This is a genomic window from Microvirga sp. Mcv34, assembly GCF_024519725.1.
GTDB lineage: Bacteria > Pseudomonadota > Alphaproteobacteria > Rhizobiales > Beijerinckiaceae > Microvirga.
Genome location: NZ_JALJRK010000002.1, coordinates 57,672 through 100,937, shown reverse-complemented (window position 1 = coordinate 100,937; position 43,266 = coordinate 57,672). Strand labels below are relative to the sequence as shown.

Below are 43,266 nucleotides of genomic sequence, written 5' to 3'. Positions count from 1 at the left end.
TCCGCATTCCTCTGTGTGAGGGTCGAGATCACAATCACCTTGCTCGTCGGATGCGCCTTCAGGATCAGGGGCAGCGCCGCGAGGCCGTCGACTTCGGGCATTTCAAGATCGAGCAGGATGATCTCGGGCTTCGCGCGAGCCGCCGCATCGACGGCCATGCGGCCGTTCGAGGCCGTCGCGACGATCTCGAAGCCACCCGCTTCCGTGAGCCATCGCCCGATCATGCCGCGGATGACGGCACTGTCGTCCACGATCAGCACGCGGGTGAGGCGGCCCGGAGCGGGATTTGTCTGGGATAAGGGAGAGAGAGCCATGATCTCACGCGGAATGCGATGCCGGAAGAACGCCCAGCTCTTGGAATTTCGCCGCGAGAATGTCCCTGTCGAAGGGCTTCATCACATACTCGTCCGCCCCTGCTTGCAGGGCACGCGTAATATGGTCGAGGCTGTTCTCCGTCGTACAGAAGACGACCTTCGGCTTCAAGCCTTCCGGCGTGGCGCGCAGAGCCTTGAGGAAGCTGTAGCCGTCCATGACGGGCATGTTCCAGTCGAGGAGGATCACGTCCGGCATCTCGGCTTCGCAGGCCTTGAGGCCCGCCTCCCCGTTCTCCGCTTCTGAGACGCGGAAGTCGAGGCTCTCAACGATGTCGCGGGACACCTTCCGGATCACCCGGGAATCATCAATGATCAGGCAATAGTTCATGAAAAATCTTTCCAGGCTTCGCCGCCCGGCCGCTTCGGAACAGGTTTGGGCGCTATGAACGGATGTCGGACTTGTCGACGAAGTTGAAATTCTCGACCAGGATCTCCTTGACGATCTCGGCTCCCAGCCGCTTGTTGATCTTCTCCCGGACGCTCGCGATCATGCCGTTGACGTTGTACCGGGAGAGTCTTTTGAAATCGAGCGTCTCGTCGGCATAGACGTGGCGGAAGACCTCGTCCTGGATAAAGGCCTCAGGCGGAACAGAGATCTCGCGCAGGGTCTTGGCATCGGCCGTGAAGACCAGGTTCGCGACCACGTAACCCTGCACGGCGCCCTCGGCGACGATCGGGATGTTCATCGCGGGCAGCTTCTTGTACTGCAGTCCCTCGTAACTGCCCTTCTCCTCTGTGGGAGCCTTTCCGACGGCCCAGGTCACGGCCGCATAGCAGGAAGCCAGCGTAACCGCACATACCCAGAAGCCCGCCATGACGTTCTTCATCATGCGCCGAAGCCCGTCTTGTTCATGTAGACCGAGTACGTGCTGTCGGACTCAGCCTTCTGGATGGCGTTCGAGATAATGCTGGCGACTTCCTGCACGGCCTGCATGTGCCGCTGAAGCATGTCCTGGTTGAGCTCGATCTTGGCCTGGAGCTCCTGCAGCCGCTCCGTCGCCTTCTGGTCAAGGGCGTGAACATCCGTCGTGCGGACCATCCGGCTGATCTCGAGAAGGCACTGGCTCTTGCGCCGGTTGAACTCCTCCAGATTGGACAGGTCTCGTGCCATCAGGGCGGCAGTTTCCTGGTCCAGGGTTTCTTCAAGGCGATCGAGGGACTTCATCAGCATCATGGGGCTTCCTGTTTAGGGCGACGGTCGGCCGCCATCCTCGTCATGTCGTCAGAGTTCAGACCTTGCCTGCAAACGACGGGGGGCCCGGAGGGAGGCGGATGTCGGAGGAATGTCCGGCATCCTGCGCATCGAGAAGCCGCTTCGCGATTCCGATGCCGCCCGCCTTCGAGATCTGCGCGCCAATCTGCTCCGCCATCATGGATTTCCAGATGGAACCCGCATTGCCTTTGCCGTAGGTGTTCTCCGCGTCCTTCGGCAGCATGGATTCGACGAAGGTCTGGAGAATATAGGCCTCGAATTCCCGGTGCGCTTTCTGAGTCCTGGCGGCGCTGGACGATTCGGAATCGTTGCGAAGCGAGTTCCGCAGGGTGTATATGTCGGCGCCGGACGCCATCAGGGGCTGCACCGCCATGGACTTCATGGTATCGTCGAAGCTCGCACCGTCCAAGGCGGATGCGCCGTCGAGAAGCTTCTGGGCCGCAGCCTGGTAGCGCGTAGGGTCGGCCGCTCGGGCGACGTCGTTGATAATATCTGAGGGCGGGCTGATCGCCATCTCGCATCTCTCACATTTCAGACTTGAGACGAGGTTTACCCCGGCTAGCTTACGGGAAGCTTGCGCCCCCGCCTTTTGCAAGCAGCTCGATGATGGAAGCGAGATCCTTCTTCTCGCTTTCCCGGCGTTCCTGCCCCTTGAGGTCCGACAGCATCTTCTCCACCCGCTTCGCCTGCATGGCCTTGTCGATGGCGACGGCTTTCTGCGCCACCTTGGCGTTCTCCACGATGCTCTCCTGCGATGCCAGACCCTGCAGGCGCTTGGCCGCGACATCGACGAAGAGGCCGTGAAGTGTCTCGTGGTCGTTCATCGTCTGGATCAGCGTCTCCTGCGCGAGCTTGAGCTCGGACGCCTTCCGCTCGAGCTGGGCGAGCTTCAGCTCGGCTTGCTTCTGCAGATGCTGCTGCACCTGCAGGATGCGGTCGATTTTCCGGATCCTCTGCTTCATCCGATCTATCCGTCCCGAAGCCAGGTCGAGAAAGCCTCCATGAAGAGAAGCACGTAGTCGGTTGCGGCGAAGTAGATGATCAGCAGCCCTCCGAGCATGACGAAGGGCGTCGCCAGGAAGTAGACCGGAATCTGAGGCGTGAGCTTGTTGGTGAGCCCGACCGCCAGATTGACAACGACGGAATACAGGATGAAGGGGCTGCTGATCCTGAGCGCCAGCACGAAGGCGATGCCGATCTGGTCGACGATCTGCGTCAGCGAGAGGTTCATGCCCAGTCCTTCCCCCACGGGCAGTCGCGAGTAGGAAGCGACAAGGCCCCGGAAGAACTCCCAATGCAGGTCCGACAGGAAGAGAACGGCCGTCGCCACCATCATGATGAAGGTGGTGATCGGCGGAAGCGCCTCCGCCTCGTCGATCGGCGTTCCCGGCATGCCACCGAGGCTCAGGGCCATGGCTACGGCGCTCAACAGGGTCTGCAAGGCGAGAAAGTAGACGCGGCCCAGGAGACCGATCAGGAATCCCGTCAGGAGTTCCTTGCCGATCGACAGGAGAATGGCCGCGGGAACCTGCGACGGGATGCCCGCCCGAACCTTCTCGAGAAGCACCGGCGCCAGCGCCAGGCTGGTGGCCAGGCTGATGAAGAGCCGCACATGCATCGGGATCCGGTTGCTCGAGAAGCCCGGGGCGATCATCAGGCACGCGCCGATCCGGCAGAAGATCAGGAAGACCGCCAGAAGGATCTCGGGCGTGACTTGGCTCACGAGATCGTCCCGAGCGAGTTGACTTCGACGCCGCGGGCGATTTCCAGATGCGACAGGACAGGCAGGGACGAGAACATGCGCTCGATGATCATGCGCACATAGGGCCGGGCATCCGGCGCGGTGACGACGGCGAAGGTCTGGACCTGTCCCATGCGCGTCTTGATGGCATCGGAAGCCTCGGCGCCGAACTGCTCCACGAGACGGGGATCGATGTCGAACTCGACCACATCGCCCTTCGCATCGCGCTTCAGGCTTTGATGGAACGCGATGTCCCACTTGTTGCCGAGCCTCAGCACATTGAGGGCCCCGCCTTCCGCGAGATCGCCGCAGATCTGCTGGGCGATGCGGACACGCACATGTTCCACGAGCTGCTCGGCCCGCCGCGCATGAGGGGCGATCTCGGCGATCGCCTCCAGAATCAGGCTCAGATTGCGGATGGACACCCTCTCGGCCAGCAGGAGCTTCAGGACGGATTGGAGGCCCGAATAGGATATCTGCGAGGGGCAGATATCGTCGAGCAGGCGCTTGTACTCGGAATCGAGGCCGTCCAGGAGATTGCGCACATCCTTGTAGGACAGGAGCTGAGGCAGGTTGTTGCGGATCACCTCGCTCAGATGCGTGAGGAGGACCGATGCTCCATCCACGGCCTGGAAGCCCTGCCGCTTGATCTCGCTCGTGTAGACGTCCGACACCCAAAGGGCCTTCATGCCGAAGGCCGGCTCGCGCACCTCGTCTCCGGGAACATCCGGGACCGGTCCGTCGCCGAGCACGACGAGAAGATCGCCGGGACGGATTTCCTGCGTCGCCACCACGGTTCCGTGGATCTTGATCTGATAGCTTTTCGGCGGGATCATCAGGCTATCGGAGAGCTTCACGTCCGGCAGGACGAACCCGTAATCCTGGGCGAACTTCTTGCGCATCTTGCCGACACGGTGCGCCAAGTCTCCATGGGAAGCCGCAAGGTAGGATGCCAGATGCTTGCCGAGGCACAGCTCGATCTCGGCGAGCTTCAGGGTTTCCTTGACCGACTCTCGCGATTCCAGAAGATTCTTCTGCTGTTCCTGCTCCAGCTTGGCCTTTGCCTTCGCCGCCTCGTCGGCTCTCTGCTTCGGAATCGAATAGGCGATGAAGCTCATGCAGCCGCCGAGAACCAGGAACGGGATCATCGGCAGGCCGGGGACGATGGAAAAGACGAACATCAGGGCGGCGGCCACCATGAGGGCCCGCGGATAGGCGCCGAGCTGCCCAAGCACGGCCTGCTGAGCCTGTCCCCTCGTCCCACCCTTCGAGACGAGAAGGCCTGCGGCCAGCGAGACGACGAGAGCAGGAATCTGGCTGACCAGTCCGTCGCCGACCGAAAGCTGCACGAAAACATCCGCCGCCTTGGACAGGGGCATGCCGTGACGCGTGACGCCGATGACGATGCCGCCGAAGATGTTGACGGCAATCGTGATCAGGCTCGCGACGGCCTCGCCGCGGACGAACTTCGAGGCGCCGTCCATGGATCCGAAGAAGGCGCTTTCCTCCTCAAGTTCCCGGCGCCGCTTCTGAGCTTCCTTCTCGTCGATCAGGCCTGCGGACAGGTCGGCGTCGATGGCCATCTGCTTGCCGGGGATGGCATCCAGCGTGAAGCGGGCGCCGACCTCGGCGATACGGGTCGCGCCCTTGGTGATGACCAGGAAGTTGACCGTGATCAGGATGATGAAGACGACGATGCCGATGACGAAATCGCCGCTCATCACGAACTGAGAGAAGCCGCTGATCACGTGACCCGCGGCATCGACGCCCTTGTGGCCGTCGGATAGAATGAGGCGCGTCGACGCGATGCTCAAGGCGAGTCGCAACAGAGTTGCGATGAGCAGGACGGTGGGAAAGGCCGAGAATTCGAGGGGCTTCTGAATCCAGAGCGCCACCATCAGGATCAGGACGGACAGCGCGACCGAAAAGGCGAGACCCATGTCGATCGCCATCGGTGGAATGGGGAGAAAGAGAATGGCAAGGATGCCGACGACGGCGCCGGCGAATGCCAGATCCCTGCCGCGCCCCTGGGCTGTAACTTCACTTGCTTCCATGTGCCTGCCAGCTCAACGGATGAACGATGAGACTGACACATGAACCATGAAGCTTGCGCGAGGGTCGCCGGTCCGGATTCACGCATCCGGCCGCGGGCTAAAAACCCGTTACGATCTTGCCGTAAACCAGTTCGGTAAAAGCGAAGATTTGCGAACCGACGAAGGAGCCGGTCACGAGGGCCACCACCAGAATGGCGATGATCTTCGGGATGAACGTCAGAGTGACCTCCTGGATCTGCGTCAGGGCCTGAACCAGGGCGATGACGATGCCGATGATCATCGCTGCGGCGACGGCCGGTCCCGCAGCGATGATGACGGTCCAGATGGCTGCCCGTACGAGCTCGAGGGCATCGACTTCGTTCATCGTCAGCTCACGATGACGCCGGGACCCAGAAGGATCTGTTCCCCGCTGGTCAGCTTGGCGACGGCGCCCTCGCTGACGATCGTCACGGACGTAACCTGACCGGAGATCTTGCCGTCAGCCGTCGAGATGGTGCGACCGATGACGCTGTCAGCCTGGGAGAGAGCCGACGAGGCCAGGAGCGCATCCAGCTTGGAATTGCTCTTCACGGTTTGCTCGACCTGGGAGAACGTCGCGAGCTGAGCCATGTAGTCGGTTGACTTCATGGGCTCGGTCGGATCCTGGTTCTTCATCTGCGCCATCAGCAGCTTCAGGAAGTTATCGTAGCTCGCCGTCGAGGTCGCGGCATTCGTGGCGGTCCGCTGCGCCCCGGCGGGGCTGGATACGGAGGAGACATTCATGATGGAACTCCCGAATCAGGCTGCTTGGACGGCGGCTTCCGCCGGCGCGGAGGAGCGAGCCTCGACAGGCTCGAACAGGGTTCGAATGAGCTTGAGAGCCTCGAACGTCCGGTCGGCGGCGACCAGGTCGCCCACCTTGCCCAAGGTCTCCTTCACCGCTTCGTCGGCGGCGACCTGGACCAAGGCTTCATGCAGCTTCCGGAAGGCCCCCATGACCTTGCCGGACTCCTGAGGATTGATCAGGAGGGATTGCACGACAAAATAGAGCTGGCGCATCGGAGTCGTCGCGTCCGCGACCTGGAGCACGTGGCTCTCCAGCAGAAATCGCGCTTCGTTCAGAAGGCTCAACGTCACCTTCTGGCTGACCGTCAGGACGGCGCCGTTGATGAAGATGCGCTCGCCGGCCTTGAGGGAAAATCGCATTTTCGCTTTCACTTCAGTCCCTCCTGGATCATGGCGTTGATATCGATCAACGCAGCCAGATCGTTGTGTTCACCGCAGGCAACGCGGCCCGTCTCCCGCATCACCCAGAAGCCGATCGAGATGAGCTGCGCCTTGAGCTTGTCGGGCAGTTCGTTGTCAGGGTGCACGATATCCTTGACGAGGGACGTCCAAAGCTGCTGGAGGAACTCCAGGGCTTTGCTCATTTCGGGTGACTTGGAAGGCCGACCATCCGCAGCCTTGAGGAGCGCGATCGCCTGCCCGAAGACTTCATACTCCCGCTGCCGACATTCCCTGGGAGCGTCCTCGACGACTTCTGCATACGAAAACCGATACATCACTAGAATCCGAGACTAGAGATAATTGATCAGGCTCAGCTGCTTGAGCTGGGCCGTAAGGGAATAGGATGTTTGGATCTGGGTCGAGAGCTGGTCGACACGGACCTTCGCCTCCGCAGGATCCACAGCCTCCAGCTTGCCGATGCGCTCCTCGAAGATCGACTTCTGCAATTCCATTCTCTCGTTGGCACCTTCGGTCTTCGCTTGCGCCGTTCCGACGCTTGCCTGCACGTCGATGATGCCGCTGATGGCCAAAGACAGGATCTGGGCCGCCTTCGTGATCACGACATCCCGCGTTGCCGCGCTGAGCGACTCGACGCCGAGATCGAAGATCATCGTGTAAGCCATCGCGATCTGCCGCATGGGCGCCGTATTCGCGTTCGTCGATGTCTCGACCTTCTCGGTGGGCGAGATCAGGCTCTGAATGTTCTGGTCGGAGGCATTCGAGAACGCGTTCCAACCCGGTCCTTCGAAGACCTGCCTGAAGGGGCCGTCCAGGAAGGCCTCCATGTCGGCAGGAGAGATCCCGGCAACGAGCGGGTCGCTCTGCGGGAACCCGAAGCCGCCGGATCCCACCGGTGCGGCAAATGCGCTCGCGACCAGATCTTTGAGCGAGGACGGGACGCCGTCTGCATAGCCGTTGGTGGGTGCCGTCGTCGTGTTGATGCCGCCGAACACGAACCGCCCGCCGATCGAAGTGTTGAGGTCCCCGACCAGGCTGCTCAGATAGGCTCCCGCCTGGTTCTTGACCGTTTCGACCGGAGGGTTCATGGGCAAGCCCACCAGCGCATCCCTGAACTTGGTCGCGTTCTCGCGGACGCTGTCCAGGGCGGACGTCGTCGTCTTGAGACGCTGAAGGACCAGGCCGTTGCTGTCGGTCAGCGTGTCGATTTCCGCTCGCTGCTGGCGCAGGGAGAGAGACTCCCCGACCTTATGCCCGAGGGCAAGCCCGACATCCGCGTGCCGCCCCGTCGTCAGTTCTGTGTTGGCTTTGATCAGCCCGCTCTGCAGCTTATCGAGCGTCGACTTGGATGAATTCCAAAGCGACATTGTCGAGACGAAGGTCGTTCTCATGGCTTAGCCTACAACGCTGAGGAGGGTTTTGAGCATTTGGTCGATGACCGACAGCAGTTTTGCCGATGCCGCGTAGGACTTCTCCAGCTGCAGCATCAATGCGGTCTCATCGTCCATATTGACGTCGGTCGCATTCGACAGAGCTTCCGATGCATGGGAAAGAAGCGTCGTCTGATAATCGACGCTCTGGCTGGCGCTCTGGCGTGTGGCCTCGAGCCATCCGCCCGACAGGGACGCGAAGCCCTGCAGGGATGCAGTGGGCCCAAAGCCGAATGCGGGATCAAAAGGACGATCCGCCACCATGGCGGCCGTCAGGCCGGAGAGGCGACCGGCGAAGGCCGCGTTAGCGCTTCCGCTCGGATTGTAGTTGTAGTCGGCACCGTTGATCCCACCGTCGCGGATCGCTTCGAACGTGCCGCCCTTCGTCGGGTCGATGGCATCGTTGACGCGGATCAGCCCGGCCAGACCCGCGGAGGCCGGCATGGTGGGAATGCCCGTGGCGCCGGCGAAGGTGAAGATCCCCGGCATGTCGGGTTTTCCCGCACCGCTCTGATCACTTTCCGCAAAAGCCTGGATCAATCCCCGGGCGAGCTCGTCGAACTGCTTCTGGTAGGTGACGGCGACGTCGTCGCGCACCTGCGCCAGCCCAACGAGATTGCCGGAATTCAACGGCATAAGAGCTCCAGGTCCCGTCACGCGGATCCCGTCGATGAAGACGTCTCCTCCCGCAGTGGCGGGCCCGAAGGCCGTCGTGGGGCTGAAGGTCACGGGCCGCGCGGTCCGCTCGAACAGCGGTACGCCACTGTCCGTGTAGAGCGCGATGTCATTTCCTGCACGCGGCACGACCGTGATCCCGATTTCCTCGGACAGCTGCGCGATAAGGCTGTCGCGCGTGTCCATGGCATCGCTGACGTCGGCTCCGAGGGCGGAGCCGCTCATGACCTGCTGGTTGGCCTTCTCGAACTTCGAAAGAAGATCGTTGATGCGGTCGACCGAGCCGGCCATCGCTTTGTCGGCTTCCAGGCGAACCGACTGGATCGCCGCGGTAGCCCGGTTCAAGGTATCGGCGACGTCGTTCGCGGCCTTGACGAAGGCCCGCGCCAGGGTCGGATTATCCGGTGCGTTGGCATATTGCTGCAAGGCACTGTGCAGGGCACCGACACGGGCAGCAGCGGATTGATCCAGCTCCGTGTCGCCGATCGTCTGGCTGAGCTTCCGCAACCCATCGAGCAGCGCCTTCTGGCTTGCGGTAGCCGAGGTCGTTTCCAGCATCTTCGTTAGGAGCGCTTGGTCGCTGGCCCGGAGGACGGTGACGCGAGCGTAACCGCCAGTAGTGGTGAGGACGCCGATCTTGCGCGAATAGCTCGGATCGGTCGCCCCGGATGTGTTGCGCGACACGACCGCCATCTGCGATTGAGACGCCTGCAACGAGGATCGCGCCGTATTATAGGCTACTGACAGAGACATGGATCATGGACCCTTAACAGAAGGGAGAGCGTTACCGCTTCAGGTTCATCAGAACGTCGAGCAGTTCAGATCCGGTCTGGAAGACCTTGGAGTTCGCCGTGTAGCTGGTCTGCGCCTCGATCATCGCCGTTAGCTCGGTGCCGATATCGACGTTCGATCCCTCCAAGGCGCCGGACGCGATGGATCCGAAGCCCGACATCTCCGGGAAGCCGACCTGGTAACCGCCGGATTGAGCCGTCGTCTCGTAGACGTTGCCGGCCCGAGGGCTCAGATTGTCCGGGCTCGATACGTTGGCGAGCGGGATTCGATAGGCGCCGACGCGCGTGCCGTCCTCATAAACCGCGTACACGGTTCCGTCCGAGGCGAACTCAACGTCTTTGACGGCAGACGGCGCATTGCCGTTCGCCTGACCGGTGACATTGTACTCGCCGGCCAGCTGGGTCATGCCCGCCATATCGAGGGCGAAGGGCTCGCCGCCGGGAATGCCGAAGTTCAGGACGGACGGGCCGGTGATCTGGCCATCCGCATCGAAGGTCAGCGTCATCGTTGTCGTGCCGGTCAAGGGTTCAGCCGGATTGGTGCCGTTTGCGACCGTGATGCTCCACTCGGTCGGGCTGATCTTCGACAATTCGATGTCGATCTTGATCGGATTGCCGACCTTGTCATAGACCTGGAGCGAGGATTGTTTCGTGACGGCGGGAGGCACGGCGACGGGCGCACCATCCGGCAGATTGCCCTTGAAGGTGCCCGCCGTGGACCCGCTGGCCTGCATGGCGAAGGACGACATGTTGACCGGCTCGACTCCGTCGAGGCTGTTTAGGGAGGGGTTCACCGCGCCCGCTCCCAACTTGTATCCCATCAGGGTGAAGCCGTAGGCGTTCACGAGGTTGCCCGTCCGGCCGTCCTTGACGAAATTGCCGGCACGGGTCAGGTAGGGAGATCCGCCCGGATCCGTCACCACGAAGAAGCCGTTGCCGGAGATCGCGAGATCGGACGCAGATGTCGTGTAGGCGATCGGTCCCTGGTCGGCGATCGTATAACGAACGCGGCTCGTGACGGAGCCGGAATTGTAGTTTCCTTCGCTCGACGGCAGGATCAGAGACGAGAACTCGGTTGAGGCGCGCTTATATCCAGTGGTGCTCGAGTTCTGGATGTTCTCAGCGACGGTACCCAACTTGTTCGACTGGGCGTTCATGCCGGAAACGCCACTACGAAGAACGCCATAAAGACTCATCTGAAGCTCCTACGGTTTCAAACTGGACCTAACACCATGACGCTTGTGCGAAGCTGTGTTCCATTCCAGGGATGATGTGAGATGTGAACGACTCTACTGCTTGAGGGCCTGGGCAAGATCCATGAAGGCGTCGCGGCTTGCGGGCATGGACGGATCCTGGCGGAGCGCCTCGTAGATCTTCGGCACGATGACGACCGCCTGATCCAGCTCCTGGTCGTTGCCGGGGTGATAGCCGCCCATCAGCCTGAGATCGCGTGTATCCTCGAACCGAGCGATCATTCCCCGGAGGCGGCGCACCAGCTCCTTCTGGTCCGGCGACCAGACATGATCGGCCAGACGAGAGATCGAGCCCAGGACGTTGATGGCCGGGTATCGCCCCTGGTCGGCGATCGCGCGATCCAGAACGATGTGACCATCGAGGGTTCCGCGGATGTTGTCGGCGACGGGATCATTGTGATCGTCCCCGTCGATGAGAACCGAGAAGATGCCGGTGATCGAGCCCTTCCCCTCCACGCCGGGGCCGGCCCGTTCCAGGAGACGAGGCAGGTCGCTGAAGACGCTGGGCGTGTAGCCGCGTGCCACAGCAGGCTCTCCCGCGGCCAGGGCCACGTCGCGGGCCGCATGGGCATAGCGCGTCACGGAATCAACGATGAGCAGGACCGAATCGCCGCAATCGCGGAAATACTCCGCGATGGACACCGCCGTGCGCGGCGCCTGGCGCCGCATCATCGGGCTCTCGTCTCCGGTCGACACCACCATGACCGATTTGTGCAGGTTCGCGTGGATTGGGCCCTCCAGGAACTCCCGCACCTCGCGGCCGCGCTCTCCCACCAGGGCGACCACGATCGTGTCGAAGCCTTCGCATTTGGCCAGCATGGTCAGAAGCGTCGATTTTCCGACGCCCGAGCCCGCAAAAATTCCGATGCGCTGACCCTGGCAGATGGGCGTGAACAGGTCGATGGCCTTGACGCCCGTTCTCAGGGGCGTCGTGACCCTGGCCCGCATCATGGCGGACGGCGGCTCGGCATCGTTGCGGACCGGATCGTGGCCCGGGATGAGCGGCCCGAGATCATCCAGCGGCTCGCCGAGAGCGTTGATGACCCGCCCTCGCCAGGTCTGGTCCGGCCTCAGGCCCGTATCGCCCACGATGAAGACAGGCGTTCCGATTCCGGCTTCGATGCGTCCGTTGAAAGGTTTTACGGTGACGCCGTTATCGTCGATGCGGACGACCTCTCCGGTCTGCGTCCTTCCCTCGGCGGCGAAACCCACACGATCCCCGAGCTTCACGAATTGCGACAGGCCCGCAACGCGATAATAGCCAGGATTCACTTCGCGGATGGTGCCGCTGATTCGGATCTTCCGTCGTCCGACAGCCTCGGCCAGAACGAACTCTTCAAGTCTCTGGAGCGCGTTCATCGCGGGCATCAGGTGCTGGGACCAAGGGACCGGATGGCATCCATGAAGGTCGATTCGCTCTCCTGGATCGTCGTTGCGGCGCTATCGAAGTTCCGCTGCACCGCGATCATCTTCGTCATTTCCAGGACGGGGTTGACGTTCGATCCTTCGCTGAAGCCCTGTTGGATTCCGTTGGAGTTGAAGTCCTGGACGACCTCACCCGGGATGCTGGACATGACGCCGGAATTTCCGAAGCGGCTGAGCCGGCTGTCGTTGCGCAGATTGAAGAGACCGATCGCTCCGACTTGGCTGGTACCCTGTGTGATGGTTCCATCATGACTGATGTTCGGAGCGCCTCCCATCGGATCGAGCGCGATGGGGGAGCCGCCGGCGTCCAGAACCCGATAGCCCTCGACGGTCAGGAGATCGCCGTTCTCATTCATCTTGAAGCGGCCATCCCGGGTATAGACAGGGCCCCGGGGACCATCGAACGCGAACCAGGCCTCGCCCTGAATGGCGACATCGAGCGGGTTGTCGGTCTTCACGACGGGACCGGTCCGCCGGGACACGTAGTTGTGCCCGGACGACGCGAAGGACACGTTCTCCTTGGCGGCGAGCGAGAGGATTTCCTCGAACTTCACCTCGTCGGCCCGGAAGCCGCCGGTGTTCATGTTGGCAACGTTGTTCGCAATCGTGTTGAGGCGCTTTTCCATGGCCACCTGGGCGGACAATGCGACATAGAGCGAGGATTGCATCGAGGAGCTCCGGCCTTTTCTCTCATGAGGGCGACCCTGGGCCAGCCCTGATGGCGCGGCTTCCATCCGCCGCATGAACCTGGCGAGAGGGGTATCCGAACAGCCTTGCACGAGGCTTGCCCCTTCATTTCCAGCTTCGCGCAAGCCTCCGGGATTAAGACATCCTCAGCAGGTTGGACTTTCGCAAAAGGGACCACAACGTTGGGCGTTTTGATCGGATTGGCAGTCGCCATTGGCTCGCTCGTGAGCGGCTATGTCGCCATGGGCGGTCACTTGGCTGTGATATGGCAGCCTTGGGAATACGTGATCATCTGCGGCATCGCGATCGGCACGTTCATCATCGCAAATCCCATGCCGCTGGTGAAGGACACCGGCCGGGCCGCCCGCGAGGCGATCTCCGGGACCGTTCCGAAGAGGGACCATTACCTTTCGATCCTGGGCCTGCTCTATGCTCTCATGCGGGAATTGAAGAACAAGCCACGCAACGAGGTGGAAGGGCATATCGACCAGCCGGAAGAATCGGAGATCTTCAAGGCCTTCCCGAGTGTGCTGAAGGACAAGGACCTCACCCTCTTCATCTGCGATTACGCGCGCCTGATCATCATCGGCAACGCTCGCCCCCATGAGATCGAAGCTCTCATGGAAGAAGAGATCGCGACCCTCAAGCGCGACCGCACGAAACCCTATTACTCCATCAACACCGTGTCCGAAGCCCTTCCGGCCCTGGGCATCGTGGCGGCCGTCCTCGGCATCGTGAAGGCTCTCGGCGCCATCGATCAATCACCCACCATCCTGGGTGGCCTGATCGCCTCGGCGCTCGTCGGAACCTTCGGCGGCATCTTCATCTCTTATGCATTCCTGTCGCCGCTCGCGAACAAGGTGAAGGCCACCCGAGAAAAGCAGACCCGCGTCTATGTCATCGTCAAGCAGGCGCTCATCGCCTACATGAACGGCGCCCTTCCCCAGATCGCCGTGGAGCATGGCCGAAAGGGCATCTCCGTGGATTACCGTCCGACCATCGATGAAGTCGAGGCCGCTACCACCACAGGCGGCCGCACCGAAGACCTGAAAGAGGCCGCGTGATGATGAGCGGGTCACAAAGCGCCACCGATATCCGCGACATGCTGCTGGACGCGGCAGGCCTTTCCCTCGACCGCCTGCCGATGCTCCACGTGATCTTCGACCGCATGTCGACGAGCTGCGCCGAGCATCTGCGCCACATGGCGGCCTCGCCGATGTACTACTCGCTGAGCGGCCTCGAAAGCGGCCGCATCACCGAAATCCTGGAGATGTACGAGGCGAACGCGGTCGCGGGCATTTTCCACGCGCCGGAATGGGACAGCCATATCCTGATCGGGTTCGACCGCGACTTCATCTACACGATGGTGGAGGTCCTCTTCGGGTCCGACGGCTCGGAACCGCCGGTTGAGGAAGCCCGGGGCTTCTCGAACATCGAACTCAAGATGGCGCAGACCCTCTTCGAGCAGGTCGCGAAGGCCCTGCAGGCCTCGTTCTCGCCGATCGTCGACACGAAATTCAAGCTCGAGCGCATCGAGACCCGCATGGACTTCGCGGTGATCGGACGGCGGAACAATCAGGCGGTCGCGGCGAAATTCCTACTCCAGGCGCTCAATCGCGGTGGCGAAATGTTCGTCATCATCCCGCAATCGGTCCTCAACCCGATGCGGAAAGCACTCTCGCAGGTGGTCACCGGCGAATCGTCCGGTCGCGACCCGCGTTGGATGAAGCAGATCGCCACCGAGGTGAAGAAGACCGAGGTGACGCTCAAGGCCGTTCTCGAAGAGCGCTTCCTCTCGCTCGGCGAGATTGCCGACCTGAAGATCGGCGACGTGATCGAACTACAGGCGACGCCGCGCAGCCGCGTCAAGCTTGAAAGCAATCAGCAGGGCCTCTTCTGGTGCCATATCGGGCAGTCGGAAGGGTCTTACGTTCTCAAAGTCGATGAACTCATCGATCAGGAAAAAGAGTTTCTCGATGACGTCCTCCCTCGCTAACGCCATTCTCTTCCTTGCGCTCGTCACGACCAGCGTCATGGTCGCGGTGATGTACCGCAAGCTCAAGAAGCTCGACCGGTATCACACCGAGTATCAGCAGATCTTCGACAAGACGGGCTCCGCACTTCTGGCCGCTCAGAACGCGGTGACGAAGTTCGGCACGGAAGGCAAGGAGACCCTCGTCCTTCTGGGCCAGCGCATCGAAGAGGCGCAGGCCGCTTCCGAGCGCCTCGAAACCCTCATTCGGGACGCAAACCAGCATTCGCAGCCGCGCTCCGGCATTATCCACTCATAAGGTCCGTTCCCATGACGAATCCCTTCGAACCCAAGCAAGACAAGGCCGTATGGCAGCAGGAGAACGCCTTCGAGGGTGCAGGCCTGCACGACGATAGGCTCGGAAGCGGGAAGAACCTCGACTCGATCCTACGCATTCCCGTGACGATCCAGGTTGTCCTCGGTTCAGCCACCATGCCCGTCGCCAACCTGATGAAGCTCGGGCGCGGCGCAATCGTTCCCCTCGACCATCGGGTCGGCGAGCCGGTCGACGTGGTCGTGAATGGACGCATCATCGCCCGGGGCGAGGTCGTGGTCGTCGAAGACGACAACTCCCGATTCGGCATCTCGCTGACCGAGATTGTCGGTCCGCCCACCAACGATCTCAACGGCTAAATCGGCTCCTCGGCATGGTCGCTCACGTTCCCATGAAGGCGAATGGCACGAAGGTCCTCAAAGGGCCCGAACGCGTCGCAACCCTCCTTTTCGCCATGGGGAAACCTGCCGCGAGCAGGATCCTCAAGCACTTCAGCGAAGAGGAAATTCGTCTCGTCACGAAATCCGCCGCGCAGCTCGGGCCCGTCTCACCGACGCAAATCGAGCAGCTGGTCGAGGAGTTCGCCTCGAACTTCTCCGACGGGGCGGACCTGATCGGCGGCGCGGCCCATATCGAGAAACTGCTGACCGGGATCCTGAGCCCGGAACAGATCTCCAGCATCATGAGCGAGGTCGTCGGCAATGCGAACAGGAGCATCTGGGAGCGCATTTCGACCGTCAGCGAAGGCGCGATCGCATCCTACCTCATGAAGGAGCATCCGCAGACGGCGGCGCTCATCCTGTCGAAAGTCAAGCCGTCCTGCGCCGCGAAGGTCATGACGCAGCTGCCGCAGCCGCTGCGGAACAACCTTATGCGCCGCATGCTGAGCATGAAGCCCATCGTCGACGAGACGATGAAGAACATCGAGAAGACGCTGCACGACGACTTCATGGCGAACTTCTCGAAGAACGCGGGCTCGGACACGCACGCGAAGATCGCCGACATCATCAACAAGATGGAGCGGGATCACATGGAGGACGTACTGACGAACCTTTCGTCCGTGCGCCCGAAATCGGCCGAGATCCTCAGGGGTCTGCTCTTCACCTTCGACGACATCGTGAAGCTCACGCCGAAGGACCGCACGACCCTCTTCGATCAGGTCCCGCCGGATCGCGTGGTCCTGGCCCTGAAGGGCACCAACGACGATTTCCGCAAAGTGGTCCTGTCGGCCCTTTCTTCGCGCGTCCGCCGCATGATCGAGCACGAGCTCAACAGCAAGGAGCCGTCGGCCCATCGCGACATCGCCGAGGCCAGACGCACTATCACGGATCTCGCACTGGAGATGGCCGGCCGGGGAGAGATCGTCATCAACTCGGAGAACGAGGAAGAGGCGTACTTCTAGTGCATCGCGCGTGACGGATCGAAGCCTAGCCCAGATGCGTAACCCGCTCTCGGCTCCGATGCTCTAGCAGCCGAATCTCGGATCATGTCTGATACGGACGACAAGGACAGTAAAACAGAAGCGCCTTCCGACAAGAAGGTCAGGGACGCCATCGAGAAGGGGAATATCCCCTTCTCGAGAGAAGCGCCTCTGTTCGCTTCCATCGTGGGTATCCTGATCGTCCTGGCCTTCGCCGCGCGCGGCACGACCAAGACCCTGACGGAAAAGCTCTCGCTCTTCGTCAACAGACCGCAGGATTTCCGGCTCGATTCCGGCTCGGATGCTATCGCTCTGATCCACGCCGTCGCACTCGAAGCTGGTCAGTTCCTGATCCCGTCGATCATCATTCTAGCGGCTTGCAGCCTTGCGGCGTCGATCCTGCAGAATGTGCCGTCCCTGGTCACGGAGCGGATCAGGCCGCAATGGAACAGAATTTCACCCGTAAGCGGCTGGAAGCGTATCTTCGGTCGCCAGGGTTTGGTGGAATTTTCGAAGTCGTTGTTCAAGTTCGCAACGATGACGCTCGTCAGCATGCTGCTTCTCAAATCGGAGCAATACAAGGTTCTGAATGCCATGTTCACCGATCCTTCCCTCCTTCCGGAGCTGATGCTGACCATGGCCATGCGGCTTGTATCCGCCATTGCCATTGCGACGATCGTCCTTGTCGCGGCGGACCTGCTTTGGGCTCGCTTCAAATGGCACAGCGACCTGAAGATGACGAAGCAGGAGGTCAAGGAAGAGTACAAGCAGATGGAGGGCGATCCGATGGTCAAGGCGCGGATGCGCTCCCTGGCCCAGGATCGAAGCCGCAAGCGCATGCTCGCCGCCGTGCCCAAGGCGACCTTCGTGATCGCCAACCCGACCCACTTCGCCATCGCCATGCGCTACGAACGCAGCGAGGCCAGCGCTCCGATCGTCGTTGCCAAGGGCAAGGACCTCATCGCCCTGAAGATCCGTGAGATCGCTGAGAAGAATGGCGTTCCCGTGATCGAAGACAAGCCTCTCGCAAGGTCCATGTACGATCATGTCGAAGTCGACCGAATGATTCCTCCCGACTTCTACAAAGCAGTCGCCCAGATCCTGTTCTACATCCTCACGAGGTCTAAATGAGAAGCCTTCGAGCCGTCGAAGCCGCTGCTCCGTTGAGAGAGCATTGGGATATTCAAGCGTTCGAGGAGGTCCTGGCCTGCAACCTCAAAGATGTCATTGCCGATTTCTGCCTCACGGATCCTGAGATCATCCGCTTCTATGCCGACAACCAGCTGCATGGAAACATGGACGAGATGGTGACGGCATCGGCAGAGCTCTACTTCAAGGGCAGGACGTTGTCATACGGCTATGTCTCCCATGTGAACTCCAGTCGGGAGGAAGCATCCTGCATCGTCCTTGAGATGGAGTTCAATCACGACTCCGTCACGGTCTTCTTCCAGCTCATTTTCGGCAACTACTACATCGGCGTCAAAATCAGCGAAGTTCTCCTGGAGACCGCTCTCCGCAAGACGGATTTCAATCCGATGTTTTTCGGAAGGATCCTCTCGTCCGCTCGTTTGAAACCGCTCCCGGCCCGGTTCAAGTCGCCCTATTGCCCTGCCGGCACAATGCGCCATTGAGTATCGGAGACCGCAATCCGATGCTGCACAAATGCTTCAAGGCGGCGGGCCTGCTGACGATGACGGCCGCGATCTCGGCCTGCAGCTCGACCGATCCGTCTTATAGCCAGGGACCGTGGAAGCAGGGATATGCCCGCAGGGCCTACCCGGAATACGCCGCGCCCTGGGGACGGCAGCTTCCTGGACCCGTTCCATATGTGCTCGCTCAACCCGCAGCTCTTCCAACGGAGAGCGTCGAAATTCCCGTTACGCTGCCTGCAAGGCGACGCGACGTTCGCCTCGAAGCGGATCCGGGTCCCCTGCCCTCGTCGACTGACATCGCGTCCTTGGCTCCTCCTGAGCCACTTCCCCCGATGGTTACGGCTCCGATTGCTCCGGCCCAGCCGCCCCTGGCGACAGGTCCTTCCGGCACCGAGCCCCCACCGAGTCCTCCGGGGGTTTTCACGGCGCCCCAACGTGCCACCTCCTATGCCGGAACCTGGAATGCCAGCACCGGCGCATCCTCGTGCAAGGTTCAGCTCACCAGCGTGCCTTCGCTGGACGTCTACAAGGCCGCGACGCAGGGATGCAAGGATGAGGCCGTGCGCAGCGTGAATGGGTGGAGCTTCCGCGAGAATCAGGTCATCCTCTTCTCGCGAGGAACCGTTGTCGGTCGTTTGTCAGGCCAGGAAGCAGCGCTCGCCGGAACTCTGAGCGGCTCCGGGTCCGAAATCAGAATGTCGCGATAACGGATTGCCCGGATGGCGGCTCAACCATCCGAGGCGGTCTGCCCGCTGCTCAGGCCCGGTGCGTCCGCGCAGAAGGTCCTGGCTCCCGGCGTCCACTGGCCGAATCCGGTTGCGACCATGTTGGCGATCACACGGCAGACATATCGCTTCTGGGCCGGATCGTTGTTCGGGCCGGCGTGATAGCGCGCCACCGCCATCGTCCAGGTCTCGTGACGCGTCTTGAGCTCTCGGAGAAAGCGGGCTGCATATTCCACGTTCGTGCGCGGGTCGAGCATGCTCGCCAGGGACGGGAAGTTCTCACGATGATAGAGATGGTTGATCTGCATGCAGCCCAGATCGATGAGCTTCGCGCCGCCGCGCCTCGCCTCTTCGAAGCGCTGCATCGCTTCGGCGGCACTGTTCGAGAATACGGCCTTGCCTTCGACATTCATCGCATAGGGCTGCAAGCTGCCGCGCCGTCCCGTCTCGGTCAGTCCAACCGAGTAGAGCATACCGATCGGCACGCCGTATTTCGACGAGGCGCGCATCATCTCCCTTTCGCACAGGCCGGATGGCGATTGTGCGAAAGCTGGCGTGACCATCAAGGCGCTAGAGATAAACCCCGCCAGTGCGGCCGCCGCCAGGAGCCGGACCTTCGCTCCGATCGGGACGGATCTCCCGTCCACCGTTGCCGGGGCGGTCGCCCTGATGGCGTGAAGAGTTGCCCTGGCCCGCGGCCGCGCCCTGATCGAAGGACTGGCCTCCCGTGCTTCCCTGTTGCGGACGGTGGAACATTGAGCGGTCATGTGAGGCAGATTCGGCAGATTGGATGTTGATGGTGTCGGGGCGATAGCCCGACACGCGAAGAAGGCTCGACAGCTTGTCCGCGTCATTTCGCAGAAGTTCGGCCGTTTCCTCGTGCTGAGCCTGGATTTCCATTTCGATGCTGTCGCCGGAAAGCCGCATTCTGATCGTTACGAGGCCGAGTTCCGCCGGCTTCAGCTGGAGATCCAGGACTCTCAGAACCCCGGCTGAGGCTCTTGCCGTGGCGACCCGGTTCAAGCCATCATGCTGGAAGGAGGGGTGCTGAGGCTCGGTGATCCCCTTGGCATCCTCGACAATTGATCTTGCAAGATGCTGAAGCGTAGAGGATGGAAGAGAAGCCGGTTCGTTTTTTGCCCCGTTGATCGGCGCCTGTTTCTGGACTTCCGCGCGATCGATCATGCGATCCTGGACTGGATTTCTGACGGCTCCGCGCTCTTCGCTGTTCGCTGCTGCTTCCGCATCGGCGTCAAGCGCGATCGATGCATGAAGAGCCTCATCGGTATTGTCGGGCTGCAGGCCCTTCATGCCAGCGTTCTTCGGCTTCTCCTGAAGCAGGTTCACAGGAGTCGTGCCGGCCCCCTCCGTTGGAAAGGGCGCCCCCGAATCCGTTGGAGCACTGCTCAGGCCTTCGATGATGGGCTTGAAGTGAGCTTCCTGGTTTTGAACCGATACGGCGAGCTTCGATCCCAAGCCCGCATTCGCAGGACTCAGGCTTTCCAGGTCCTGTTGAGTCGTGGGCAGGGAAAGTGACGCGAAGGATGCGCCGGAACGGCCTGACTCAGCGTGGTTGCCGTTGTAGGTTCGCGCCAGGATGCGGGGAAGAAGATTCTCGATGATCGCAAAGGCGGAGCTTCCGGCCTCAGGGGCCGATCGCTCTTCGGAACCGTCTTGCTGCGGCACCTCGGGAAGAAGATCCTGCAGCGGATCGGCATCGGATTCTCCCGCTGTCGCGAGAATCCTGTCTCCTTCAGCGCCCAGCAGAGCCGTTTCGAGCTGGGATCGTCCTACCCCCTCTCTTGGCTGCTTTCCGGAGAACCCATCCAGGAGAGAACCGAAATCGGATGTCGCAGCCTGTCCATTGCTGCCCTGAATGTCCGAATTCGACGACGGGTTGCGCGACGGAGCGTCCACAAGCCTCGGTGTTGTCTGTGACAGAAGGTCTAATCGGCTCATCGGCTTGCTAACGCCTAGTTCTTGATCAACTTGTCGACGCGGCTGAGGGCGTCCCGGGCCTTGGATAGGGCCTGAAGCTGTTCCAGCCCTTGCGCAGGGGCGGGAGCATCCGCAGGCCCCTCCGAGGCGACTTTCGTCAATTCCGGTTTCGCGGAACTGGCCGGCCGGGATTGAAGCTCAGGCACTCTGCGAATTTGATCCGCCATCGCGAGAGCGGAATCCAGAAGACTCAGGTCGTTCGCTGCAAGATTTAACCTGTCGATGCTGCGCAGGTCGTTGACGGCGCCGTCAATGGATTGCGGCGAGGTGATCAGCGAGGCTGCGCGATAAAGCTTTGCTCTTGCTCCGCTTGCCGGATCCGATCCGGCCAGCTCCCCGGCCTTGGCGGCCAGAAGCTGGGCGGATTTGGTAAAGCCCTGCTCGATCGACGCGCGCGACGCCAGGAGATACAGATCGCGCCTAGCCTCGGGTTCGAGTTCCGACATCATTGCCACGAGGCCGTCGAAGCGTGACGCCTCCTTGCCGAAATCGATCCGTGTCAGAGCAGCGGCCAGGCGCTGGCGGAAGTTGCCGGCATAGATCGAGTGGCGATAGCGACGCAGATAGTCTGTGGCAAGCGACTGGAACTTCTCCATCCTGTCGGTCTGACTGGCTACGAAGACCTGTCTGCGTAGGGCTGCCTCTTCGAGGAGGGTTCCGGGCGCCTGGAGCCGAACGAAATCCAGCAAGTCGTCGGATTTCGCCGCGTTCTTGCGCACGACGAGGGCCGATTGCGCCAATGCCAGTTGCGCTCCCAGCATGGGAGGAAGGGAGCGGGGATCCACGGATGCGAGCACACTCTGCGCCGCGTCCTCCCGACCCTCGACATAGGCGAGTGCACCTTCAACCAATGGACGGTCGCTCTCCACAACCACGGACGAGCCGAGTTCCAGAAGCTTCCTCAGGATGGCTGGGTTTCCGCCACTGAGGACGAAGGACACGGCCGCCTGCACGTTCTTGCTCGTCTGCCAGGTCTCGGGCTCCAGGTTCATGAACCTGTCATCCAGGATGCCCAGCAGGCCACGCTGCGCGACGTGAGCCTCCGTCGAGCCGACTGCGATCTGGTCCTGCATCAGGTGCAACGTTCTCACGAGCTGCACGGGGCTGGGAACTCCGACGGCCTCGACTTTCTGCTCCGCAGGGACGTCCGACGAGCCCGCGTTCTCCGCCGTGGCGGCACCCGCTCCAAGGAACACGGCCATAGCGATGAGTGGGAATGAACGACCTTTCATCGTGATCACTCCTGCAGCAGAATCTCGACTCGGCGGTTCTGATCCGCGTTCGGATCAGCCGGGATCTTCGGATCCCGGTCCGCATGTCCCTCGACCCGCACGACCCGGCTCTCATTCAGCCCGCCGCGAACGAGCATGTATAGAGCCATCTGGGCCCGTGCCTGGGACAGCCGCCAGTTGTCGTAATTGACCGATTTGAAGGGCCGGGCATCCGTGTGCCCCCGGATGACGATCTTCCCCGGACGCGACTGCAGGATCTTGGCGATCTCGGCCATGGCCCGCACAACTTTCGCATGAGGCTCGGCTGAACCCACGGCGAACATCGTGAAGTCGAAATCGTCTGTCAGGCTGATCAACGTTCCAGCACCGGTCCGGCGAACGTCGATACGCGGTTGCGGCGACGCATCCTTGCTCGGTTGAACGGCTTTCATGATATCCCGCTTGAGCTCCGCCGCCTTCAGATCGGCCGCGCTGGCCGCGCTCGGATCGTCGTTCGCATGCTGCCCCGCCGCATCGGGCGAAGTGGCGTTCGATGCGGGCGCGGGCGCGGGAGCCTTCGCCTCCGGCCGGTTCCCGGCCGGGGCCTTCTGGCTCAGAGCCGCGACCACATCCATGATGGCCTTCGAAGGAGCGGGCGCGGCCGTTCCTGGCTTCGGCGCCGCATCCATCTTCAGCTTGTCGACTGGCGCGACCTGCCAGTACAGAGGGTCGAATGGATCTCTGAAGGCTTCGCCCGCCTTGAGGCCGGGCACCTCGGTGTCGCCCGGCGTCGCATCCGCGCCGAGCGTGTCATAGGGGGTTACATCGGCCTCGTCGGCAATCCGGGCCAACACAGCATAAGGATCCTGGAAGAGAGCCCCCTCCTTGAACCGCGGCTTGCGCAGCTGGTGGGACTTTCCGCCGGTCCCTTCGCCGCTCCCCTTCTCCTTGCCGTCCTTCGTGTTGTCTGAATTGTTGTCCGGCGGCACGTTCTGGGGATCGTCGAGGCCCTTCTTGTTCGGGGTCGATTCCGCGAGCTGGACGGGATTGAAATAATTGGCTACGCCGCTTCGGGTTTCCTCATCGGTCATGCCGATGAGCCACATTACGAGAAAGAACGCCATCATGGCCGTCATGAAGTCCGCATGTGCGATCTTCCATGCGCCACCCTTGACGACATCTTCGCCATCGTCGCCTCGACGGACGATGACGATCTCCTGCTTCTCTGAACTCGCCATCGATCGTCAGCCTTCCAACGCCTGGGACAGTTTGGTCGACCAGGCGTTCAATTGCGTTTGAGCCAGCGTATCCCGCGCCATCACGCTCACCTCGACGTGCTCGCCGGGAGAAAACTCGATCAGATCCCCGGAAGGACCAAGACGGGTCTGCAAAGCCGTGATTAGATCCTCCGGCCCAGAAACCTTCAGAAGGCGCACGTCATTGCCGGAGAGCAATGTCGCAAGGACCTCCTTGAAATCGGCAAGCGCCTGCTGGCGAAAAGCCTCGGCGACGAAAGGCCTGAGGATGTTGGCGACTTTCTCCAAAAGGTCGGACTCGATCCTTTCGATCGCTTGGGAAATTTGGGACGAGAGTTGCAGGGCCTGTTGATCGACCCAAAGCAGACGCTGCTCGCTCACGTCCTCGAGATGGCGGGCCTGCTCGGCCGCCAGAGCGTCTTCGAGCTCCTTGCGCGCGCGCTCACGTTCTTCCGCGCGGACCCGTGCCTCGACCGATGCGGCGATCTCCGCATGACGGTCGACGACGGGCGCCTGCGGCGGCTCCGGGCTCGGCTCAGGCGCGACCTTGACGGCGCGCAGGAGATTGATCCCCGAAGGAGCTCCTGCGGCCGGACTTGAGAAATCCGTCAGGAGGCTGGCGAGGGTCCCGGCCATTATGCGGCCTCCCGCCCGAGCCATTGCTTCAGAACGGCGGCAGCCTGCTCCTCACTCAGCTCGATGATCTGCTCCAGTTTGCGCTGCGGCGTCCGCGGCATCTCGATCAGGTTCTGCTCGTCAAGCTCGGACGCCACCTGCAGGGCGGTCTCCCTGCTGGATTCGAGAGCCTCTTCAGCCTCGGCCGCAGCCAAAGCGGCCGCCTGCTCACGCTGGAGCTCGAGCTCGGCCTGATGGCGGGCCATGAGCATGCGGACGGCCGGGCGCAGACCGAACCAGATCATCATGGCGCACAGGGCGAGGATCGTCAGTGCGTTCACGACCGTGCCGAACTGGCGCATGAGGATCTCGGTCAGAGACGGCCCCTGAACCGGCTGAAGCATTCCGCCGTCGTCGACGAAGCTGACGGCCGCTACCTTGATCTGGTCGCCGCGATCCTTGCTGAAGCCCGCCGCCGAGGACACGAGCTGCTCGATCTCGGCAACCTTGGCGTCCATCTCGGCCGGTGTCGCATTCTCGCCGAGCAGCGACGTGATTCGAGACCGGTTCACCAGGACGGCGACGGACAGGTTCTTGATCTGGTAGCCGTCGCTGATCGTCTGAACGGTCTTCGACGAAATCTCGTAATTCGTCAGCTCTTCGCGCCGCTGGTTATCCTCGCTTGAGCTGTCTCCTGATTCGCTCCGAACGTTCTCGTCCGGCAGGTTCTGCTGGACCGTCGTGGGCTTCTGGCCACTCTTGTTCTGCGAGACCTCGGTTTCCTTGATCGTCCGTGTCGAACGCTCGACCTTCGATTCGGGATTGAAGATCGTCTCGTTGGTGCTGACCTTGTCCGTGCTCAGGCGAGCGGCAACACTGACTTCGAAGTTCCCGGTGCCGAGATAGGGCGCGAGCGTGCGGCGCACGTTGTCCTGGATTTCGAGGCCGACCGTCTTTTCGAGGCGCGCCATCTTACCCGTGGAGGCATTGGCGGCATCATCGCCGGACATCAGGAGCGTCCCGTCCGTGTTCATGACGGTGACTTTGTCGACGGCCATGCCGGGAATGGCGGCCGCGACGAGGTGCCGGATGGCCTGAGCGGACGATGCATCGTCGGACGGCACCGTGCGAATGACCACGGAGGCTGAGGGCGGCTGCTGCTCGCGACGGAACGAGCCTCGATCCGGCAGAACAATGTGGACGCGCGCCGCCTTGATGCCCTTCATGCCCTGGATGGTTCGGGCCAGCTCGCCTTCTAGGGCCCGTACCTTGGTGACTTCCTGCATGAAGGAGGTGAGGCCCAGGGAGCCGAGATCGTTGAAGAGCTCGTAGCCGGATTTCGTGCTGTGCGGCAGCCCCTTCTCGGCCAGTAGCATGCGGGCCTGAGCCGTATTGCCGTAGCTGACGAGGAGGGCCGTCCCATCGGTGCTCACGTCGAAGGGGATGCCGGCATCCTTCAGGACCGCTCCCATCCGACCCACGTCCTCGCGGTCGAGCCCCGTATAGAGCATCTCCTGCGCCGGTCGGCTGAGGTAGTAGGTGCCGATGCCGACGGACAGGAAAACGGCTAGACCGATCGCGGCCAAGGCAGCCAGGCGACGGGCGCCAAGCTGCATCAAACTACTCCACAATCTTTCGGCGTGCTGACGACCAGGCATAGAGAATCTCGGTACTGGTAAGAGGTGTCGAGATCACTTGTGCGTCGTCAACCTTGTGCGAAGGTTGCTGCCCCTTCGCCGCAGTTCCACTTTCCTAGCTCGCAGGACATGAGAGCGATCAGAAATATGACCGCACCAGGCCGCTCACGAGGATGTTCCAGCCGTCGATCAGGACGAAGAACAGGATCTTGAACGGGAGGGCCAGGACGGTCGGGGGCATCATCATCATGCCCATGGACATCACCAGGGTCGCCACGATCATGTCGATGACGAGGAATGGCAAGGCAATCAGGAAGCCGATCTCGAACCCTCGCCGCAGCTCAGAGATCATGAAGGCCGGGATCAGGATCCGCAGATCGATCTTCTCGCCCTCGGCTGGCCGGGGATAGTTGACGGCCGCCAGATCGCTGAACATCTGGAGATCCTTGGGCCGCACATGGGTCATCATGAACTCGCGGAACGGCTCCGTCGTCCGGGTAAACGCCTCCGCCTCGGAAATCTGGTTCTCCGTCAGCGGCCTGACCCCGTCGTTCCAGGCCCGGTCGAAGGTCGGCCCCATGACGAAGAAGGTCATGAACAGGGATAGGCTGATGAGGAACAGATTGGCGGGTGTGCTCTGGAGACCCAGCCCCGAACGCAGGAACGAGAAAGCCACCACGAACCGGGTGAAGCTCGTCACCATGATCAGCAGACCGGGCGCCAGGGATAGCACGGTCAGAAGAACAACAAGCTGGATAATCCGGCCACTGACCGCGCCGTCGCCTGCGGGAATGAGGGATTCGAGGCCGGCGATCTGCGCGTGGGCGCTTGTTGCCGTCAGGAGGAATGCACCGGTAAAGATGAAGCGAAAAGGCATCGGTCACTATGTCTTTCAAGAAAATGGAAAGGCATTCGCGTCAAAGGCCGGCGAATGCGGCAATGGCTTCGTCCTATTGTACGACCAGGGTTTCGAGCACCAGTTCCTGGATTGTGCCCTTCGAGCGCACCCTCGCGCGCTCGTTGAGATCCTCACGCAAGTGGAGGAGCCCGCTCGGGCCCTGGATCTGCGCCAGCGAGACGGTGCGCATATAGGCGAGAATGTCCTGCCTGGTCTCGGACGCCAGTACGTCGGGGTGCTGCTCCTCACCTGACTTGTAGACGATGGATGCCTCCAGCCTGACCCAATCGTTGTCCGAGCCGGCCAAGTTGGTCACGACGGCTGCAAGCTTCTTGAGCGCGATGTTGCCCTTGTAGGGGCTGGCGACTTCGGTCTTCTGCGGCAAGGCCTTGTACTTTTCCTCGACCTGACGCTCGATGCCCGAGACCATGACCAAACCAAATCCACCCCCGATGGCGGCGGACAGGAGGGTCAGAAGCCCAAGCGTCAGGAGCCACCGGAGCGATCCTTCTTTGCTCGGCGTGCTGCCTTCGGGCGCAGGAAGTGCAAGAGCCTTGGCCATTCTTCTCTCGTCCTGGTGGTCTGCCTAGAACGGCGCCACAATATCGTAGATCTGTTGTCCGTAGGAGGGCTGCTGGACTTCCATCAGGCGCCCGCGGCCACCGTAGGATACCCGAGCTTCGGCAATCTTGTCGTAGCTGATCGTGTTCTTCGGCGAGATATCGCGCGGTCGCACGATCCCGGCGATGTTCAGGATGCGAAGCTCGTAGTTTACGCGCACTTCCTGCGATCCGCTGATCACGACATTTCCGTTCGGCAGAACCTCGTTGACGACGGCGGCCACGGACAGCCGCAGCTTCTCAGATCGGTCGATGGTTCCCTGCCCGGCCGAGGACGACGACGAATTAACGCCGTAATCCCCCGTTCCGTCCGAATTCCATCCCTTGAAGGAGAAAGCGTAATCCAGGCCCGCCCCGATCGAAGACTTACGAGAGCGGTCACTTGCGTTGTCAAACTGGGCCTTGTCGTCGATCTGGATGTTGACCGTGACGATATCGCCGACCTGCCTCGCCCGCGGGCTCGTGAAGAGATCGGCGCTGGCGTTGCTCCAGGTGGAATTCGCCGCCGTCGGCCCATTGGCCTTGAAGAGATGGGGCAGCGGCTCGCGGTCGACGAGAACGCCCGACCCGACCGGGGTCATTCCCGGCTCGCGCCCGATCTCCTCCGGCCTCGTCGCGCAGGCGCCGAGGAAGCACAGTCCGGCAATCAGAAGAAGGTGTTTCAATTCTGCCTCACGGTATTCTTGTCCCGCTTAGGGGCATCGGTGATGACATTCGCCAGCTGCGCGGCACGAGCCGGTTCCATTTCGTTCAGCACGGCGCTGGCCACGCGGGGATTGAGACGGGCGATGACGGCCGCGGCGATCTCCTCATCCATATTCGTGAGCTGCAATGCCGCCGCGTCCGGGCGCATGCGCGAATAGATCAGGACGATGGTCTCGTCGGCCTTCGCCAGCACTTCGTTTCGGCGACGCAGCCACTCCTCATACTCGGCGCGCTTGGCTTCTAGCACTTTGAGGCGACCCTCGATCTCCTTCTCCATATCCGCGAGAGCCTGTTTCTGGAGCGCGAAACGAGCGTCGGAGGCGGCATCCGCGATGCTGGCGCAGTATTGGCTCGACTTGGCGTCCGCCTTGACGTCCTGCGCCATCGCGCCGTGATGCGCGGCGGTTCCGAGAAGCAGTCCGGCGGCAATGGCCATCGGCTTGAGAGATGTGATGATCGTGGATGGGGTCATTGGATCACCAGTTCCGCTTGGAGGGCTCCGGCCGTCTTCACGGCCTGGAGAATGGCAATGACGTCGGATGGCTTGAGACCCATCTGGTTGAGCCCCTTGACGAGGGTCTGGAGGTCGGCACCACGGACGATGGCGAGCGGCACCCTCTCCTCCGCAGCGGTGATCTGGGTGCGCGGCACGACCACCGTCTGGCCCATGGAGAATGGATCGGGCTGAGACACTTCAGGGGTTTCCGTCACACGGATCGTCAGCGCTCCATGAGTGATCGCCACCGTGGAGATCTGAACATTCTTTCCGATCACGACCGTTCCCGTCCGCTGATCCACGACGATCCGAGCCGGCGTATCCGGCCTGATCTCGAGGTCGCCCAACTCGGCGATGAACCGAGTCGCAGCAACATTCTTCGGCTTCTGCAGGAGAACGGTGCGAAAGTCGCGGGGAGACGCGACGCGAACGCCGTAGCGCTGCTGGGCGTAAAGGTTGATCGCATCCGTGATCAGCGTCGCGGTTTTGTAGTCGGGGTTCTTGAGCTCGAAGGCCAGCGGACCCATGGCATTGAATCCACCCTGAACCTCCCGCTCGATCAGAGCGCCGTTCGGGATCCGCCCTGCGGTCGCGACACCGGAGGTCAGCGTTTCGGCCTGCCCCTGGGCGGAGAAGCCCGAAACGGCAATCGCGCCTTGCGCGACGGCATAAACCTGCCCATCGCCGCCCTGCAAGGCGGTGAGCATCAGAGTGCCGCCCTTCAGGGAGGTGGCATCGCCCATGGACGTGACCGTGACGTCGATGCGCGAGCCCGATCCGACGAAGGCGGGAAGATCCGCCGTGACGATGACGGCCGCGACATTGCGGGTCCGCAGGTTGATGTCGCGGACATTGACGCCCATACGATCGAGCATCGATTGCAGGGACTGCTCGGTGAAATGGGAATTGCGAAGCGTGTCGCCCGTCCCCTGGAGGCCCATGACGAGACCATAGCCGATGAGCTGGTTGTCGCGCACGCCCTGAACGGACGCCACATCCTTGATGCGTGTCGCGGCGTGGCTCGGGAGCGAGACAAGAACGGCGAGGAGGAGGAGGATCGCGCGGAGCATCATCAGAATCCGATCCGAACCCGGCCGTCGGGCTGAACCCGGCCGGTGATGATCCGGCCGCTGTCGACGTTCTTGACCTGGATGGTTTCGCCCAGGGTGCCGGACTGAAGCGGGATGCCGATCCCCATGATCGACAGCCCACCTTCCTCGAACACGATCTGCGTCTGCGTACCACGCGTCACGAGCTTCGGGTCGTCGACGGCATTCATCGGAATCGGCTCACCGGGCAGGAGAGTCCGACGCGCCATCTTGCCGGTGAGAACCCGCGGCGACTCGATGACAGCCGTCCGGTAGCGGTAATTTTCCGGGAATGCCCGATCCTTGAGCATCGACTCGTTGATCGTATCGCCGGGATAAATGGTCACCGAGGGAACCGGGAGAATGCGCTCTTCAGCGATGGCGGCCTGGGAAGCCGCCAGCGCCATGACGCTCGCCGCGAGAGCAAGATGGACGAGATGCTTCATGAATCTTTCACCCGGCTTTCGCCCTTAGCGGATGCCCTTGGACACGGTTCCGGCCATATCGTCGGCGGCCTGGATGACCTTCGAGTTCATCTCGAAGGCGCGCTGTGCGGAGATCAGGTTCGTGATCTCCTTGATCGGATCGACGTTGGAGGCCTCGAGATAACCCTGGTGGATCTTCCCGAACCCCGGATCCGACGGCATGCCCACGACCGGCGCGCCGGATGCGAGGGTCTCGCGATAATAGTTGCTGCCGATCGGCTCCAGGCCCGCATCGTTGGCGAAGTTCGCAAGCGACAGCTGGCCGAGGTTCTGCGGCTGAGCCTGTCCGTCGATCTTCGCGAACACCTCGCCGGATTCGTTGATGGTCACGTCGAGGGTATTGGCCGGAACGATAATCGGCGGATTGAGGGTGTAGCCGTCGAGGGTGACGAGCTGCCCGTTGCCGTCCTTGTTGAACGATCCCGCACGTGTGTAGACGATTTCGCCGCTGGGGGCATTGACCTGGAACCAGCCGCGGCCGTTCAGGGCGAGGTCGAACTGGTTCGACGTATTCGTGAGCGATCCCTGGCGATGCAGGTTGCGGATCGCCGCCGTCTTGACGCCGAGACCCAGCATCGCGCCTTCCGGGACCGGGCTCGATCCGGCCTGGTTTGGAATGGCCTGAGACCGCTCTGCCTGGTAGAGCAGATCCGTGAACTCGGCCCGCGCCCCCTTGAAGGCGGTTGTGTTCACATTCGAGATGTTGTTTGCGATGACTTCGACATTAAGCTGCTGGGCATTCATGCCCGTGGCGGCGATCGCGAGCGCTCTCATTTTAGTCCCCTTAAATCGTCATCCGGGCGATTTCTTGATAGGCCGCGACAACCTTGTCGCGGATCGCGATGGCCGTCTGGAGCGTCTGCTCCGCCGACATCACCGCCTCGACGACCTGCTGCACCGAGGCCTTGCCTTGGATCCCGGCGATCGACGCCGCTTCGCCCGCCTTCATCGTATCGATGGCGGAAGTGGCCACTTGAGCCATCATGTCGCCGAAACTCGCCTGGGATGCCCCGGCCACGGCTCCTGCGGCCGGCGTCCCGCCGAAGGTGGGAATGGCTGCGATCGCCGAGGGGCGATCGATCATTGAGGAGATCGAAGAAACTGCGCTGACCATATCAGCCTCTCATGAGATCGATTGTTGCAGTGATCATGGCTCTAGCCTGCTTCATCATCTGCAGGTTCGCCTGATAGGATCGATTGGCCTCGCGCATGTCCGCCATTTCGATCAGCGTGTTCACGTTCGGCTTCTTGACCATGCCATTCTCATCCGCGGCCGGATTGCCTGGGTCGTACTCGACCGGAAAAGCGGAATCGTCCTGCCCGATGTCCTTGACGGTGACAGAGGCCGCGCCGAGTGTCCGGTCGAGCTCGGATTTGAAGGTGATCGTCTTGCGCGTGTAAGGATCGGAGCCCGGTGTACGACCGGTCGACTGCGCGTTCGCGATGTTCTCCGAAATGACCCGGAGACGCGCCGATTGGGCTTCCAGGCCCGAACTCGACAATTTGCTGGATGCAACCAGGGGATCGATCATCATGAAGTCCTTACGCTTGACATCAGCATCCGGTGGAATGACTTGACGATGCTTGTGTTCAACGAGTGCTGCCGGTTGACCTCGCCAGCCTTGATGAGCTCCTGCTCAAGGCTGACGGAATTCTTGGAATAGACCGTGTCCCAGCTATCCGACTTCTTGACCTTGCTCGCTTCGGCTTTTGAAGGCGTAAAGCCGATGTGGCTGGCGTTCGTCGCGGCCATGGCCAGCTTGGTCTTGTCCATGACGTCGGCAAACGGCTCGACATCCCTGGCCCGATAGCCCGGGGTGTTGGCGTTGGCGACGTTTCCGGAAATCGTCGTTTGGCGGGCGGCGAGCCATTGAGCCTGTCGCGATGCCAGATCGAACAGATAGACAGGTGCCGTCACAGGGTGGTCTCCAGGCGAATATGGTAAAGAGGCGTTTAACCCGCCAACCTTGCACGAGGCTGACCTGAGAGGCGCGCGGCGCCATCGGTTAGCTCTACCTTTGCGATCAGAACCGAGTTTTGGCTTCCGGAAGAAAGGCGTGAGACACGCAAGGAATGATGCGGTCGGTCACATGATATATTATGTCAATATTCCTGGCGCGACACTATAGCAGCGGAGTCAGGCGGCTTTTTTGATTGCTGATTTCGGTACGCTGATGCAATCGCGGCGGTGACATTTCTTGCCGGCCGGGCACATCAATGGTGTTGCCCTCGGCGATTCTTCACCATTAAGTTCAGATCCTGCACGCGACGCAGCACATGGGTTGGGGGGAATGACTCATACTTCTGCGTTTAACAAGGGAGTCGATGTGCGATCCGGGCAGGATGCCCGTCCGATCGTCGATGCCGGTCGCGCTCTCAAGGCCGTTCGCGATTTCGCGCTGATCACCCTCGACCCGCATGGCCACATTATATCGTGGAACAGAGGCGCAGAGCAGATCTATGGCTGGAGAACCGATGAAGTTCTTGGTCTCCATTTCTCGCTCCTCTATCCACCGGATGCGGTGAGCCGCAGTAAATCCGCTCAGGATCTGAAAACGGCCGAGAGACTGGGTCACTTTGGAGATCAGGCACGCTGTAGAACGAAGCAGGGTGTCCCTGTCCTGTGCCGGATTACGATCGATGCGATCGAAGATGAATGCGGGAGAATATGCAACTATATTCTCACATCGCGCGACGTCAGCCGCTTCATGGCCGCGGAGGCTGCACTCAAAACCCAGGAGGAGCGCTACCGGGCCCTGATTGAGGCAAGCGCCGCCATGGTCTGGCGCGCCTCACCGAACGGCTCGATTATCGATGGCCTATTGGGCTGGGAGACGCCGCACAACCACTCGGCGGGTAGTGCCAGGGACTTCGCATGGCTTGACCACGTTCACCCCGAGGATCGTGAACGGGCGACGTCGTCCTGGATTGAGACGCTCGCGTCCGAACAGCCCGGAACAAGCGAGTATCGTGTCCGCCAGCCCGGTGGCGAATACCGGTGGGTGCTCATGCGAGCCGTTCCCCTCCGGGATGCCCGTGGCATGGTGCAGGAATGGGTTGGCACGGTCACGGATATTCACGAGCAGAAGTCCGCCGCCGAGCGCCTCCGTCAAAGCGAAGAGCAGTACCGCGCCCTGATCGAAGCGAGCGCGGCCATCGTCTGGCGTGCTGCGACGGATGGGTCCGTCAGCAAGGTCTGGGGCTGGGAGGCGTTCAGCGGCGAATCCAGGCAAGTCTATCTGGACTTCGGGTTCCTCGACGCCGTTCACCCGGATGATCGAGAGAAGCTGCTCGCGCAATGGCGGGCCGTTCGCACATCTCAGGATCCCGGCATGTTCGAGTACCGGGTTCGACGGTCGGACGGAGCCTATCGCTGGGTGCTCGCAAGAGCCGTCCCGCTCCTGGGCGAAGACGGCGCCGTCCAGGAATGGGTGGGCACGGTCACGGACATTCACGACCAGCGGCTGGCCGAGATGAAGCTTCGCAGCAGCGAGGAGCGCCTGCGTGTAGCTATCGAGACGACCGCGCTCGGCATCTGGGATCAGGATCTTGTCACAGGCCGCCGCCAATGGACGCCGGAAGCCCGTCAGATCCTGGGACTCGGACCGGATATCGATGTCACCCGCGAGATCGTTCTCGGATGTGTGCATCCCGATGACCGGGACGGCCTTGAGGAAACATTCTATGCCAACGAGCCCGGCGCCAGCCTGACCTATAGTGGCACGTTCCGGGTGTTTCGTGCCGATACCGGCGCCGAGCGCTGGGTGACGGCGATCGGCCGAACGATGGTGGACGAAAGCGGGCGACCCATTCGCAAGATCGGGACGATCCAGGACATCACGGAGCGCAAGCTCGCGGAGAATGCCCTGCGCTCCAGCGAGGAGCGGCTGCGCACGAGGGAGGCTCACCTCCGGTCCATTCTCGAAACCGTTCCCGACGCCATGATCGTCTCGGACGAGGGCGGCATCATCCGCTCCTTCAGCGCCACGGCCGTACGCATGTTCGGCTACCATCCTGACGAGGTCATCGGGACCAACGTCAAGTTCCTGATGCCCCTGCCCTACAGGGAGCAGCATGACGGCTACATCCGCCGCTATCGTGAAACTGGCGAGCGGCGGATCATCGGGAGCGGGCGCGTCGCCGTTGCCCAGCGCAAAGACGGCTCGACCTTTCCCATGGAAGTCCAGGTCGGCGAAATGGAATCCGATGGCGAGCGGTTCTTCACGGCCTTCATCCGCGACCTGACCGAGCGCCAGCGGACCGAAACGCGGATGCAGGAATTGCAGTCCGAACTCGCCTACATGTCGCGCTTCACGGCCTTGGGCGAAATGGGATCGACCCTGGCCCACGAAATCAACCAGCCCCTGACGGCGATCACAAGCTATCTCAAGGGCTGCGGGATGATCCTGAACGGGATCGAAGGTGATAAAGTTGCCCTTGTCCGGCATGCGGTGAACGAAGCGGCCGAAGAAGCTCTACGCGCCGGCGAGGTCATCCGGCAACTGCGCGAGTTCGTTGCCCGCGGGGGCAGCGAGCATCAGATAGAGGGGCTTCAGAGGCTCGTCGAAGAAGCCGGCGCCTTGGCGCTCGTCGGGGCCAAGGAGCAAGAAGTGAAGGTCGAGTTCGATTTTCCGTCCGACAGCCCTCTGGTCTTCGTGAACCGCGTTCAGATCCAGCAGGTCCTTCTCAATCTCGTCCGCAACGCAATTGAGGCGATGCAGGATGTGAGCTCTCGTGAGCTGACGATCAGGGCGAGACCTCTGCCCACAGAGTCGCTCGTTCAGATCAGTGTTCAGGATACGGGATCCGGCATTCCACCGGAGATCTTGAAGAACCTGTTCAAGCCGTTTACCACCACGAAACAGAGTGGCATGGGGGTCGGCCTCTCGATCAGCCGGACGATCATCGAATCTCACGGCGGCAAGATCTGGGCGGAATCCGTTCCTGGCGAGGGAACAACCTTCCATTTCACTCTTAGAACCATCGATATGGAGGACATGGCCAGTGTCGAACACGCCGATCGTGTATGTGGTGGATGATGACATTGGAGTGCGAAAAGCTCTTTCGTTTCTGCTGGTTTCGGCCGGGTTGAACGTTCGTGTCTACGAATCTGCGAAAGCATTCCTCGACGAGGTTCAAGACCCAGGGCGATGCTGCATCGTTACGGATGTCCGCATGCCTGGGATCGACGGACTGGAGTTCATCCGGCGTCTCAATGGTCGTGGACTGAATGTTCCTGTTGTCGTCATGACAGGACACGCGGACATTCCTCTCGCGGTCGAGGCCATGAAGGTCGGAGCCATCGACTTCCTCGAGAAGCCCTTCCGGGAAGACCGATTTCTGGAGGTGGTGCGCTTCGCTTTGGTGTGCGATGAGAAGAGCGTCCGTAAGAACCAGGAGCTTCTGCGCACCCAAGCCCGACTTCAGTCGCTGTCTCAACGTGAGCGCCAGGTGCTCGACGGGCTCGTCGCCGGAAAAGCCAATAAGATGATCGCACATGAACTGAACATCAGCATTCGAACAGTGGAAATCCATCGCTCCAATGTGATGTCCAAGATGGAAGCGAAGAGCCTTTCAGAGCTGATCCGCATGGCTCTGTTTCTCGAAGTCGCGACCGGCAACTAGGCGGGCACGGCTGGATAGACGCCAGCAGCTCCCTGCGCGGCCCGATGTGTCCTGCTCAGCCACGGCGCCCTGCATCTCAGGTTGAGCCTGGCGGAACTCCACACCTGTCTCATGAAATTCCTCTAAAGGCTTTAAGACCCGCATGCCTGAAGTCAGACAAGTTTCCTCGGTTCCGCGAGACCAGGCTGCAGAAGGCTCCAACGGCGACACTCATGTGGTGGCGAACCACAACCGCTGGTCCCGGATTGTCTTCGACGTCAGGGACGTTTCCGGCGACGCCTGGTGCGAGATCGGCTTTCAGATCGCATGGCATCCAGAGGAGGAGGCTCGATCCGTTCACGACTTTGCAGCGGTCGGCATCGACTTCCTGGCAGAAGATGGATTTCACATCGATTTCGCATATGTCCCAGGATTGTCGAGGACGCAGATCGACCCTCACAGCCATTATGTCGCTGGACCAGCCTACTACGATCGAAGCAGCGATCATTCCCATTCGGCCCGAGTGCTCTTCAATGTCTTCGTTCCGGCCCCGACACGCCATCTGACACTGACGATCCGCAGCTGGCGCAACGCGCACCCGTTTACGATCAGCGGCCTGAGAGTTCAGCAAAGCGTTCAGATGCCCCCGCCGGATCCTTCGGAACCCACAGGGTCCCGGCCCGATGGCAAGCCTGTCCCGGCTCCGCGACGCGCGTGGTGGGATCTAATCACGACGCCGCGGTGGCTGACCTACGGGGTTGCACCTGGCCATCCGCTCATCGTCCGTGGGCAGCTGATCAACAATGGCAAAGCGGGCGACGGAGCCTTGGCCCGAATCATCTTCCGGGATGCGAAGGGCAAGCAACTTCCGCCCCCCTATGCAGACGTCTCATCGTCACCGGTCTACGGACCCTTCCTCGACATTCCGGTTCACCGGCAGGCAAGACGCTTCACGCTCGAGCTGACGCCGCCTGCGGGTGCGACGACCGTCGAACTCGGCTTTCAGGTCTCGGAGGATGCGTCGCGGATCAGCCTAGTCACTCCGCTTGAAGCTTCCATCGGCGACGAGCTCCTGCTCGAGAACATTCTCGGCGACGACATCGCCGGTCCGCTTGGCTTCGTTGAGAGAGTTTGCGAGCGCCTCCAGGTCCAGCTTCGTCCCGAGGCCCAGAGGATGCGCGCGTGTCCCGTCGATCAATGGATCGATCCAAAGGATCTCGGGCCTCTCTTTACCTTCCATGATCGACTAAAAGCCGTCCAGCTTGGAGAAGCACCGGCGATTGGCGATGGCCGCTTGACCTTATGTGGCCTCGAGCCGTGGCCTCTCCCCGAAGTGTTCTCATGGGCGGAAGACCCTTACAGGTCTCCCGCATGGCGGCTGGAATTCCAGTCCCTTTCCTGGCTTCTTGACCTCGCCGCCCGGCCGGAGCTCGGGGGACCCGCGAGAGCCTTGGATATTGCCTTGTCCTGGGCGCAATCCAATCCGTGGGATGAGCCCAGAGACACTTTGAGCACATACCCGTTGTCGATGGCGACACGCACGGAGGTGCTGCTTCATCTCCTCGCCCTGCTCGCAAGCTCAAAGAACGGCAAGGACATCAAGCGCCGGCAGACACTCTTCGCCGAGATCATCAGATACGGCTTTGCCCTCTCCGAGATCATAAGCCAGAATATCTTCTCACCCTCCCTCATTCAGCTGCGCACCGCCTGTGCGTTGCTTGCCATCAGTCGTGCCATTCCTCGCTTTCCCTTGGCGTTGTACTGGAAGTCCATTGCGCTTGCCCAGCTCCGCGCTGGATTCGAGCAACTGATCGGACCCGACGGCTCATCAGTCGAGCAATCTCTTCACGACCGTCTCGAGATCATCTCCACCGGCTTGCTGCTGACGCAATGTGTTGAAGGCGAAGCCGATGCCCTGGACTTTCGTGAGCTCCTGACGGAACGCCTCAAAGCTGGTCTCAAAGTCATCGTCGGAATGACCGATCCGGGCGGAATGCTGCCGCCTCTGGGCGATGCGCCGCACGGCTATCATCATGCATCATGGCTGAGACGGCTGATCTCCGGTTACGGCCGATCACTCCTGGAGGACGCCGAACTGGCCGAGGAGTTGTCCTATCCGACAGGTCCACGGATGTTTGCGTCCGAAGGTGACGGCATCGTCGTCTTCCGGGATTATGAGCGCAAGCCTCACTGGAGTTACCTTTGTGCCTCGTTCGGCGAGCAACGCCGTGAGAACGGTCATTTCGACTGCTCATCCTTCGTGTACACGGCCCGAGGCACCCGATGGATCACGGATCCCGGAGGATCGAGCCTCCATGACACGGGTTCTATCAGACACTATCTGACTTCGTCTCGGGCCCATAGCATTGCCAGTCCGGACGGACTCGATCAGTCATCGGGTCATGGATGGATCGAAGCCAGAACATCGCTCGATCACGCGAACATCGTGCGCATCGGGACGAACGTCTATGGCCCCCGCTATGACCATGCCCGCATGTTCGTATGCCTAGACAATCTCGACGCAATCGCCGTATTTGATTGCTTCAGAGGCTCCGGGGCGCCTCTCTCGTTCGATGGCACTCTTCATTTCGAAGAGAATGTTGCGGTCGCGCTGACGAGTTCAAACCTTGCCATCGGATTCCACAACAAGAACAGATTGCGTATGATCCCGCATGTCATGACTGGCGAATACAACGGCATGGCGGTCACCAACGGAAGCAATGACCGCCGCGGATCGTTGCAGGGCTTCGTCTCTCATGCGCAGGGAGGTCTGCGCCCGGCCAATGTCCTGACCTACAAATTCTCCGGCTCAGGCGACGTCTGCGGAGGAATGATCGTTACGATCAGCGATCAGGGCTTCCGCCGGATCATGGATCTCCTGGCGACGCCGGAGGTCAAAGCAATGCTGCGGATGCCCGGCCTTATGCATCAGGCCGAGCAGCAGGAGTTGATGGTTTGAAGAGCAGTCGAGACCCGGCAGTTCAGACGCCGGGCCTCGCTTCAGGCAGCCGTTTCAACCGCCTCATCAATCGAAGAGCGCGTCGATGGCATCCTGGGAGGTTACGCCTTTGTCGGTCGCGAGAGCGGGACCGTTCAGGAGCGCCGCTTCCCCCTTTCGCCCCGCTTCGTCCACGGGCTCGACGTCCTTGAAGCTTTCGAGGCCGCCCCAGATATCGATCATGTGATGAACCCGCTCCTCGACGAACTTCATCGCGTTGACGACCTTGCTGATACGCTGACCTGTAATGTCCTGGAAGTTGCAGGCCTCGAAGATGCCGATGACGTGATCGAGGATCTCGCGAGCGATCTCCTGGTCTCCGCCGGTCAGGCGTGACGACAGGTTGCTGGAGAGATCGTCGATTTTCTCGGCTGCGGCCAAGATCGAATTGGTCGCCGTCTCAGTTCCGAGAACGATGGCTCCGAGTTCGTCGGTCACCCGCGTGATCTCCTGGCCTTGCGCGCCAGCATAGCGAAGCGTCGCAATCTCCCTCTTGGTCCGCTCGATGGCCTCGTAGATCGAGTCGAGCTCCACCTTCAGGCGAAGGGCCTCCTGCATGTCGCGCCGATGCTCTTCGAGCAGGGATGCCGAGATCTCGCGCGCGGGAACGATGGACTCCTTGATCGTGCCGAGCATGCTCATGATCTCGGAATGCCGCTCCTGGACTCCTTCATCATATGGAAGGGTGTCCATGGTCGCTTCGATGCGATAGCTTTTATGTGGCTTCATGACACTGCCTGCCATCACTTACCCGTTGAAGACAGCGCTGATCTTCGTCCGCAGCGTCTCGGCATTGAACGGCTTGACGATGTAGTTGTTGACGCCGGCCTTCTTGGCTGCAACGACATTCTCGGTCTTCGCTTCGGCCGTCACCATGATGAACGGCAAGGTGCTCAACTCGGCATCGGAACGCACTTGCTGCAGCAACTCGTAGCCTGTCATGGGCGCCATGTTCCAATCGGAGATCACGAGGCCATACTTCCTGGCCCGCAGCTTCTCCAAGGCCGCCTGCCCATCGGAGGCATCGTCAACGTCGTTGAAGCCGATCTGCTTGAGGAGATTGCGAAGAATTCGGACCATCGTCTGATAATCATCGACGACGAGAACAGGTGTGGAAAGGTCAAGGCTCACGGTATCAGATCCTTAGAGGGCCCTGGAGCGGGCTTGTCTATCGAATGGCTTACGCAGCTTCCCGTTCGGTCTCGAAGGCCAGAACTGCATCCACGTCCAGGACGATCAGCAGCTTATCGTGCAGCTGATGCACCCCCTGCGAGAGACCGACCCAACCCCGGTCCATGTGAACCGGATTGGGCTGCATCTCATCCGGGTCAAGTTTGAGGACTTCTCCGACCTCATCCACGAGCAGGCCGTAAGCCTCGCCATGGTTCTCCAGCCCCACGGCCATCCGGCGCTCCGTGACGCCCGAATCGCCGAGGCCTAGACGCCGACGCAGCGACACGGCGGTGACAACCCGGCCGCGCAGGTTCAGGAGACCCGCAATCTCTCCAGGTGCCAGCGGAACAGTGGTCATTTCGCTGACGACGAAAACATCGTGAACCTTGCTTATCGGCAGGCCGAGCAGTTGCCCCGCAACCGTGACCGTTACGAACTCCATCTGCTTGGAGGCCCCCTTAACCGCAGAGGATGTGATCGGTTCGATGGGTTTCATGGTCATGCAGCCTCTTCAAGCGACGCGTTGAGTTCGGCCAGCGCGGCAAGCAGCCCACGTCGGTCGATCTTCGAAACGATTTCTGAAATGCGCAGTTTCCGCGCCAGGGCGATCTGCTGCGGGTCGGGCTTGACCGTCATGCCGATGACGGGCGTCGCGCTGTGATGCGGGTCCGCCCTCAGGGACGCGACGAGCGCGAAGCCCGAATGCCCGGTGAGTTCGAGATCCGTCACGACCACGTCGATCTGCAATCCGTTAGACAGCAGGCGAACGGCCTCCTGGGCCGTCGAGGCCGTATGAACACGATAGCCAGAAGCCTTGAGGACCGGGACGAGCATGTCACGGAAGAAGGTCGAACTGTCGACCAGGAGAAGGGACCTGTCCGGGCCGTTCCGCCGGTCCTTGCGGGACCATGTCTCGAGCACCATGGGGAGGTAATGGGCGATGTTGACGATTTCCGTGGTGCGACCGCGGACGACTGCGGACCCGACCAGATCCGAGCGCTCCGCGAGCAGTTCCACATCGAGCTTGTCCTCGACGATGTCCACGATTTCGGCGACGGCCAGACCCATGGAGACTTCGCCGTCGGAGAACACCAGCAAGGATTGCATGCCCTGCCGTTTGATGGCGAGCTCCTCATCGCAGGACACCAGCGGCATCAGGCGTCCGCGATACTGAATAACCGGGCGCCCGCTCGACCACTCGATCGTGGACGCGTCGACTTCCTCAAGGCGCGTCACCAGTGACAGGGGCACGGCCTTGAGGCTCTCGCCTCCACCACGGAAGACGAGAAGGCTCGTCAACTCCTCCGCGGCCGCAACCGTCTGTTCGAGGCCGGCATCGGTTTGGAACTCGTTGGTATCGGCGCCGGAGCCGACCATCCGGGCGAGTCCGTTGGGATCGATGATGAGCACCACGGCACCATCGCCGAGGATGGTGTTGCCGGAGAAGAGCTGAATGTGTCTCAGTTTGGACGACATCGGCTTGACGACGATTTCCTCGGTATGGAAGACGCCGTCCACCAGAATGCCGAAGCGCTGATGAGCCACCTGCGTCACCACCACGAATCCATGGTTCGCCTCTTCGTCCGTCGAGAGGCCCATGACTTTCGAAAGCGGGACGATCGGCAGCAGCCGGTCGCGCAGGCGGAGGATGGGTGTGCCGTTGATCCGCTCGATGGAATGCTCCGAGGCGGGGGAGACCCGGACGAGTTCGGACACGGCGACCTGCGGAATGGCGAAGCGCTGGTCCTTGGAGGCTACGATGAGTGCCGCGACGATGGCCAGGGTCAGCGGAATCTTGATCGTGAACGTCGTTCCTCGTCCCTGCTCGGAACGAATATCAACGGTGCCGCCGATCAGTTCGATATTCGTCTTCACGACATCCATGCCGACGCCGCGCCCCGACACCGACGTGACCTTCGCGGCGGTGGAGAAGCCCGGATGGAAGATGAACTTGGCCACCTGGGCGTCGCTCATCCGCTCCACTTCGGAATCGCTCGCGATGCCTCTTTCGACAGCCTTCTTGCGAATGGCCGCGAAGTTGAGCCCTTTGCCGTCATCGGCGATCTCGATCGTGATCGAGCCGCCCTCATGATAGGCATTGAGGCGGATTGTGCCCTTCTCGGGCTTTCCGGCCGCTTTCCGGTCCGCAGGGCCCTCGATGCCGTGATCGGCGGAGTTGCGGACCATGTGCGTCAGGGGATCCTTGATGACCTCCAGCACTTGCCGGTCGAGTTCTGTATCGGCTCCCTGCATCACAAGCTCGATCTTCTTCGAAAGCTCGTTGGAGAGGTCGCGAACGACACGCGGAAGCTTCTGCCACGCATTACCGATGGGCTGCATGCGGGTCTTCATGACGCCATCCTGCAGCTCAGCCGTAACTTGCGAGAGGCGTTGCAGGGGCACCTTGTAACCGTGATCCTCGGAACTTCTCCGGGCAATTTCGAGCAGCTGATTGCGGGTCAGCACAAGCTCCGACACCATGGTCATCAGGTGCTCGAGCGTGTCGACATTGACGCGGATGGTTTGGACCTTCCCGGCCATTCCTTCGCCGCTCTCGCTCGCGTCCGAGGCGTCGGTATTCTTCTTGGCAGCTTGCGGAGGCGATGCGTCCGCCTTGGCAGGAGGCGCAGCCGGCTTCTCGAAGACGAGCGGAGCTGGGCCCGGCGCCTCACGGAAGGCACGCTCAAGTTCATCGAGAGACACTTCGCCTGGCTTCAGGGAGCGTTCCAGCACCTGATACGCCAAGGTACCGGTGGTCGAAACCTTCTCGGGGCCGGGCGCCTCCTGAAAGGCCCTCTCGAGCTCGTCGAGCGAAACCTCTCCCGGGCGCAGCTCCCGCTCAAGGACCTGATAGACCAGTTGACCGCCCGTTTGCGGCGCAGTCGGCTCAGAAACGGGTGCCTCCTGCAAGGCCATTCTTTCCAGTTGCTCGATGAGGTCGCTGTCCGAGCCTTCCGGCTCTGCGCCCTGGCGCTCCAATTCTCCCAGGATTTCCTTGATCCGGTCGAGAGTCGCGAGGATCAGCGAAACAGCAGGAGTCGTCACCGGCATCCCATCGCGGAACTTGCCCATCAAGGTCTCGGCCGCGTGCGCAAGCGCCTCAAGGCGGGGCAGACCGAGGAAGCCGCAAGTTCCCTTGATCGTATGAACCAGGCGGAAAATGTTGCTGAGAATCGCTTCGTTATTGGGGTCCTGCTCGAAGCGGACCATCTCCACATCGACCGTCTCGAGATGCTCGTTGGTCTCGGTGAGAAACTCAAGAAGAAGGTCGTCCATTGCCGTGTCTCAACTCTTACTACGCGAACTGATCAGCATTGATCATCAAGCCGTATCAGATGGAAAATCGCGCGGCCTTCACGCCGGCAACAAAGCGCTGAACGTCATGTCCACGCTTGGGAATGCGGGGGAGTTTCCGTGTTCCGCACTCAGCCGCCCAAAAGCATCCCGTCCGAACACGGTCGCTTCTGGATTGAGATCGGCATTGTTCTTCTTGTCATGCCCCGCCCCGATAC

General features: G+C 61.4%; 48 protein-coding genes. 11 read left to right on the top strand and 37 right to left on the bottom strand.

Translation table 11 applies throughout. From position 1 onward, the window contains the following. From OC446_RS01850 to flgF, 17 genes are all read right to left on the bottom strand, one after another. The coding region (locus OC446_RS01850; RefSeq protein ID WP_262027333.1) for a response regulator at nt 1–314 on the bottom strand (314 nt) is incomplete at its 3' end. Between the two features lie 4 nt (nt 315–318). Continuing rightward, nucleotides 319–702 (bottom strand): PleD family two-component system response regulator, encoded by a 384-nt coding sequence (locus OC446_RS01845; protein WP_262027332.1) that lies wholly within the window; start codon nt 700–702, stop codon nt 319–321. A 52-nt stretch (nt 703–754) separates the two neighbouring features. Then, nucleotides 755–1,204, bottom strand: coding sequence for a hypothetical protein (locus tag OC446_RS01840; protein ID WP_262027331.1), 450 nt, complete (start codon nt 1,202–1,204; stop codon nt 755–757). Continuing rightward, entirely contained in the window at nt 1,201–1,548 is a 348-nt protein-coding gene (locus tag OC446_RS01835) for a flagellar protein FlgN (RefSeq protein WP_262027330.1), read from the bottom strand. The genes OC446_RS01840 and OC446_RS01835 overlap by 4 nt, the downstream gene beginning before the upstream one ends. Nucleotides 1,549–1,603: 55 nt before the next feature. Continuing rightward, the gene (locus OC446_RS01830) at nt 1,604–2,101 is read right to left on the bottom strand and encodes a rod-binding protein (protein WP_262027329.1); all 498 of its coding nucleotides are present in this window, start codon (nt 2,099–2,101) and stop codon (nt 1,604–1,606) included. Between the two features lie 49 nt (nt 2,102–2,150). Next, the gene (locus tag OC446_RS01825) at nt 2,151–2,549 is read right to left on the bottom strand and encodes a hypothetical protein (RefSeq protein ID WP_262027328.1); all 399 of its coding nucleotides are present in this window, start codon (nt 2,547–2,549) and stop codon (nt 2,151–2,153) included. A 5-nt stretch (nt 2,550–2,554) separates the two neighbouring features. Continuing rightward, the gene (fliR, locus tag OC446_RS01820; protein ID WP_262027327.1) at nt 2,555–3,310 is read right to left on the bottom strand and encodes a flagellar biosynthesis protein FliR; all 756 of its coding nucleotides are present in this window, start codon (nt 3,308–3,310) and stop codon (nt 2,555–2,557) included. After that, nucleotides 3,307–5,382 carry a flagellar biosynthesis protein FlhA gene (gene flhA / locus OC446_RS01815; RefSeq protein WP_262027326.1) on the bottom strand — a complete coding sequence of 692 codons (2,076 nt, stop codon included), beginning with the start codon at nt 5,380–5,382 and terminating at the stop codon, nt 3,307–3,309. Before flhA ends, fliR begins: the two co-directional genes overlap by 4 nt. A gap of 97 nt (nt 5,383–5,479) precedes the next feature. Then, nucleotides 5,480–5,746, bottom strand: coding sequence for a flagellar biosynthetic protein FliQ (locus OC446_RS01810; protein WP_009493088.1), 267 nt, complete (start codon nt 5,744–5,746; stop codon nt 5,480–5,482). 2 nt (nt 5,747–5,748) lie between these two features. Further along, nucleotides 5,749–6,144, bottom strand: coding sequence for a flagellar hook assembly protein FlgD (gene flgD, locus OC446_RS01805; protein WP_262027325.1), 396 nt, complete (start codon nt 6,142–6,144; stop codon nt 5,749–5,751). Nucleotides 6,145–6,159: 15 nt separating this feature from the next. Continuing rightward, a complete protein-coding gene (flbT, locus tag OC446_RS01800) occupies nt 6,160–6,579 on the bottom strand; it encodes a flagellar biosynthesis repressor FlbT (protein ID WP_262027324.1) in 420 nt (139 codons plus the stop codon). After that, nucleotides 6,576–6,923: a flagellar biosynthesis regulator FlaF gene (gene flaF / locus OC446_RS01795; protein WP_262027323.1), complete on the bottom strand. Its 348-nt coding sequence runs from the start codon at nt 6,921–6,923 to the stop codon at nt 6,576–6,578. Before flaF ends, flbT begins: the two co-directional genes overlap by 4 nt. Before the next feature lie 15 nt (nt 6,924–6,938). Then, nucleotides 6,939–7,997, bottom strand: coding sequence for a flagellar hook-associated family protein (locus OC446_RS01790; RefSeq protein ID WP_262027322.1), 1,059 nt, complete (start codon nt 7,995–7,997; stop codon nt 6,939–6,941). 3 nt (nt 7,998–8,000) lie between these two features. Further along, entirely contained in the window at nt 8,001–9,464 is a 1,464-nt protein-coding gene (flgK, locus tag OC446_RS01785) for a flagellar hook-associated protein FlgK (RefSeq protein ID WP_262027321.1), read from the bottom strand. A gap of 31 nt (nt 9,465–9,495) precedes the next feature. Continuing rightward, complete coding sequence (locus OC446_RS01780) at nt 9,496–10,698, bottom strand: flagellar hook protein FlgE (protein ID WP_262027320.1); 1,203 nt, start codon at nt 10,696–10,698, stop codon at nt 9,496–9,498. A gap of 93 nt (nt 10,699–10,791) precedes the next feature. After that, the gene (gene fliI / locus OC446_RS01775) at nt 10,792–12,114 is read right to left on the bottom strand and encodes a flagellar protein export ATPase FliI (RefSeq protein ID WP_262027438.1); all 1,323 of its coding nucleotides are present in this window, start codon (nt 12,112–12,114) and stop codon (nt 10,792–10,794) included. Nucleotides 12,115–12,122: 8 nt separating this feature from the next. Next, nucleotides 12,123–12,848, bottom strand: a complete 726-nt coding sequence (gene flgF / locus OC446_RS01770) for a flagellar basal-body rod protein FlgF (protein ID WP_262027319.1) — start codon at nt 12,846–12,848, stop codon at nt 12,123–12,125. A gap of 201 nt (nt 12,849–13,049) precedes the next feature. Between flgF and motA the strand changes: the two genes are divergently transcribed. The 8 genes from motA (at nt 13,050) to OC446_RS01730 (ending at nt 18,952) form a co-directional block, all read left to right on the top strand. Then, complete coding sequence (gene motA, locus OC446_RS01765; protein WP_262027318.1) at nt 13,050–13,931, top strand: flagellar motor stator protein MotA; 882 nt, start codon at nt 13,050–13,052, stop codon at nt 13,929–13,931. Continuing rightward, nucleotides 13,931–14,863: a flagellar motor switch protein FliM gene (locus OC446_RS01760; protein ID WP_009493098.1), complete on the top strand. Its 933-nt coding sequence runs from the start codon at nt 13,931–13,933 to the stop codon at nt 14,861–14,863. Before motA ends, OC446_RS01760 begins: the two co-directional genes overlap by 1 nt. Further along, nucleotides 14,844–15,158 carry a hypothetical protein gene (locus OC446_RS01755; RefSeq protein ID WP_262027317.1) on the top strand — a complete coding sequence of 105 codons (315 nt, stop codon included), beginning with the start codon at nt 14,844–14,846 and terminating at the stop codon, nt 15,156–15,158. Before OC446_RS01760 ends, OC446_RS01755 begins: the two co-directional genes overlap by 20 nt. A gap of 11 nt (nt 15,159–15,169) precedes the next feature. After that, entirely contained in the window at nt 15,170–15,532 is a 363-nt protein-coding gene (fliN, locus tag OC446_RS01750) for a flagellar motor switch protein FliN (RefSeq protein ID WP_262027316.1), read from the top strand. A gap of 14 nt (nt 15,533–15,546) precedes the next feature. Beyond that, nucleotides 15,547–16,575: a flagellar motor switch protein FliG gene (locus OC446_RS01745; RefSeq protein ID WP_154661250.1), complete on the top strand. Its 1,029-nt coding sequence runs from the start codon at nt 15,547–15,549 to the stop codon at nt 16,573–16,575. Nucleotides 16,576–16,659: 84 nt separating this feature from the next. After that, nucleotides 16,660–17,724, top strand: a complete 1,065-nt coding sequence (gene flhB, locus OC446_RS01740) for a flagellar biosynthesis protein FlhB (RefSeq protein WP_262027315.1) — start codon at nt 16,660–16,662, stop codon at nt 17,722–17,724. After that, the gene (locus OC446_RS01735) at nt 17,721–18,224 is read left to right on the top strand and encodes a hypothetical protein (RefSeq protein ID WP_262027314.1); all 504 of its coding nucleotides are present in this window, start codon (nt 17,721–17,723) and stop codon (nt 18,222–18,224) included. Before flhB ends, OC446_RS01735 begins: the two co-directional genes overlap by 4 nt. A gap of 20 nt (nt 18,225–18,244) precedes the next feature. Then, nucleotides 18,245–18,952 (top strand): AprI/Inh family metalloprotease inhibitor, encoded by a 708-nt coding sequence (locus OC446_RS01730; protein WP_262027313.1) that lies wholly within the window; start codon nt 18,245–18,247, stop codon nt 18,950–18,952. 20 nt (nt 18,953–18,972) lie between these two features. Here the strand turns inward: OC446_RS01730 and OC446_RS01725 are convergent, their stop codons facing one another. From OC446_RS01725 to flgB, 16 genes are all read right to left on the bottom strand, one after another. Then, complete coding sequence (locus tag OC446_RS01725) at nt 18,973–19,479, bottom strand: transglycosylase SLT domain-containing protein (protein WP_315986476.1); 507 nt, start codon at nt 19,477–19,479, stop codon at nt 18,973–18,975. Nucleotides 19,480–19,540: 61 nt separating this feature from the next. After that, complete coding sequence (locus OC446_RS01720) at nt 19,541–20,656, bottom strand: flagellar hook-length control protein FliK (protein ID WP_262027311.1); 1,116 nt, start codon at nt 20,654–20,656, stop codon at nt 19,541–19,543. A gap of 287 nt (nt 20,657–20,943) precedes the next feature. Further along, complete coding sequence (locus OC446_RS01715; RefSeq protein WP_262027310.1) at nt 20,944–22,200, bottom strand: chemotaxis protein MotC; 1,257 nt, start codon at nt 22,198–22,200, stop codon at nt 20,944–20,946. Between the two features lie 5 nt (nt 22,201–22,205). After that, nucleotides 22,206–23,417, bottom strand: coding sequence for a MotB family protein (locus OC446_RS01710; protein ID WP_262027309.1), 1,212 nt, complete (start codon nt 23,415–23,417; stop codon nt 22,206–22,208). Nucleotides 23,418–23,423: 6 nt separating this feature from the next. After that, nucleotides 23,424–24,071 carry a hypothetical protein gene (locus OC446_RS01705; protein WP_262027308.1) on the bottom strand — a complete coding sequence of 216 codons (648 nt, stop codon included), beginning with the start codon at nt 24,069–24,071 and terminating at the stop codon, nt 23,424–23,426. After that, nucleotides 24,071–25,708: a flagellar basal-body MS-ring/collar protein FliF gene (fliF, locus tag OC446_RS01700; RefSeq protein ID WP_262027307.1), complete on the bottom strand. Its 1,638-nt coding sequence runs from the start codon at nt 25,706–25,708 to the stop codon at nt 24,071–24,073. Before fliF ends, OC446_RS01705 begins: the two co-directional genes overlap by 1 nt. Before the next feature lie 118 nt (nt 25,709–25,826). Further along, on the bottom strand, nt 25,827–26,564 hold the full coding sequence (gene fliP / locus OC446_RS01695; protein ID WP_262027306.1) for a flagellar type III secretion system pore protein FliP: 738 nt from the start codon (nt 26,562–26,564) through the stop codon (nt 25,827–25,829). A gap of 73 nt (nt 26,565–26,637) precedes the next feature. After that, entirely contained in the window at nt 26,638–27,147 is a 510-nt protein-coding gene (locus OC446_RS01690; RefSeq protein ID WP_262027305.1) for a flagellar basal body-associated FliL family protein, read from the bottom strand. Between the two features lie 24 nt (nt 27,148–27,171). After that, nucleotides 27,172–27,870, bottom strand: coding sequence for a flagellar basal body L-ring protein FlgH (flgH, locus tag OC446_RS01685; RefSeq protein WP_262027304.1), 699 nt, complete (start codon nt 27,868–27,870; stop codon nt 27,172–27,174). Then, nucleotides 27,867–28,382 (bottom strand): MotE family protein, encoded by a 516-nt coding sequence (locus OC446_RS01680; RefSeq protein WP_262027303.1) that lies wholly within the window; start codon nt 28,380–28,382, stop codon nt 27,867–27,869. The genes flgH and OC446_RS01680 overlap by 4 nt, the downstream gene beginning before the upstream one ends. Next, nucleotides 28,379–29,476: a flagellar basal body P-ring protein FlgI gene (gene flgI / locus OC446_RS01675; protein WP_262027437.1), complete on the bottom strand. Its 1,098-nt coding sequence runs from the start codon at nt 29,474–29,476 to the stop codon at nt 28,379–28,381. Before flgI ends, OC446_RS01680 begins: the two co-directional genes overlap by 4 nt. Nucleotides 29,477–29,478: 2 nt before the next feature. Beyond that, nucleotides 29,479–29,940: a flagellar basal body P-ring formation chaperone FlgA gene (flgA, locus tag OC446_RS01670; protein ID WP_262027302.1), complete on the bottom strand. Its 462-nt coding sequence runs from the start codon at nt 29,938–29,940 to the stop codon at nt 29,479–29,481. Between the two features lie 24 nt (nt 29,941–29,964). After that, entirely contained in the window at nt 29,965–30,753 is a 789-nt protein-coding gene (gene flgG, locus OC446_RS01665; protein ID WP_262027301.1) for a flagellar basal-body rod protein FlgG, read from the bottom strand. Between the two features lie 10 nt (nt 30,754–30,763). Then, nucleotides 30,764–31,063, bottom strand: coding sequence for a flagellar hook-basal body complex protein FliE (locus OC446_RS01660; protein WP_410054988.1), 300 nt, complete (start codon nt 31,061–31,063; stop codon nt 30,764–30,766). A gap of 31 nt (nt 31,064–31,094) precedes the next feature. After that, complete coding sequence (gene flgC, locus OC446_RS01655; RefSeq protein ID WP_262027436.1) at nt 31,095–31,511, bottom strand: flagellar basal body rod protein FlgC; 417 nt, start codon at nt 31,509–31,511, stop codon at nt 31,095–31,097. Then, on the bottom strand, nt 31,511–31,897 hold the full coding sequence (gene flgB, locus OC446_RS01650) for a flagellar basal body rod protein FlgB (RefSeq protein ID WP_181050433.1): 387 nt from the start codon (nt 31,895–31,897) through the stop codon (nt 31,511–31,513). Before flgB ends, flgC begins: the two co-directional genes overlap by 1 nt. A gap of 373 nt (nt 31,898–32,270) precedes the next feature. On the opposite strand from flgB, the gene OC446_RS30825 reads away from it, so the two are divergent. From OC446_RS30825 to OC446_RS01630, 3 genes are all read left to right on the top strand, one after another. Then, nucleotides 32,271–35,018: a PAS domain S-box protein gene (locus OC446_RS30825; RefSeq protein ID WP_315986473.1), complete on the top strand. Its 2,748-nt coding sequence runs from the start codon at nt 32,271–32,273 to the stop codon at nt 35,016–35,018. Further along, entirely contained in the window at nt 34,984–35,604 is a 621-nt protein-coding gene (fixJ, locus tag OC446_RS01635; protein ID WP_262027299.1) for a response regulator FixJ, read from the top strand. The genes OC446_RS30825 and fixJ overlap by 35 nt, the downstream gene beginning before the upstream one ends. Before the next feature lie 142 nt (nt 35,605–35,746). After that, nucleotides 35,747–38,542 carry a heparinase II/III-family protein gene (locus OC446_RS01630; protein ID WP_262027298.1) on the top strand — a complete coding sequence of 932 codons (2,796 nt, stop codon included), beginning with the start codon at nt 35,747–35,749 and terminating at the stop codon, nt 38,540–38,542. 66 nt (nt 38,543–38,608) lie between these two features. Here OC446_RS01630 and OC446_RS01625 read toward each other — a convergent pair whose 3' ends face one another. Genes OC446_RS01625 through OC446_RS01610 form a run of 4 tightly spaced genes read right to left on the bottom strand, consistent with a single transcriptional unit; the run spans nt 38,609 to nt 43,030 of the window. Further along, nucleotides 38,609–39,274: a protein phosphatase CheZ gene (locus OC446_RS01625; RefSeq protein WP_262027297.1), complete on the bottom strand. Its 666-nt coding sequence runs from the start codon at nt 39,272–39,274 to the stop codon at nt 38,609–38,611. Nucleotides 39,275–39,328: 54 nt separating this feature from the next. Further along, nucleotides 39,329–39,712: a response regulator gene (locus OC446_RS01620; RefSeq protein WP_181050438.1), complete on the bottom strand. Its 384-nt coding sequence runs from the start codon at nt 39,710–39,712 to the stop codon at nt 39,329–39,331. Between the two features lie 49 nt (nt 39,713–39,761). Further along, the gene (locus OC446_RS01615) at nt 39,762–40,250 is read right to left on the bottom strand and encodes a chemotaxis protein CheW (RefSeq protein WP_262027434.1); all 489 of its coding nucleotides are present in this window, start codon (nt 40,248–40,250) and stop codon (nt 39,762–39,764) included. 2 nt (nt 40,251–40,252) lie between these two features. Beyond that, nucleotides 40,253–43,030 (bottom strand): hybrid sensor histidine kinase/response regulator, encoded by a 2,778-nt coding sequence (locus OC446_RS01610; RefSeq protein ID WP_262027296.1) that lies wholly within the window; start codon nt 43,028–43,030, stop codon nt 40,253–40,255. Nucleotides 43,031–43,266 lie beyond the last annotated feature (236 nt).

Excerpts from the sequence above, each read along its gene's own strand:
- OC446_RS01835 (WP_262027330.1), bottom strand. The coding sequence starts at position 1,548 with ATGATGCTGATGAAGTCCCTCGATCGCCTTGAAGAAACCCTGGACCAG.
- OC446_RS01715 (WP_262027310.1), bottom strand. The coding sequence starts at position 22,200 with ATGAAAGGTCGTTCATTCCCACTCATCGCTATGGCCGTGTTCCTTGGA.
- OC446_RS01625 (WP_262027297.1), bottom strand. The coding sequence starts at position 39,274 with ATGGACACCCTTCCATATGATGAAGGAGTCCAGGAGCGGCATTCCGAG.
- fliF (WP_262027307.1), bottom strand. The coding sequence starts at position 25,708 with ATGCCTGGTCGTCAGCACGCCGAAAGATTGTGGAGTAGTTTGATGCAG.
- OC446_RS01745 (WP_154661250.1), top strand. The coding sequence starts at position 15,547 with ATGGTCGCTCACGTTCCCATGAAGGCGAATGGCACGAAGGTCCTCAAA.
- OC446_RS01840 (WP_262027331.1), bottom strand. The coding sequence starts at position 1,204 with ATGATGAAGAACGTCATGGCGGGCTTCTGGGTATGTGCGGTTACGCTG.
- OC446_RS01760 (WP_009493098.1), top strand. The coding sequence starts at position 13,931 with ATGATGAGCGGGTCACAAAGCGCCACCGATATCCGCGACATGCTGCTG.
- OC446_RS01810 (WP_009493088.1), bottom strand. The coding sequence starts at position 5,746 with ATGAACGAAGTCGATGCCCTCGAGCTCGTACGGGCAGCCATCTGGACC.
- flgD (WP_262027325.1), bottom strand. The coding sequence starts at position 6,144 with ATGAATGTCTCCTCCGTATCCAGCCCCGCCGGGGCGCAGCGGACCGCC.
- OC446_RS01725 (WP_315986476.1), bottom strand. The coding sequence starts at position 19,479 with ATGCGCGCCTCGTCGAAATACGGCGTGCCGATCGGTATGCTCTACTCG.
- OC446_RS01735 (WP_262027314.1), top strand. The coding sequence starts at position 17,721 with ATGAGAAGCCTTCGAGCCGTCGAAGCCGCTGCTCCGTTGAGAGAGCAT.
- flgI (WP_262027437.1), bottom strand. The coding sequence starts at position 29,476 with ATGCTCCGCGCGATCCTCCTCCTCCTCGCCGTTCTTGTCTCGCTCCCG.
- OC446_RS01830 (WP_262027329.1), bottom strand. The coding sequence starts at position 2,101 with ATGGCGATCAGCCCGCCCTCAGATATTATCAACGACGTCGCCCGAGCG.
- OC446_RS30825 (WP_315986473.1), top strand. The coding sequence starts at position 32,271 with ATGACTCATACTTCTGCGTTTAACAAGGGAGTCGATGTGCGATCCGGG.
- flgA (WP_262027302.1), bottom strand. The coding sequence starts at position 29,940 with ATGAAGCATCTCGTCCATCTTGCTCTCGCGGCGAGCGTCATGGCGCTG.
- OC446_RS01680 (WP_262027303.1), bottom strand. The coding sequence starts at position 28,382 with ATGACCCCATCCACGATCATCACATCTCTCAAGCCGATGGCCATTGCC.
- OC446_RS01845 (WP_262027332.1), bottom strand. The coding sequence starts at position 702 with ATGAACTATTGCCTGATCATTGATGATTCCCGGGTGATCCGGAAGGTG.
- fliN (WP_262027316.1), top strand. The coding sequence starts at position 15,170 with ATGACGAATCCCTTCGAACCCAAGCAAGACAAGGCCGTATGGCAGCAG.
- OC446_RS01825 (WP_262027328.1), bottom strand. The coding sequence starts at position 2,549 with ATGAAGCAGAGGATCCGGAAAATCGACCGCATCCTGCAGGTGCAGCAG.
- OC446_RS01730 (WP_262027313.1), top strand. The coding sequence starts at position 18,245 with ATGCTGCACAAATGCTTCAAGGCGGCGGGCCTGCTGACGATGACGGCC.
- OC446_RS01755 (WP_262027317.1), top strand. The coding sequence starts at position 14,844 with ATGACGTCCTCCCTCGCTAACGCCATTCTCTTCCTTGCGCTCGTCACG.
- OC446_RS01630 (WP_262027298.1), top strand. The coding sequence starts at position 35,747 with ATGCCTGAAGTCAGACAAGTTTCCTCGGTTCCGCGAGACCAGGCTGCA.
- flgC (WP_262027436.1), bottom strand. The coding sequence starts at position 31,511 with ATGATCGATCCCCTGGTTGCATCCAGCAAATTGTCGAGTTCGGGCCTG.
- flhA (WP_262027326.1), bottom strand. The coding sequence starts at position 5,382 with ATGGAAGCAAGTGAAGTTACAGCCCAGGGGCGCGGCAGGGATCTGGCA.
- OC446_RS01710 (WP_262027309.1), bottom strand. The coding sequence starts at position 23,417 with ATGGCGAGTTCAGAGAAGCAGGAGATCGTCATCGTCCGTCGAGGCGAC.
- flgG (WP_262027301.1), bottom strand. The coding sequence starts at position 30,753 with ATGAGAGCGCTCGCGATCGCCGCCACGGGCATGAATGCCCAGCAGCTT.
- fliP (WP_262027306.1), bottom strand. The coding sequence starts at position 26,564 with ATGCCTTTTCGCTTCATCTTTACCGGTGCATTCCTCCTGACGGCAACA.
- flaF (WP_262027323.1), bottom strand. The coding sequence starts at position 6,923 with ATGTATCGGTTTTCGTATGCAGAAGTCGTCGAGGACGCTCCCAGGGAA.
- OC446_RS01660 (WP_410054988.1), bottom strand. The coding sequence starts at position 31,063 with ATGATCGATCGCCCCTCGGCGATCGCAGCCATTCCCACCTTCGGCGGG.
- OC446_RS01610 (WP_262027296.1), bottom strand. The coding sequence starts at position 43,030 with ATGGACGACCTTCTTCTTGAGTTTCTCACCGAGACCAACGAGCATCTC.
- OC446_RS01780 (WP_262027320.1), bottom strand. The coding sequence starts at position 10,698 with ATGAGTCTTTATGGCGTTCTTCGTAGTGGCGTTTCCGGCATGAACGCC.
- fliI (WP_262027438.1), bottom strand. The coding sequence starts at position 12,114 with ATGAACGCGCTCCAGAGACTTGAAGAGTTCGTTCTGGCCGAGGCTGTC.
- flhB (WP_262027315.1), top strand. The coding sequence starts at position 16,660 with ATGTCTGATACGGACGACAAGGACAGTAAAACAGAAGCGCCTTCCGAC.
- flgF (WP_262027319.1), bottom strand. The coding sequence starts at position 12,848 with ATGCAATCCTCGCTCTATGTCGCATTGTCCGCCCAGGTGGCCATGGAA.
- OC446_RS01790 (WP_262027322.1), bottom strand. The coding sequence starts at position 7,997 with ATGAGAACGACCTTCGTCTCGACAATGTCGCTTTGGAATTCATCCAAG.
- OC446_RS01615 (WP_262027434.1), bottom strand. The coding sequence starts at position 40,250 with ATGAAACCCATCGAACCGATCACATCCTCTGCGGTTAAGGGGGCCTCC.
- OC446_RS01705 (WP_262027308.1), bottom strand. The coding sequence starts at position 24,071 with ATGGCCGGGACCCTCGCCAGCCTCCTGACGGATTTCTCAAGTCCGGCC.
- flgK (WP_262027321.1), bottom strand. The coding sequence starts at position 9,464 with ATGTCTCTGTCAGTAGCCTATAATACGGCGCGATCCTCGTTGCAGGCG.
- OC446_RS01690 (WP_262027305.1), bottom strand. The coding sequence starts at position 27,147 with ATGGCCAAGGCTCTTGCACTTCCTGCGCCCGAAGGCAGCACGCCGAGC.